At 43.4% G+C, this 56,414-nt stretch carries 41 protein-coding genes and 4 pseudogenes; 16 read left to right on the top strand and 29 right to left on the bottom strand.

Translation table 11 applies throughout. The features are described from left to right. Positions 1-93: 93 nt before the first annotated feature. Positions 94-525, bottom strand: a pseudogene (locus V7K21_RS12155) (AAA-like domain-containing protein); the annotation flags it as partial. Positions 526-1,274: 749 nt separating this feature from the next. Here V7K21_RS12155 and V7K21_RS12160 point away from each other — a divergent pair. Beyond that, positions 1,275-1,505: a DUF433 domain-containing protein gene (locus V7K21_RS12160; protein WP_292870922.1), complete on the top strand. Its 231-nt coding sequence runs from the start codon at positions 1,275-1,277 to the stop codon at positions 1,503-1,505. Between the two features lie 14 nt (positions 1,506-1,519). Continuing rightward, positions 1,520-1,792: a DUF5615 family PIN-like protein gene (locus tag V7K21_RS12165; protein WP_335174495.1), complete on the top strand. Its 273-nt coding sequence runs from the start codon at positions 1,520-1,522 to the stop codon at positions 1,790-1,792. Positions 1,793-1,876: 84 nt separating this feature from the next. On the opposite strand, the gene V7K21_RS12170 is transcribed toward V7K21_RS12165, so the two are convergent. After that, entirely contained in the window at positions 1,877-3,187 is a 1,311-nt protein-coding gene (locus V7K21_RS12170) for an ABC transporter ATP-binding protein (RefSeq protein ID WP_335174497.1), read from the bottom strand. Between the two features lie 174 nt (positions 3,188-3,361). Between V7K21_RS12170 and V7K21_RS12175 the strand changes: the two genes are divergently transcribed. Then, positions 3,362-4,618: an FAD-dependent oxidoreductase gene (locus tag V7K21_RS12175; protein WP_335174499.1), complete on the top strand. Its 1,257-nt coding sequence runs from the start codon at positions 3,362-3,364 to the stop codon at positions 4,616-4,618. A gap of 295 nt (positions 4,619-4,913) precedes the next feature. After that, entirely contained in the window at positions 4,914-5,489 is a 576-nt protein-coding gene (locus V7K21_RS12180) for a single-stranded DNA-binding protein (protein ID WP_335174501.1), read from the top strand. A gap of 243 nt (positions 5,490-5,732) precedes the next feature. Here the strand turns inward: V7K21_RS12180 and V7K21_RS12185 are convergent, their stop codons facing one another. Both V7K21_RS12185 and V7K21_RS12190 read right to left on the bottom strand, forming a co-directional pair. Next, positions 5,733-5,984, bottom strand: coding sequence for a type II toxin-antitoxin system RelE/ParE family toxin (locus tag V7K21_RS12185; RefSeq protein ID WP_335174503.1), 252 nt, complete (start codon positions 5,982-5,984; stop codon positions 5,733-5,735). Further along, positions 5,959-6,189: a hypothetical protein gene (locus tag V7K21_RS12190; RefSeq protein WP_335174568.1), complete on the bottom strand. Its 231-nt coding sequence runs from the start codon at positions 6,187-6,189 to the stop codon at positions 5,959-5,961. The genes V7K21_RS12185 and V7K21_RS12190 overlap by 26 nt, the downstream gene beginning before the upstream one ends. A gap of 774 nt (positions 6,190-6,963) precedes the next feature. Between V7K21_RS12190 and V7K21_RS12195 the strand changes: the two genes are divergently transcribed. Then, a complete protein-coding gene (locus V7K21_RS12195; RefSeq protein WP_335174505.1) occupies positions 6,964-8,850 on the top strand; it encodes an ABC transporter ATP-binding protein in 1,887 nt (628 codons plus the stop codon). 146 nt (positions 8,851-8,996) lie between these two features. Here the strand turns inward: V7K21_RS12195 and ureG are convergent, their stop codons facing one another. The 9 genes and pseudogenes from ureG to V7K21_RS12240 all read right to left on the bottom strand — a co-directional run bounded on the left by ureG (position 8,997) and on the right by V7K21_RS12240 (position 18,389). Further along, positions 8,997-9,593 carry an urease accessory protein UreG gene (ureG, locus tag V7K21_RS12200; RefSeq protein WP_335174507.1) on the bottom strand — a complete coding sequence of 199 codons (597 nt, stop codon included), beginning with the start codon at positions 9,591-9,593 and terminating at the stop codon, positions 8,997-8,999. A gap of 248 nt (positions 9,594-9,841) precedes the next feature. After that, entirely contained in the window at positions 9,842-10,534 is a 693-nt protein-coding gene (locus V7K21_RS12205) for an urease accessory protein UreF (RefSeq protein ID WP_335174509.1), read from the bottom strand. Beyond that, a complete protein-coding gene (gene ureE / locus V7K21_RS12210) occupies positions 10,509-10,955 on the bottom strand; it encodes an urease accessory protein UreE (RefSeq protein WP_335174511.1) in 447 nt (148 codons plus the stop codon). Before ureE ends, V7K21_RS12205 begins: the two co-directional genes overlap by 26 nt. A gap of 134 nt (positions 10,956-11,089) precedes the next feature. After that, positions 11,090-13,276, bottom strand: a complete 2,187-nt coding sequence (locus V7K21_RS12215; RefSeq protein WP_335174513.1) for a patatin-like phospholipase family protein — start codon at positions 13,274-13,276, stop codon at positions 11,090-11,092. A 140-nt stretch (positions 13,277-13,416) separates the two neighbouring features. Then, a pseudogene (locus V7K21_RS12220) lies at positions 13,417-13,665 on the bottom strand (DUF1304 family protein). Continuing rightward, entirely contained in the window at positions 13,605-13,793 is a 189-nt protein-coding gene (locus tag V7K21_RS12225) for a hypothetical protein (RefSeq protein ID WP_335174515.1), read from the bottom strand. The pseudogene V7K21_RS12220 and the gene V7K21_RS12225 overlap by 61 nt, the downstream one beginning before the upstream one ends. A gap of 20 nt (positions 13,794-13,813) precedes the next feature. After that, the gene (locus tag V7K21_RS12230) at positions 13,814-14,023 is read right to left on the bottom strand and encodes a hypothetical protein (protein WP_335174570.1); all 210 of its coding nucleotides are present in this window, start codon (positions 14,021-14,023) and stop codon (positions 13,814-13,816) included. Continuing rightward, on the bottom strand, positions 13,983-15,749 hold the full coding sequence (locus tag V7K21_RS12235; protein WP_335174517.1) for a PAS domain-containing sensor histidine kinase: 1,767 nt from the start codon (positions 15,747-15,749) through the stop codon (positions 13,983-13,985). Before V7K21_RS12235 ends, V7K21_RS12230 begins: the two co-directional genes overlap by 41 nt. A gap of 63 nt (positions 15,750-15,812) precedes the next feature. Beyond that, positions 15,813-18,389 carry a sensor histidine kinase gene (locus V7K21_RS12240; RefSeq protein ID WP_335174519.1) on the bottom strand — a complete coding sequence of 859 codons (2,577 nt, stop codon included), beginning with the start codon at positions 18,387-18,389 and terminating at the stop codon, positions 15,813-15,815. A gap of 894 nt (positions 18,390-19,283) precedes the next feature. On the opposite strand from V7K21_RS12240, the gene ada reads away from it, so the two are divergent. From ada to V7K21_RS12255, 3 genes are all read left to right on the top strand, one after another. Next, on the top strand, positions 19,284-20,357 hold the full coding sequence (gene ada / locus V7K21_RS12245; protein ID WP_335174521.1) for a bifunctional DNA-binding transcriptional regulator/O6-methylguanine-DNA methyltransferase Ada: 1,074 nt from the start codon (positions 19,284-19,286) through the stop codon (positions 20,355-20,357). Positions 20,358-20,459: 102 nt separating this feature from the next. Further along, entirely contained in the window at positions 20,460-20,660 is a 201-nt protein-coding gene (locus V7K21_RS12250; RefSeq protein ID WP_335174523.1) for a hypothetical protein, read from the top strand. A gap of 57 nt (positions 20,661-20,717) precedes the next feature. After that, positions 20,718-21,398, top strand: a complete 681-nt coding sequence (locus V7K21_RS12255) for a DNA-3-methyladenine glycosylase family protein (protein WP_335174525.1) — start codon at positions 20,718-20,720, stop codon at positions 21,396-21,398. Here V7K21_RS12255 and dapF read toward each other — a convergent pair. After that, positions 21,382-22,221, bottom strand: a complete 840-nt coding sequence (gene dapF / locus V7K21_RS12260; protein ID WP_335174527.1) for a diaminopimelate epimerase — start codon at positions 22,219-22,221, stop codon at positions 21,382-21,384. The two genes, V7K21_RS12255 and dapF, sit on opposite strands and share 17 nt — an antisense overlap. A 69-nt stretch (positions 22,222-22,290) precedes the next feature. Between dapF and V7K21_RS12265 the strand changes: the two genes are divergently transcribed. Continuing rightward, positions 22,291-22,512: an Hfq-related RNA-binding protein gene (locus tag V7K21_RS12265; RefSeq protein ID WP_335174529.1), complete on the top strand. Its 222-nt coding sequence runs from the start codon at positions 22,291-22,293 to the stop codon at positions 22,510-22,512. 117 nt (positions 22,513-22,629) lie between these two features. On the opposite strand, the gene V7K21_RS12270 is transcribed toward V7K21_RS12265, so the two are convergent. From V7K21_RS12270 to V7K21_RS12290, 5 genes are all read right to left on the bottom strand, one after another. After that, positions 22,630-24,897 (bottom strand): cation:proton antiporter domain-containing protein, encoded by a 2,268-nt coding sequence (locus V7K21_RS12270; RefSeq protein ID WP_335174531.1) that lies wholly within the window; start codon positions 24,895-24,897, stop codon positions 22,630-22,632. A 372-nt stretch (positions 24,898-25,269) separates the two neighbouring features. Beyond that, positions 25,270-25,596, bottom strand: coding sequence for a hypothetical protein (locus V7K21_RS12275; protein WP_335174534.1), 327 nt, complete (start codon positions 25,594-25,596; stop codon positions 25,270-25,272). Between the two features lie 27 nt (positions 25,597-25,623). Continuing rightward, positions 25,624-26,601, bottom strand: coding sequence for an SDR family NAD(P)-dependent oxidoreductase (locus V7K21_RS12280; protein ID WP_335174536.1), 978 nt, complete (start codon positions 26,599-26,601; stop codon positions 25,624-25,626). Positions 26,602-26,619: 18 nt separating this feature from the next. After that, positions 26,620-33,261: a HAMP domain-containing protein gene (locus V7K21_RS12285; protein ID WP_335174538.1), complete on the bottom strand. Its 6,642-nt coding sequence runs from the start codon at positions 33,259-33,261 to the stop codon at positions 26,620-26,622. Positions 33,262-33,668: 407 nt separating this feature from the next. Continuing rightward, positions 33,669-34,040 carry a hypothetical protein gene (locus V7K21_RS12290; RefSeq protein ID WP_335174540.1) on the bottom strand — a complete coding sequence of 124 codons (372 nt, stop codon included), beginning with the start codon at positions 34,038-34,040 and terminating at the stop codon, positions 33,669-33,671. Positions 34,041-34,149: 109 nt separating this feature from the next. On the opposite strand from V7K21_RS12290, the gene V7K21_RS12295 reads away from it, so the two are divergent. Together V7K21_RS12295 and V7K21_RS12300 are read left to right on the top strand one after the other, a co-directional pair. Beyond that, on the top strand, positions 34,150-34,419 hold the full coding sequence (locus V7K21_RS12295; RefSeq protein ID WP_335174542.1) for a hypothetical protein: 270 nt from the start codon (positions 34,150-34,152) through the stop codon (positions 34,417-34,419). 397 nt (positions 34,420-34,816) lie between these two features. Continuing rightward, positions 34,817-35,638 (top strand): glycosyltransferase, encoded by an 822-nt coding sequence (locus V7K21_RS12300; RefSeq protein WP_335174544.1) that lies wholly within the window; start codon positions 34,817-34,819, stop codon positions 35,636-35,638. 208 nt (positions 35,639-35,846) lie between these two features. On the opposite strand, the gene bchH is transcribed toward V7K21_RS12300, so the two are convergent. After that, positions 35,847-39,533 (bottom strand): magnesium chelatase subunit H, encoded by a 3,687-nt coding sequence (gene bchH, locus V7K21_RS12305; protein WP_335174546.1) that lies wholly within the window; start codon positions 39,531-39,533, stop codon positions 35,847-35,849. A 557-nt stretch (positions 39,534-40,090) separates the two neighbouring features. Between bchH and V7K21_RS12310 the strand changes: the two genes are divergently transcribed. Then, a complete protein-coding gene (locus V7K21_RS12310; RefSeq protein ID WP_335174547.1) occupies positions 40,091-41,032 on the top strand; it encodes an N-acetylmuramoyl-L-alanine amidase in 942 nt (313 codons plus the stop codon). A gap of 800 nt (positions 41,033-41,832) precedes the next feature. Here the strand turns inward: V7K21_RS12310 and V7K21_RS12315 are convergent. The 3 genes and pseudogenes from V7K21_RS12315 to V7K21_RS12325 form a co-directional block, all read right to left on the bottom strand. Further along, positions 41,833-41,976, bottom strand: a complete 144-nt coding sequence (locus V7K21_RS12315) for a hypothetical protein (protein WP_335174572.1) — start codon at positions 41,974-41,976, stop codon at positions 41,833-41,835. A 302-nt stretch (positions 41,977-42,278) separates the two neighbouring features. Continuing rightward, complete coding sequence (locus tag V7K21_RS12320) at positions 42,279-44,435, bottom strand: polyribonucleotide nucleotidyltransferase (protein WP_335174550.1); 2,157 nt, start codon at positions 44,433-44,435, stop codon at positions 42,279-42,281. Positions 44,436-44,537: 102 nt separating this feature from the next. Further along, a pseudogene (locus V7K21_RS12325) lies at positions 44,538-45,083 on the bottom strand (GNAT family N-acetyltransferase). A gap of 143 nt (positions 45,084-45,226) precedes the next feature. Here V7K21_RS12325 and V7K21_RS12330 point away from each other — a divergent pair. The 4 genes from V7K21_RS12330 (at position 45,227) to V7K21_RS12345 (ending at position 52,828) form a co-directional block, all read left to right on the top strand. After that, the gene (locus V7K21_RS12330) at positions 45,227-48,517 is read left to right on the top strand and encodes a DEAD/DEAH box helicase (RefSeq protein ID WP_335174552.1); all 3,291 of its coding nucleotides are present in this window, start codon (positions 45,227-45,229) and stop codon (positions 48,515-48,517) included. A gap of 183 nt (positions 48,518-48,700) precedes the next feature. After that, entirely contained in the window at positions 48,701-49,465 is a 765-nt protein-coding gene (locus V7K21_RS12335; RefSeq protein ID WP_335174554.1) for a toll/interleukin-1 receptor domain-containing protein, read from the top strand. A gap of 136 nt (positions 49,466-49,601) precedes the next feature. Continuing rightward, positions 49,602-51,815, top strand: coding sequence for a tetratricopeptide repeat protein (locus tag V7K21_RS12340; protein WP_335174556.1), 2,214 nt, complete (start codon positions 49,602-49,604; stop codon positions 51,813-51,815). 176 nt (positions 51,816-51,991) lie between these two features. Beyond that, positions 51,992-52,828 carry an SWIM zinc finger family protein gene (locus V7K21_RS12345; RefSeq protein ID WP_335174558.1) on the top strand — a complete coding sequence of 279 codons (837 nt, stop codon included), beginning with the start codon at positions 51,992-51,994 and terminating at the stop codon, positions 52,826-52,828. 32 nt (positions 52,829-52,860) lie between these two features. Here the strand turns inward: V7K21_RS12345 and V7K21_RS12350 are convergent, their stop codons facing one another. The 6 genes and pseudogenes from V7K21_RS12350 to V7K21_RS12370 all read right to left on the bottom strand — a co-directional run. Beyond that, entirely contained in the window at positions 52,861-54,288 is a 1,428-nt protein-coding gene (locus V7K21_RS12350; protein WP_335174560.1) for a hypothetical protein, read from the bottom strand. Next, positions 54,281-54,580, bottom strand: coding sequence for a hypothetical protein (locus V7K21_RS12355; RefSeq protein WP_335174562.1), 300 nt, complete (start codon positions 54,578-54,580; stop codon positions 54,281-54,283). Before V7K21_RS12355 ends, V7K21_RS12350 begins: the two co-directional genes overlap by 8 nt. A gap of 21 nt (positions 54,581-54,601) precedes the next feature. Continuing rightward, a complete protein-coding gene (locus V7K21_RS30680) occupies positions 54,602-54,676 on the bottom strand; it encodes a hypothetical protein (RefSeq protein WP_442948874.1) in 75 nt (24 codons plus the stop codon). Next, positions 54,646-54,786, bottom strand: coding sequence for a hypothetical protein (locus V7K21_RS12360; RefSeq protein WP_335174564.1), 141 nt, complete (start codon positions 54,784-54,786; stop codon positions 54,646-54,648). Before V7K21_RS12360 ends, V7K21_RS30680 begins: the two co-directional genes overlap by 31 nt. A 130-nt stretch (positions 54,787-54,916) precedes the next feature. Further along, entirely contained in the window at positions 54,917-56,308 is a 1,392-nt protein-coding gene (gene psbC / locus V7K21_RS12365; RefSeq protein ID WP_335174566.1) for a photosystem II reaction center protein CP43, read from the bottom strand. Beyond that, positions 56,292-56,414 (bottom strand): annotated as a pseudogene (locus tag V7K21_RS12370) (photosystem II D2 protein (photosystem q(a) protein)); the annotation flags it as partial. The gene psbC and the pseudogene V7K21_RS12370, both read right to left, overlap by 17 nt.

Below are 56,414 nucleotides of genomic sequence, written 5' to 3' on the forward strand. Positions count from 1 at the left end.
TTGATCTGGTGATGATTGTTGCGTCATGTTTCATATTCTACGACGCACTTACTTACTTTTTTCTCCCTGCCCCGGTTTTCTGAGCGGATACAAAATAACAATCTGTGTGGAAACTAATTTGAGTAATTTGTCAATAAACTTCCCAAAAATCTGCACATCAGAAAACCGGGAATTTTCTGACCATAACTCATCTATATCAAACTGCTCACCTAAGTTTAAACTTTCCGAACCAGCAATAGTATCAATAATCCCAGAATACCATTGTTCAGACTTTAGCCCTGATGTCCCAATTGCGGTTAAATCAATAGATACACAAGCAATTCCTTCACCCTGTAACCTTTGCATTGTGCGGACACGCAAACTGGATTTTCCCATTTGTCGAGAGTTGAGGACAAAACAAAACTCTCCAGCTTTCACAGCCTGATACAAATCTGCATCAGCTTTGCGTGTGACGTAGGTAGGTGCATTAGCAGGAAGACTACCACCAAATTGATATTGATAATCTTGGGGAACAGGCGAATTCATAGTCATATTATACATGGGTAATACCCAGGTGATATGTCAATTAAGACACAATATACTACTTGAAGGCTGAAGTTTCGTTCATAAGTGCATAAAAATTTTGATTTACCAATTAAGAGAAGCAAGCTACAACCTAACCTACAATATTAGGCGATCGCGTAGCCCAGAGCAGGCATCGCACTTTTGATCTCAATGTCTGAGCCGTCCCCCCTTAACAAAGCAGGACTACAAGGGGGTTAAAACGATCTCAAATTCTCACGAATGATTTAGGACTGCTATATAAGCAACAGATACCTCGAAGTCGTGTTGAGGTACTCCAAAGTCGTGTTGAGGTACTTCAACATCGTGTTGAGGTACTTCAAAGTCGTGTTGAGGTACTTCAACATCGTGTTGAGGTACTCCAAAGTCGTGTTGAGGTACTTCAAAGTCGTGTTGAGGTACTTCAAAGTCGTGTTGAGGTACTCCAAAGTCGTGTTGAGGTACTCCAAAGTCATGTTGAGGTACTTCAAAGTCGTGTTGAGGTACTTAAATGTCGTGTTGGAGTACTTCAAACTTTGTTGCACCGCGATCAAGTACACAGGTGCGGGCTATTCGGCGTCGCTTGACTTTTAAAACAGTCGCTACAATTATCCTTAAGTGAAGATTAGCAATCAGTTAGCCTGGAAGGTGGTAAGAGTTCAATGATAAAAAAGATTGACACAGCCATTTTTGGTTTCTCAATCCCATAACCTTACTCCCATTCTACAAAAATTATGCAAAATCTCACTAGAATTACTCGTAATCCTGAAGTCATGGGCGGTAAACCCTGTATTCGAGGAATGCGTATCACTGTTGGTACTATCGTCGGATTAATGGCATCTGGACACAGTAATAGCGACATTCTCAAAGCATATCCCTACCTTGAAGAAGCCGACATCTATGAAGCACTTGCCTATGCTGCATGGCGGGTTGAAGAGATTGAAGTTCCTCTCAAAAGTGCATGAAAATTTTGATTGATATGAACCTTTCCCCTGATTGGGTTGCGGTTTTTAAGAGGTACAATATTACTGCTGTTCACTGGTCTACTGTTGGCGATCGCCGTGAGAAAGATTCAATAATTATGGAGTGGGCAAGAACTAATGGATATATCGTCTTTACTCACGATTTAGACTTCGGCTCCCTACTAGCTGCGACAGGTGTCGATACTCCCAGTGTCATTCAGGGTTCGTACCCAGGATGTTTTGCCGAACAGTATCGAAAATCTAATCATTTCAGCCCTGAATCAGTTTGAGTCTTCACTAGAGACAGGCGCATTGGTTACTGTTGATCAAACCCAATCCAGAGTGCGTATTCTACCAATTAGGCGCGGATAGTTTTAGGGAAATATCGCTAACTCAGTTTCCGGGTCAAAAAAGTGAATTTTCTCTAGAGTTAGAGATAACCAAAGTTGCTCGCGAACTTGTACAAATCGATCTGGTGGGATTCGCACTTGTAGGTAATTGGCTGTAGTGGCAGGTTTAGATCCCGGTTCGGCAATCTTAACAGCGAGAAAGGAATCGTTGCCGAGATTTTCTACCAAATCTACTTGCACTGGTAGATTTTTGGTGGCAGGCATACTCAAATTCAAGTGTTCTGGGCGAATACCTAAAATTAGAGTTTTCCCATCATATTTTTGTAAAGCTTTTCCCCAGACTTCTGGCAGGGTGAAACGAAACTGGGAATGAGTAATCAACTGCGGGGCATGAAATTCTACAGAAATAAAATTCATCGGTGGTGAACCAATGAACTCTGCGACAAAAAGGTTGGCAGGGCGGTTGTAAAGTTCTAGGGGAGAAGCAACTTGCTGAATTTTACCCTCGGACATAATTGCAATGCGATCGCCCATTGTCATCGCTTCTGTTTGGTCATGGGTGACGTAAATTGTTGTTGTCCCCAATTGGCGCTGCAATTTGACAATTTGGGCGCGGGTTTCTGCCCGCAGTTTAGCATCTAAGTTAGAAAGCGGTTCATCCATTAAAAATACTTGAGGGTCACGCGCGATCGCTCGTCCCAATGCAACCCGTTGTCTTTGTCCCCCAGATAGCTGTTTAGGTAAGCGATTCAGCAATGTTTCGATTTGCAACAGTTGAGCAACACTACGCACCTGCTCATTGACTGCCCGTTCCTTGTCAGAAATGTAGCGCAATCCTTTAGGTAACTTTCTTGTCGCCCCCACAAAAAGATTTTCTGCCCACGCCCGAAAATAAGGAGTATTTTCTCCTCTGCTCCTCTGCTCCTCTGCTCCCCTGCTTCCCCTGCGACGTAACCCAAAAGCGATGTTGTCATACACCGTCATGTGAGGATAGAGGGCATAATTTTGAAACACCATTGCAATGTCGCGTTCCTTGGGTGGTAAGTCATTGATCAAGCGATCGCCTACCCAGATATTACCGCCAGTCATCACTTCTAACCCGGCGATTAACCGCAGTAGGGTGCTTTTACCACAACCAGAAGGGCCCACCAGCACCATAAATTCGCCATCTGCGATCGTCAGGTTAATCCGCCGCAAGACATTGACACTTTCCGCACGTGGCGCTACGTCAGTTTTTTCCGCAAGTGTGAGAGGAGATTGGGTTTGTGAGATAACACTTTCCCCTTTACGCGAGGAAAAACTTTTATAAACGTTTTCTAAAATAACTTGAGACACAACTGTTAATTATTGTCATTGAATATTGGGCATTGGCTTGAAAAAGGGACTAATGACTAATGACACTTTAGCGCCCATAATACACGTTCTATCTAAATACGAAAAGTTAAAAAAACAGCTTTTACCATAAAAAGCAAACTATTCTGAATTTTAGGGCTGTTAGGAGGTGTTGTTATGACTACCGATGTACCTAAAAATCTTTCCCAAGACCCAAGCATTAACCCTGTCCATGACATTGTAGACGTACAAACTACAGATTGTTGCATTGTGGGTGGAGGGCCAGCAGGCGCAGTATTGGCGCTGTTGTTAGCGCGTCAAGGCATTTCTGTGATCCTGCTGGAAGCACACAAAGACTTGGATCGCGACTTTCGTGGCGATACGATTCATCCATCGGTGATGGAAATTATGGAGGAATTGGGACTTAGCGATCGCTTGCTAAAACTTCCCCATAGCAAAATGCGCCAAATTAGTATTCAAACTCCTCAAGATACTGTCACATTCGCAGATTTTAGTCATCTGAAAACCGATTATCCCTACATTACAATGCTTCCCCAGGTAAAATTCCTGGAGTTCATCACCCAAGAAGCGCAAAAATATCCTAGTTTTCATCTGGTGATGGGTGCGAATGTGCAGGAATTAATTGCCGAAAATGGTGTGATTCAGGGTGTCCGCTATCGAGGAGGCGGTGGTTGGCATGAAATTCGGGCAATACTGACAGTTGGTGCAGACGGTCGCCACTCACGTTTACGCCACCTGGGTGAGTTTGAGTCGATCGAAACTTCGCCGCCAATGGATGTCCTCTGGTTTCGCCTACCGCGTCAGCCAGAAGACCCTGAAGGGGGAATGGGGCGCTTTGGTCAGGGTAAGTTAATCGCCATGCTTGACCGTGGTGATGAGTGGCAACTTGCCTATGTTATTCCTAAAGGAGGCTATCAACAACTAAGGGCTGCGGGTTTAGAGGAATTAAAAAAATCTGTTGGCGAAGTGGTGCCAAAATTCCAGCAACGTATCCAAAATTTACATGATTGGTCACAAATAGCTTTTCTCTCAGTCGAGTCCAGCCGTGTCAAACGCTGGTATCGTCCGGGACTGCTACTCATCGGTGATGCGGCTCATATAATGTCCCCCGTTGGTGGAGTTGGGATTAATTACGCGATTCAAGATGCTGTAGTCGCGGCGAATGTACTCAGCAAACCGCTCAAAAACCGAGAAGTACAACTTAGTGACTTAGCAAAAGTACAACGTCAACGCGAGTTGCCTACACGTATCATTCAGGCGTTTCAAACTTTTGTCCAAAAGCGGGTGTTGGCCTCGGTTCTCACCTCAAATCGCACTTTTGTACCACCTGCATTTTTGCGCTTACCCATCTTGCGCGACCTACCAGCCAGGTTAATCGCCTTGGGTGTTTTTCCAGTTCACGTCAAAACTTAATTTTTGCTGAGAATTTTTGATATTTCCTCAGTAAATGGTACAATTATACTACTCTATACAGAATTAAATGCTCATTTAGTCAGGCGAGGGTGGCGAGCGGCATACTCAATGCTGTTCAAAGCGATCGCTTGGCTTTTATGCTAAAAAGGACTAAAAACTCAGAGTGGATGTAGAAAATTTGTTCAAACATTATTAAAAAATGCAAACAATTAAACATATTTAGATATTAATTGACACTACATAGAAAAACCCCTTCTTTTTCAATCAGTACTTTTTGCAGTCAGGAGTAATTTTAATGAACAGCTGCGTTTTGATGGTGGAAATTATAAACGAGCCACAACTCCGCTATACAGCGGATAATCTGGGAGTCACAGAAATGCTGGTGCAGTTTCCCAATTCCCAGAAACCAGAAGATCCGCCAGCCACCCTGAAAGTTGTCGGCTGGGGGAATTTAGCGACAGAAATTCAGCAAAACTACCACCAAGGCGATCGCGTCATCTTGGTAGGACGTTTAAGTATGAATACTGTTGATCGTCAAGAAGGTTTTAAAGAAAAACGTGCTGAATTGACAGTACAACAAATTCAATCTGTTGGAGGTAGTTTTAATACTGATCCATTGCCCTCAGCAACTGTAACTCCATCATTTACTGAAACTGCTCCCCGACAACCATCTTCAGCATCTCGTCCTCCACAGAAAGAGGTTACCACTTACGAGTCGCCACGTCCAGCGCCTACTCCAGCGACAAATCCTGTTGGCGTTGCTCCCCAAACGAAAACTTACGAACCCGTACCCCAACCCACAAATTATGAGCGAACCACTTATCCAGCAGTGAAAGAGGAAGAACCAGATCCAGATGATATTCCTTTCTAAAGTTGGTAGTTGAGCGTGTATTCAATTTGCTAACTAACATTACGACTAGACAATTTCTACAAATAGCCATCCTAAAGGATGTGCTATTTTTTTGTTTGCGTTGAGCTTTGCGTCTTGTCGTGAGACATCGCTTAGTTTAGCTATTGATCAGTTAGGGATAGAGAATTTTAATCTCTAAATCACAAGCTTCAGCCTCTCTTTTTCAATTTAATAAACTTCATCATGGCTGCCAATATCAATCAATCAAATAACCATTTCTAACAAAGTCTCATCCTCAGATAAATTAAAGATAATTCTACAATCATAAGCAACAGAACAAGACCACAAACCCGCTAATTTTCCTGTTAACTTATGAGACTTCAAAGACGGTGTAAATGGATCATCTGCCAAAAGCCTTAATACCTTAACAATTTGATTCTTTAATTGAGGGTTTGTCTTTGTAATTTTCCTAAAAGACCGCTTAAATCCACTACTCCAGACAACTTCCATCATCATCTCCTAGTAAATCAGCGATCAAATCATCAACGCTTCCTCTATGAACAGTGCCATCTTTAAAAGCCTGCATCACTTCCTGAGCATTAGCCAAAATTTCAACCCGCCGATTCTCAATTCGTTGTTGGCGAAGAAACTCAAATAAATACTCTCGATCTTCTGTGGGCAAACTTTCAATAGAATTAATAATTTCTTGTAAAGTCATCATAGAACCTCCTAATAAAGTAAACTCTACCTTTACTAACTCTATTTTAATCTCTAAATCCAAAGCCTCAGCCTCTTGCATTTAGACAATTTATGCAAAAATAGGATATTATATTGGGCGTAGTGGCGACAAATGTTTCTGGAGGGTAGAAGTAGCAATTAGCGATCGCCAGGGCATTAACCTTTCTTCATCTCGGCGTTGCGATAAACAATAAAATAAACCCTTAAGTGTTGTATCTAACAGTTAAGGGCGTAACTACTTATTTAGACTTAGGTAAACCTCCTCTCAGTGTCAGGTCAACTCCTATCTTTATAGTTGTTGACCGTGAGTCAGAGTTGCTTGTATCGATTACATGGATTCTGAATAAATTTTACGCATTATTATTTGTAACCACCTGCAAGACTAATCGCTCAAACCTGCAACCAAGAAATTTTTAAACCCAGAATAGCATTAAGCCGAAATTGCAAACATCTCGGCTAAATCCTGTCCACTTTTAAATAAGTATTTACAAATGTATTCTTTTCTACCTTTATTTTTAATTCAGTACCACTCCTCTATTGGAGGATTTTTTAGGGCAATGAGCGCAATTTTCCTAAATCACAGGCGGTTCTACATCGCAGATGCGTGTATATTGTGGAAGTATGCAATGTCAATTGTGGTTAAAGTCTAAACAGTGAAAAACTGCCAAGGAATCTAAAAACCAAATTTACCCACGTATACACTAAAACTATTGTTAAAATCAAATAATTTTAAGTTATAATTTCCTACCCAACTCCTATGAGAGAAACTGTCCTAGAGGTTCGCAATCTCCAAGTTGAATTTCCCAGTGATGGCAACATTAACAGAGCTTTGGATGGTATTTCCTTTGGGCTGCATCGAGGTGAGACTCTAGGAATAGTAGGAGAATCGGGGAGTGGTAAATCAGTGACAGCCCTAGCTGTGATGGGTTTGTTGCAAACTCCCGGTATAGTTAGTGGCGGTGAAATCTGGTTTCGTCCGCAGGAGAATGCCAACCCCATCGATTTGGTAAAATTGCCTTCTGAGCAAATGCAGTTACACCGGGGTGGCGACATCGCCATGATTTTTCAAGAACCGATGAGTTCGCTCAATCCAGTTTATAACATTGGGTTTCAGCTAACAGAAGCGATTATGCGGCATCAGAATGTATCAGCAGCCCAAGCACGACAAATTGCGATCGCAGGTCTGCAAGAGGTAAAACTTCTACCTAGTGATGAGGAGATACAGCAGCAGTATATCGAAACTTGGCCTCAAACCAACAGCAATTCATCGAAACCACAACCATCAAAGTTGTCACAGTTGGTTAGGGAACACAAAGAAGCCATGCTGGAACGCTACCCTCATGAACTTTCTGGGGGTCAGTTGCAACGGGTGATGATTGCAATGGCAATTTCTTGCAACCCATTAATCTTAATCGCAGATGAACCAACCACAGCCTTGGATGTGACGGTGCAAGCAACAATTTTGGAGTTAATCCGAGAATTGCAACAAAGCCGTGACATGGCAATGATTTTCATCACCCACGACTTGGGGCTAATTTCGGAAATTGCTGACCAAGTAGCGGTGATGTATAAAGGCAAAGTTGTCGAATCTGGTACTTCTCGGCAAATTTTCAGCAGTCCCAAGCATCCATATACTAAAGGTTTGATAGCCTGCCGCCCCACACTTGACCGCCGTCCCCAAAAATTACTCACCGTTTCTGACTACATGAGTGCAGAAGAGACACCAACGGGACAAGTAGTAATTCAGGCGAAAGAACCCGCACAACCCACAGAAGTCACCACTGAAGAGATTGCTGCAAGATTGACAAGCTTCAATCAGAAGGAACCCCTGCTGCAAATCCGCAACCTGAAAGTTGCTTTTCCGGTGCGCGGGGTGTTTGGTGGTACAAAACGCTACAATATGGCAGTCAATGGCGTTTCCTTTGATGTCAAACCAGGGGAAACACTAGGTTTGGTGGGAGAATCTGGTTGCGGTAAAACCACCCTTGGTAGAACCTTACTGCGATTAATTGAACCGATGAGTGGTGAGATTATCTTTGAGAAACAAGATATTACTAGCCTCAAAGGAGAACCGTTGCAAAAACTGCGGCGGGAAATGCAAATAGTTTTCCAAAATCCTTTCAGTTCTCTTGACCCACGGATGAAGGTCGGGGACGCGGTGATGGAACCATTGTTAATTCACTCTGTTGGTAAGACCAAGCAACAACGACGCCAGCGAGTAGCCGAACTTTTAGAACGGGTGGGGTTGAGTGCAGATGCGATCAACCGCTATCCTCATCAGTTTTCTGGCGGTCAACGTCAGCGGATTTGCATAGCCCGTTCTTTGGCGTTAAATCCTAAATTTATTATCTGCGATGAATCAGTTTCAGCGCTGGATGTTTCAGTACAGGCGCAGGTATTAAATCTTCTCAAAGAATTACAGTCGGACTTTCAGCTTACTTATATTTTTATTTCTCACGATTTAAGTGTGGTTAAATTTATGAGCGATCGCATTTTAGTTATGAATCGCGGTCAAATTGTTGAAGAAGGGACAGCCGAAAGTATTTATCTGGAACCCAAAGAGGAATACACGCAAAAATTAATTGCTGCAATTCCTACTGGTAGTGCTGAACGCGTGCGAAGTCGTCATCTACGGGCTTTATAGAAAGCGGTTAGAAACCGTATCTATACGAGGCTTTACCCATCTTCGTGGGTTATAAAAGCTTGATTTTCTCTTAGCCCACGCAGGAAAGCCTGTTTGTGTAGCCGCGAATTCTATTCGCCCTGGTTGCCTCATGATCATTTTCTTTTTTAACAGATATTTGTGCAAACAAAGTTAATTACATCTGCAAGTCCAGACTGAGTTTTTAAATTAGTAAAAATAAAAGGTTTATCGCCGCGCATTTTTTTAGCATCTCGTTGCATCACACTTAAATCTGCACCGACATAGGGAGCAAGGTCAGTTTTGTTAATCACTAACAAATCAGACTTAGTAATGCCGGGGCCACCTTTGCGGGGAATTTTATCACCAGCCGCAACATCGATAACGTAAATCGTTAAATCCACCAATTCTGGACTAAAAGTAGCAGCCAAATTATCGCCGCCACTTTCCAAAAATACTAAATCTAAATCGATAAAACGTTCTTCTAACTGTTCAATTGCCGCCAAATTCATCGAAGCATCTTCGCGGATAGCAGTATGAGGACAACCACCAGTCTCTACACCCAAAATGCGATCGCTTACCAATGCCTGAGAACGGACTAAAAACTGAGCATCCTCTTGAGTATAAATATCATTTGTCACCACCGCAATCTGATACTGCTCACGCAATCCCTTACATAAAGCATCCACCAAAGCCGTCTTCCCTGAACCCACGGGGCCAGCAACTCCCACTCGAAATGCATTCATAACTCACACCATTTTGAATTTTAGATTTTAGATTGTTTAACAGGACTTACGCACAGGTAACGGAAAATTGTAGACGCAAAGCGGTGAGCCAGTCCGGTGGACGGGTTCCCCGGCATAAAGGAGGGAACACATAGGGCTTACCACAGGCTACCACAGAGGACGCACAGAACACGGAGGAATAAGAGTTTGAGAGGTTTTTTTTAAGTCCTATTTAATCCAAAATTTAAAATCTAAAATTCTTCTGTGCCCTAACTCCTAAACAACCTTGTATACTGTGTTTCATGCTGCATACTCGCCAGCGACAAACCCCAACTACAACAGGCGAGTTCATCATCCTGCAACGCTAAAATTTCTAACGCCGCAGTGCTAAATAATGGTTGCAAATCTAGCAATAACTGCTGTCCTGCTGTTTGTCCAAGAGGGATAAGTTTGACGCCAGCAGTAATCAAATTACTTGCCCAACTATGCAGATATCCGAGTAATGCGGCTTTGATACTGATTTGCCAATGGGCAACGGCAATGCCAAAAGCGATCGCATAATTGCAAGGATTACCTACAGCATTGGCAATAGGCACAATCTGCGGTTCTAGTTTACCAAGTAATTGGATGAGCGATCGCCCCATCTGCCAACTAGAGGCGCGTAACTCTTCTGTTTCCCTAGCAGCAGATAACCATAGATTCCAACGGCATAGCGACTCAATATCACCCATTTTTGCAGCTTGCTGCGATCGTACCATCACTGCTGCCTCTAGTCGAATTGCCCCGGAGAGTAACTCTGCTTTTAACCAATCTTTGAGATGTGTCTGGTTAGCGATCGTACCATTTTCTACCAGCATTTCCAAGCCTTCAGAATAGCTATATGCTCCCACTGGCAAAGCGGGGCTAGCCAGCTGCAAAATACTCAAAAAATGGCTATCAGTGAGCATGATGGTGTTGTCCATAAGCTCCCAATTCTGGCTGAAACGGTAAAATTTCTTCTTTAACTTCTAACCCCAATTGTTCCAACATTGTGCGTAAAACAGAATCTGAGGACAAGCGTAAATAAGTCTGAGTAATTTCTACAGGTACATGGCGATTTCCCAGATGGTATGCCGCCCGTAGTAATAAAAGTGGTGTTTGGGCAAAAGCAGTCAGCACTAGTTCTGGTTTGGCAGTAATTCTGATTAAACTGCTATGGGTTTCTTCTTGCAGAATATCGCCATCGTGTAAGACAGTTCCTCTGGGTAGATGTAAAAACACAACTTTACAATCTTCTGTTTCAAAACGATGACGGCTGCGGGTACGTTCTTCTGCTGTCAGCGCCAGAGTAAAGGTGACTGCGGCATCAAGATTAGGTGGTTTAAGTTGGGTAAATGTCAGCATAAAAGTTTCGTCTGAACTTCCGCTTTTCATTATGATTCTAATTAGCACCTTCCTATTCCCTGTCACCTGCAATCCTTTGAGTGACGCTCGTACCCCTGCTTTTAAAGTTTGCTACGCACTCCATAAGCAAGTAGTTAATCTTCTGGTGTAGGGTCTGTGGAATTTGGCATATTCCAAGTTTTGTGCCACAGTTGTTTAATTTTTTGAATGTTCTCTCCTGTTTTTATCGCCTCCCAACCATCTTGAATAGCTTGCTTCTCTCTATCAGTTAACTTCCAGGATAAAGGAGGACGATACCGACCATCTTTGTAAAATTCAGATGTAAGAAATTTTGCACGTATTTCAGCTTCCAAGGGGAAGAAAATGGGAAAGTATTGGATATCTACCTTCTTGTTCTCCCATTTTTTGGCCAGTAAATCTGCTTCCTTTGCATTTCGAGATGCTAAAACCGGATCGCGTACCTTGAACATTGCCAGTAATGGCCCTATAGTCGCCATAAACCAGCCTCCATTCCCCTGCACGTTTTCTCCCTGCACGTTTTCTGTTGAATCAGATTTAGGAAAAGGATTGATTTGCAATATAAGGACTCGTTTTACATTTAAACTATTTTCAGTTTTTGACCATTCATTAAGCTGTTCATCCAGCCATTCGGCTGCCGTTACAAAGCCAGAATTATCGAAATAGCCCCCATCAGCAACGTGATAATTCTGCTGATTTGGGATGTTTACACTGCTGCGACAGATAGGAGATACATAGGGAAAAGTTGCTGATAGTCTTGCAGCCGTTACAACATTCATATCATAGGCTTTATAAAGAGTATTAAAGTCTATATACTTTTTCTCAGGAGCCCGCCCAAATGTTACTGGAGTCATCAGAAATCGCCAGCCATTTTCGACTAAAGTTGCATTGAATACAGGAATAGGAATTTCGCCATCAAAAATCTGTTTTCGCCAGGTTCCAAAGGTTTTTATCTTTTTTGGTTCCTTCATTTCACCCTGCCAGTCTATCTCAACTGCTCTACCACGATCACACTTTGGGGGAACAATGAATGGAAATCCGATGAATCGCCATAAGTCCAAATAAACAAAACCCCAACCAACGGCATCTAAACTATCTTTAGTAGCAGCATAAAAACTATTGATTTTGTTAGATATTTCCTGTTCGCTCTCTTCTAAAAAGCCATCTTTATTAAAGCGATCTAGATAGTACATTGTCCCTACTGAACCGCCTGAGACAGCACTAATCAAGCCAATTGCTTTGGTAAATGACTCTCCTAATAATTCTTGGAGACCACTTAACACTTGCACTGTCCATCCTGCTGCTTGAATTCCACCACCACTAGCACAAATAATCACTAAAGTTCGTTCTCCCTCTTGATGTTTGAGACGCTTTTCTAGCACTTCTTGGAAATTAGTTGAATCCCTATTGTCTCTCTTTTTATCTTCACTATCCTTGAACTGATTGACTGGAAAAAAGTGATTAACATCAAATGCAATATAGCTAATAGCTGAGAAAGCAATAAATAAAATTAGTACAGGAATCCGAAAGTAATCTAAATAGAATGTTGCACCTCCATAGAAAAGTGTCACCATCGATATGATAAGTAGCACATATAGGAGTGCTGGCGCTTCAGGTCGATTTGTTTCTGATTTGGGGTTAAAACGTAAACCAACTGTAATATAGATAACTACTCCAATTAGAAGATAAGCAATTGCTGTCAGATGTCCCGCACTCAATTCACCTGTTTGAGGATTAATATAACCAAATGTATTATGTTTCCCTACGAAAGAAACGATATCAGCAAGTATCTTTTTTAATAAATCATTTGAGCTTAACCAGTCTCTGATAAAACTAATAATAAATAGTAGCCCAATTCCCAATACCGCACCTACAAATGCTCCCCACCATCTTTCCTTGTTGTTCAGCTTCTCTTGGGAGAGATCAAAGGCGATAATGCAAATGTATAAACTTAAGGCAATAGCTATTCCATATTGCCAAAATTCCGAAATTTCTATTGTTGGTGGTACATCAAAGCGAGCTGGTGCGTTATCTAGAATGATCGCTGCAACTGAAATTACTGATGTTCCGGCTCCAATTGCGCTCACAATTACGACTGCCAGTTGCCACTTGCTGCGAAGTACAAATAGATTTTTCAACATGGCTGGCAGCCAATCCTTGGCAAGTTTAGGGAGAAGCAGAAGGAATAAACCCATCAAAATAGGCAGGCGCAAGAAGAAAAGATATTTCCAGACAGCATCGGAACTTGGTAGCCATGTTGCTAGAACTACCAACACTGGCAAAAACCAGATAATTTTTTTCATATTTAACCCTCAACTTCTTATTGTTTTGTAACTAGATTCCAAACTTGATAATGAAATAATATCGCTATTTTTACTCAGATTTTGTTGTTCTATCTGTTTCTTTTTTTCGGAATGACTAAATAATTATTATTAAATTCTATTCAACCTTTCCGCAATCCTAAAAGCACTAAAGCCAATATTGCAGGTACTGATAGAATTAAAAATGCTGTTGGACATTGCAGGCTAATGCTGCCAAAAATCCCAGCGATCGCCATACAAATTAAAAAGTAAATCCAAATCCAAGAAGCCTTAAATTATGGAAACATCTGCGAACAAAATAATCCCCAGATTAAACCAGCAGCAATAAACCCGTTGTATAACCCTTGATTGTGAGCCAGAATTGCAAAAATTTGTTCTGGAGTAAATCTCCGACTATTTTTTCTTGAACAAACTCTGTATTCCAGAAAAACATCTGTACAAGAAAAGCAGTATATATTAATGCAATAATACCTATAAGTATCTTGATAACTGTTTCCATGATTACTGTCCTCCTAGAATTTAATTCTTTGATAAGTCGTAAGTTATTAGGGTAAATTTACGTAAATTTACTGTAATGAAGAGATGAACAATTTTTAAGGAGCGCAGACGTAGTGCGTCGTAGACTTCGCATAAAATCATACTGTATTGGAAAGTGCGATCGCCAGAGGCGTCAGCGTAGCCATCGCCGTCAGCTAATAGGTAAGGTAAACCAGAAAGTTGCCCCTGCATTCAATGCACTATTCACACCAATTTCGCCGCCGTGAGCATTGATGATTTGCTTACATAAATACAAGCCCAATCCCAAACTTACGGAATTGCGGATACTTGCACCCCGAAAGTAAAGGTCAAAAAGCCGATCGCTTTGTTGTTGACTAATTCCCACGCCGTTATCACTAACAGTACAATAAATTTTGTCATCTTTACGAATAGCGTTGATTGTCAAGACCAATCCAGGGGGATTATGTTTCAGAGCATTAACAATTAAGTTAGAAAAAACTCGCCATAGTTGCGTAGGATCAGCATTCACTAAGGGCAAATCTGCGGACACCAGATTTGTCAGCTTGGCTTGATTTTGTGCTAGCAATGGCTCTAAATCAGCGATCGCAGCTTCGACAACTCTCAGTAATTGTACGGCTTGACTTTGTAAAACAACACCTTGTACTTCGCTGACATGAGCTTCCATTAAGGAATTAATTAAGTTAAGTTGGCGATCGCTACTTTGAATCATCCGCTCTAAAATGGAGCGGGAAATCGAAATATTATCCTCTGGACGTGCAAGCAAATTTTTCAGCACCATTAAAGTACCCAGCACTGGGTTGCGTAAGTCGTGAGAAACTGCATGGAAAAATACTCGTAGTTCTTCTTCAGTTTGTTTGCGCTGGGTAATGTCTTCAATCAAACCTTCGTAATAAAGCAGTTTTCCTTGTTCGTCAAGCACTGCATAGGCTTTTTCTGAAATCCAGACAATACTCCCGTCTCGGCGATAAATTTGGGACTCAAACTCAGAAACACTGCCATACTTTTCCATCAGGCGCACAAATTCTGCCCGACGGTTCGGATCAATATACAGTTGATGTTCTATATCAGTGAAATTTGCTGTCACCTCTTCCGCGAAAGAGTAGCCATAAATGCGTGCTAAAGCCGGATTTGCTGTAATATAACGTCCATCGGGACTGCTTTGAAAAATCCCTTCAACAGCGTTTTCAAAAATGCTGCGATATTTAACTTCTGCAACCTTGAGTTTTTGGTAGGCAGATTCCAGTTCTTGACGGGCGTAAAACTCAGAACGTTGCAGGCGATCATATAGATAAACACCGATGTCACATATAATACAAAACCAAAAAATGTATAATATCAAGGTTACATTATATATTTCTGGGTGTTCGGGGATTGGTGTTTTTAGCCCAAGTGCCGTATTCACACCAAAATAGTAAACCAACACACTCACTTGAGTCAGCAAGTGAATAATCCAGCAGACAGGCATCAACACAGCTTGGCTCAAGAACAGTAGTGACCAGCCGATGGTATCGGGTAGTGCGAAACCTCTAAGAGTTGCAAACAACTGCGATGCTAAACTAATTGACCAAGAAGACCCCAAAAATAATAAATCTGGACGCTCATGACCTAATTTAGTTTTGTGTAAAGCAAAGCAGATCAGTATACTCAGGAGCATTGCAATATTGATTACAAGGCGTTGAGTTCTAAGTACTTCTGGCAGCTTCTCCAACTCTTGAAAAGGGAAAAACAAGCCGTAAATGTCTCGTAAAGTAAAAGACAACAGACAGATCAGCGCCAGCCATAACCATAAACGTAATCTCTGCCACAAAAAACGGTTACGCCAAGTTCTGTAAAAAGTAGTGGTTTCATCTCTTGTTGGTGCAGAAAAGGTTTTTCTCCACCAGCTTTGCACTGTTGTAAATGGAGTAGCCATTAGCATCCGAGCAACTTTGCCCATACTTTGAGGGTGTTTCCCTTACTCAACATTGCCATAAATAACACCCTCTCATTTTTTGGTGATTTATGGGCGATTTGTTGCGGATGAAGTGAACAGAGGTAATGTAAACCAGAAAGTTAACCCGCGCTTGCGGTTATTAGTAACACCGATTTCGCCGCCATGTGCCTTAATAACTTTCCGACAAAGATACATTTTTAAGCCAATGCTTGTGGAACAACAGTCTTGGGGATCACGGACATGCAAATCGAAGAGGCGATCGCACTCTAGTTTACTCATTCCCACACCGTTATCTTGAATCTGAATGCGAATCATTCCTGCCTCAACAGTGGCACTCAGAATAAAATTTAATCCTGGTGGATTATTTTGCAAGCTATGTGCTACTAAATTTGCCAAAACTTTCTGCAACAGAGTCCCATCTGCCATTACTAACGGTAAATCTGCGGGAACCAAGTTCTTCAGAGTCGCTTGATTTTGTGTCAATATGGGTTCCAACTGGGCGAATGTTCCTCCCAGTAGGTTGCTAAATTGCACAGGTTCGAGTTTGATGTCAATACCCTGTTTTTCACAGGAATTAATTTCTAGCAATGAGTTAATCATCGTTAGTTGGCGATCGTTGCCTTGAATCATCCGCTCGATTATTGAGCGAGATACTGGAATTGGGGATTGGGAAGAGGCAGGGGAGCGGGGGGCAGAGGGCAATGGGGAGAATAAAAAATTACCTCTTTCCTCTCTGCTCCCTGCTCCCTGCCCCTCTACCTCTTCCCCACTCTCCACTCCGTGATTTAACAAATTCTTTAACACCATCAAGTTACCCATCACTGAAGTTCGTAAATCGTGGGCAACTGTATGCAAAACAACATCTTTGACGCGATGCAATTTTTCAACTTCTTGCATTTTCTGCTGCAACTGTGCTGTCCGTTCTTCTACTTGGTGTTCTAAATTAGTGTTAAGTTCTGCCAGTTTTTGGCATATCTGGCTTTGCTGAATAGCGATCGCTACCTGTTCTGACATCTGCTGTAATAAATCAATTTCTATTGGCTGCCAATGACGCGAACCTGAGCATTGATTGGCAATTAACGCCCCAAATAATTCGTCACCTAGCATAATTGGTACAGCCAAACTAGCCTTCGTTTGGAATTTTCGACAGTGCGCTCTTACTTTGGGAGATACTGCCATTTGCGTTATGTCTTCAAAGACACGCACAAGATTATCTTTTAGTAAGTTTCTTATTTCTTGTAGATAAGCTTCATCATTAGTAGACCAACCGGAGACTGATGGATACTTGCGATCTACTGATTCGGCAAGAGTTCTGACTCCTAAATTAGCATTATTTAAACTAATGAAAACTCGATCTGCTTGCAGAAATTGCCTGACTTCCGTCACGGTGGTTTGGAGAATTTGGTCTAAGTTAAGCGAAGACCGAATTCGCACTAGGGTTTCTGCCAACAAGCGATCACGTTGTGCTGATAGGCGTAATTGCGCTTCTACCTGTTTGCGTTCTGTAATGTCGTGATGTACTGCTAGGATGCTCTTGTTACCATCCAAATCAATAACTTCGGCTGAAAGTATTGCTGTAATTATCTCACCAGACTTTTGCCGAAATTCAACTTCCAAGTTACGAGCCACTCCTGTGTCTTGCAACTCCTGCACCAACTTTAGGCGATCGCGATCGTGTACCCAAATATCTAACTCAAAAGAAGTTTTACCAATCGCTTCATCTCGCTCATAACCAGAGAGTTCCACAAAACTGTCGTTAACTTCGATGAAGCGTCCTTCTTGGATTGTGCTAATCGTAATTGAATCGGGACTGCAACTAAAAGCTTTAGCAAATTTTTGGGCAAGATTTTGTAAGCTGATTTCTGCTTGTTTGCGATCTGTGATATCTCGCACAATTGCTAGTACCTCATCTTCACCACTGACTACCAACCGCGCCTCATAATCTCTGACTCCCAAAGGCGTTGGTAGCTGATATTCACAAGTTTGCAAAGTTCCAGTATCTAAAGTTTTAGCGATCGCTTCCAGGCTAATCGTTGCAACATCACTAGGCAATAACTCTTGCACATGTTTCCCAACTATTTCTTCTCTGGTAAGAGTGAGATTTGCTCCCTCACTTTTTAAATCTAGATACTCGCCATCGCGGCTAATGCGAAACATCAAATCGGGGATAGCATCCAAAATTGCTTTATACCGCGCCTCACTCTCAAGCAATTTTTCTTCGGCTAGTTTTCGGTCTGTAATATCTATAACCAAGCCATTCCAAAGAAAATCGCCGTTACCTTGTAATTCGGCTTGCGAAGTCCCTTGAATCCACTTAATGCCACTAGGCGTAATGAGCCGACCTTGCCAATGCCAAGGTGTAAGATTTGTACTACAAACAGCAATAGATTCTGTAAAGGCTTTTATATCCTGTGGATGAATCAGTTTGTATAGCACCCGAAAGTCTGCCTGTACCGCTTCTGGTTCTATTTCAGACAAATATTGACAACCAGAACTAACATAAGGGACAAAGACAGAACCATCCTGCTGTTGCAGAACTTGGAAAATTATTCCTGGTAAATTGACAGCAAGTTTTGAGAGCAAGTTAATAGCCTCTTGCTGGCAATTTGGTGTATACAGCGATGTTACAACGGTTTCATCCACTCTTTGACCCTTTGATAGCAAGCTATTGATGTACAATTAAAAGCCAGAATAATCAACTTAACAGTTTTGATTCTGTAGGCATAATCGCTAATATCGTGTCCGCTGAATTGCCCATAATAAAAGAACCTCACCTCGCTTCTAGCTAAAGCTAGAGATTCCCCTGCTTTACTAGGGGAGGCGCTGGTCTTGAGAGGTCACGCAGAAATCACAAGTCATTTACCGGACATGATATAACAGAATAAAAACAGCGCCTTCTTTCAGATTAGTTCCTGATGAGGCGATCGCATTCCCCCAATCGGGTGAACCATTTTCCCACGTGAGGAAAAAATGATGAAAAAGTTAGTTATAAATAGTGATCAACGACACTTTTCAAGACGCTGCTAGTTTTAAATTAGCTCTTATAACTTTACACTGACGCTATTTTAAAGACAATAATGATGGGACTATATCGTGATGATTGAATTTCATGAATAGCCCAGGCTAGCGCTTCCAAAAACCGCCGGAAAACTATCTCATCCTTGAGAGCAGAAAATGGAATATACCAGCAATAAGGCCTAATGAGAGGCTCTGCCTCAAGACTAGCGGCACCGCAATGAAAGAGCATTTCTAGCCAGAGGCTAGAAACGAGGTTTTAACGAAGTTTTAAAAAAGTTTTAGCTTAAGTTGACACCGATGCACATCTGTGCAACTCTACAAGGGATTGTGGTTTAAATAGATGAAAAAAGCTGTAAAAAATTGATATAGCCAACTTTGATCGCAATAATCAGATAGAAAGTAGTTTATCAATAGATTTAATCTAGTTTTATCTAAAAAAATAAACAGAGTTACCAATAGCAAAAACGAAAAATGGGTATTTTAGAGTGGATACCTTGCAATACATCCAAGGAGATATAAATGCAATTACAACAGACACCAGTTTTGAAAGAAACTCTTTGGGAAGCAGTTCTCAATCGAGACTCGACAATTGACGGCAAGCTTTTCTACGGTGTTCGCTCTACAGGCGTTTATTGCCGACCGATTTGCCCTAGTCGCAGACCGAATCGCAATCAAGTTTGTTTTTTCGAGTCGGCACAAGAGGCTGAAATTGCAGGTTTTCGACCTTGTAAGCGATGTCAGCCACAATTTGAAAAAGTTCCAAATCCGGCTAAGTCCAAAGTTTTAGCAGCATGTCGATTTATTGAAGCACAAGTTGATCACATTCCAACCCTCTCGGAACTATGCTCTCAGGTGGGAATGAGTCCCAGTTATCTGCAAAAGATATTCAAGCAAATAATTGGCGTATCCCCTTTTCAATATGCAGATGCACTGCGTGGCCAACGATTGAAACAGCGTCTTCAATCAGGCGAGGAAATTGCTCATGCAGTTTACGACACGGGGTATGGTTCAAGTAGTCAACTGTATGAGAAAGCACCTAAGCAACTGGGAATGACACCAAAGATTTACCAACAAGCTGGAAAGACAATCAGCATTGTCTATGCGATCGCTCCATGTCCACTAGGATATTTGCTTGTGGCAACAACAGAAAAGGGTATCTGTGCCGTTAAACTAGGTGATGAAGCAGACAAACTTGAACACACTTTGATCAAGGAATTTCACCAAGCGCAGATTATGCGTGATGACCAGACACACAAGGAATGGATACAGGCAATCCTCGACTTTATTGGAGGAGGTAAAGCACATCTTGATTTGCCACTTGATGTCCGTGGGACAGCATTTCAGAAACAGGTTTGGCAAGCATTACAGAAAATTCCCTATGGCCAAACCCGTACCTATACTGATATTGCGCGTGATATTGCCAAACCCCAGGCAGTCCGCGCGGTGGGTAATGCTTGTGGAGCTAATCCGATAGCGCTGATTGTACCGTGTCACCGTGTCCTGCGGAGTGATGGCAGTGTTGGTGGTTATCACTGGGGGATTGAGCGCAAACAAAAACTGCTCATACAAGAGTCACGCTGCACGCAATACTGAGTATTAGGGACTGGGTATTGAAAAGTTTGAGGTTCTGAGGTGGATGAATGAGTATTTGAGACAGATGAACGGAGTTCTGAGGTGGATGAATGAGTATTTGAGATGGATGAACGGAGTTCTGAGGTGGATGAACGGAGTTCCAAGGTGGATGAACGGAGTTCTGAGATGGATGAATGGAGTTCTGAGATGGATGAACGGAGTTCTGAGATGGATGAACGGAGTTCTGAGATGGATGAACGGAGTTCTGAGATGGATGAACGGAGTTCTGAGATGGATGAACGGAGTTCCAAGGTGGATGAATGAGTATTTGAGAGAGATGAACGAGTCCCCAGTCCCTTTTTTGATCGCAATTTATCAAACATGACATTGGAAGAAACAGCCGCTCAAACACCTGAACTAGAATCTTTGACTGAAGAAAATCTCACCCGTGGTTTAATGGTGCTTGCCAATCTCGATAGCGATTTGGCTCGGATTTTAGAGACACTGGGGCCTCCACCTATATGGTCAAGAGAACCGGGTTTTGCAACGTTGTTGTGCATAATTCTGGAACAGCAAGTTTCCGTAGCAGCTGCAAAGGCTATATTTACCCGACTATGTGGGGTTGTTGTAACGCTGACGCCAGAAAATTTTCTGAGATTGGATGATGTTCAATTGAGAGGAATTGGATTTAGTCGGCAAAAGATTCTATACTGTCGTGGGTTGGCAGATGCGATCGCAAGTGGTCAGCTTGACCTCAGTAAGTTGGAAAAAATGGATGAAACTGCGATCAGAACTGAGTTAAAGTGTCTCAAAGGGATAGGAGACTGGACAGTTGATATTTACTTGCTAATGGCGCTGCAAAGACCTGATGTCTTTCCCAAAGGCGATTTAGCGATCGCGATCGCTTTACAAAAACTCAAAGGATTGGCGACGCGGCCAACACCAGTTCAACTAGAAGCAATGACACAGCACTGGCGACCGTGGCGTGCAGTTGCTGCAAGACTTTTATGGCACTACTACTTGAGTAATGCCACTGCTAAGTCGGTTACAGTTTACCCGTGAATACTTTCTCAGCCGGGCCTGTCATGTAAACCCGTTGGTCGATTTCTGACCATTCAATTTGCAAGGGACCACCTGGTAATTCTATAGTGGCAGTGCGATCGCATTTCCCGGTTAACACTCCAGCTACCAAGGAAGCACAAGCACCAGTACCACAAGCTAATGTAATCCCAGCACCCCGTTCCCACACCCGCATTTTCAAATAGTCACGGCGTACCACTTGGATAAATTCGGTATTTATGCGTTGGGGAAAAACTGAGTGATGCTCAAATTTCGGGCCAATGGTTTCTAGCTCAATTGCTGCTACATCATCTACAAAGGTAATGCAGTGGGGATTTCCCATACTTACACAAGTGACATCCCAAGTTTTCCCCGCCACCTCCAACGGCTGAAAAATTACTTTTTCTTGGGCGGGTGTAAGGGTGGTGGGAATTTCAACAGCGAGTAACCTGGGTAAACCCATATCCACCTTCACTAGACCATTAGATATGAGTTGGGGAGTCATTACACCACCCAAAGTATGAATGCGATATGAGTCTTTATTCCGGGATTCGCCTTCCAAGTCTGCTAAAAAGCCAGCTAAACAGCGAATGCCATTGCCACACATTTCTGGTTCGGAACCATCGGAATTAAAAATCCGCATGGTGTAGTCAGTACCGTTTTCTCCAGGGAGGGCAAAAATTACACCATCAGCACCGATACCAAAGTGGCGATCGCACAACTTGATGGCTTGCTCTGGGGTCACTACAGGCAAAGATGACGAGCGATTGTCAATCAGAATAAAGTCGTTGCCCAGACCATGATACTTAGTAAATTCGATTGCCATTTGCTCAAGGATGAATTATCAAAGATAAGTTACTCTTTATTTTGCCTCGTAGGTTCATCTTTACTAAAAATGCTTACCGAACTTGACACCACTTTGCCTAGTATTAGACAAGTCCAAAATCTGATTAAACAAACAATACCAGTAGAATTTAAGTTGCTGACTGGCGATGTGGTAACAGGGAGGGTTTTATGGCAAGATCCACACTGTATCTGTATTGCTGATGAAAACAGTCAGCAAACCACTGTTTGGAAACAAGCGATCGCTTATATTAAACCGAAAATAAGTGAGTGAGGAGTTACAGCTATTTTCAGGTAAATAGACCACGCTCTACGGGCACAGCAATGTTCCCTACAACAGATGTGGTTCAAATACTTGAATTCTGCTGTAAAATTTCAAACATCTAAACTTCTAACTCCTAACTCTACTGGCGATCGCAAATAACTGTTCTAGTTGACTCAGACCTGTCAAGCCACCGCATAATAATACTTGGTCGCTAACTTGCAAGTCCATGCCGCCATCAGGATAGCGGATAAACTTGCCATCTCGCCGGATTGCCTGTACCTGTACTCCAAATTGCTTGCCGATATCTAAATCTCTAAGGGTTTTACCTATCGTTGGCGTATCTGCATTAACTGTAATCCACTGACAAGCACTATTTTCTCCAGGAACAACAGCTTGTCCTTTAGCTAACTCTGCCAAAGCTGCTAGTTCTTCATCTGCTCCCACAATCAGCAAGCGATCGCCTTCTTCCAATTTGGTTTGATTATTGGGATAATCGATTTCATCCCCGTTAGCGCGGCGAATTGCCATCAAACTCGCTCCTGTTAAGTAGCGCATATCTGCTTCTGCTACGCTCATGCCAATTAAAGGCGAAGCAGATGGGAGAGGATACCAGCGCTGATTTAAATCGCGGGTTGCTTGGCGCAAATCACGAGCAACTTCAGTAGCAGAACGCTGTGGGCGCAAATCTAAATAATGATCGTTGCGGATTTGCTGCATTTCCCGTTGGACGACAGCTGGCGACACCAAGCCTAAGCCAGTTAATAAATGAGTTGCCATTTCTAAGCTGGCTTCAAACTCTGGTTGCACAACTTCTCTAGCTCCCAATTGATACAGCACCTCAATATTTTTATCCTGGGTAGCACGGACAACCAAATCTAATTCTGGGCACAATTCCAAAGCGCGTTTCAAGCAAAGACGGCTACTCATTGGATCTGGGAGTGCGATCGCCATTCCTTTGGCATGATTCACACCAGCAGTTTCCAGAACATGTAAACTCACGCAATTGCCATAGACATAAGACACACCCATCTCACGCAACTGCTGAATTCTACTTTCTGATTGGTCAATTACTACCACAGGCAGGTGATGTTGCAGCAACAACTTTACTAAATTTTTGCCAACTTGCCCATAGCCACAGACTACCACATGGTTTTTGAAGGGCAAATCTTCCGACACATCCCGCGCCTCTTGTTCTTCTAAATACAGTTTCAACCAGGGCATTGATTCGGCAAAGTTAAATAAAAATGGTACTAGCCGCAGGACAAAGGGAGTAAGCATGAGAGTAACTGCTGTGGTTCCCAAAATTAATAAGTATATTTGTCGGGACACCAGCCCCAATGCCTGCCCTTCACTAGCGAGGACAAAGGAAAATTCCCCAATTTGCGCCAGTCCCAAACCAGCGATTATGGCTGTTTTCAAAGGGTAGCCAAACAGCTTTACTAGGGGGGTGATAATCAAAAATTTCCCTACGAAAACTATTGCCACTAACACCAAAATCAATTCTAGGTTGTTCCACAAAAACACTGGGTCGATTAACATCCCAATGGCGGCAAAAAATAAACTGGCAAAGATATCTCGCAAGGGTTCGACATAAGTCAGGGTTTGATCGGCGTACTCCACCTCAGAAATCATCAAACCTGCGACAAATGCCCCCATTTCAATCGACAGCCCCAAATGCTCTGTCAACAGAGCAATGCCCAAACATAGAGCTACAACCCCTAATAAAAATAGTTCTCTGCTTTCGGTACGGGCTAACAGTTGCAACAAAGGTGGTATCACCCAAATCCCAGCAGCTACTGCCCCGGCGGCAAATAAACCAATCCACAGTAGTGCTGTTAGCACGGTGATGCCAATAGTTTCTGGTGGTTGATTAAGGGCTGGTAAGACTGCTAACATCAGTCCTAGTGCCAAGTCCTGTACTACCAGAATCCCTAGCATAACTTGCCCGTGGGGCGTTTCTGTTTCGTTATCTTCCATTAAGCACTTGAGGACAACCGCCGTGGAAGACAAGGACAGAATACACCCCAAAAACATCCCCTTAGCAGGTAAGGCTCCCCAGGCTCCGGTTAACCCGCATACCACAACTGTGATCAAAATCGTCAAAGCAATCTGGAGTCCACCTCCGCCAAGAGCAATCGCTTTTACCTTTTTGAGTTCTCCAAAGGAAAATTCCACACCCAAGGCGAATAACAAAAAGGCAACCCCGAACTGTGCCAGAGTCTCTACTTGAATAAGTTCTTTAATCAGTCCCAGTCCGGCTGGCCCAATGATCATCCCGCCAATGAGATAACCTAGCAGCACGGGTTGTCGCAAAAGTGCTGCCAACAGTCCGCCACAGGCTGCAACTCCTAGAACTAAAACTAAATCAACAATTAGCCTAAAATCTTCTTGCACCAGTTTAAAAGAACTATTAATTAAGACCTATTAATTCAGGATACAAAGTTTTATGTTCTCAAACCGTTTGTTTAGTGAAGGTGCGACAAAATTTGATTATTTTGAAGGCGGCAATTGGAGTTTTTATTGTAGGACTTACGCACTGTACAAATTAATCATGGTATGCGTTTACCGAAATAGGTCGTTTCCAACTTTGATTTAATCATCTGAGATGGTAAATAGACCCGTGCTGTAGGGGTAGGCATTGCTTATTGGTGTCAACTTAAGCTCAAATCTCTTTAAAACCTCGTTAAGAGCCTCTGGCTGGAAATGCTGATCATTGTAGCTCTGCCGCGAGTTAGGGAGGCGGAGCCTCACATTAGGCATTCCCAGTCAGAGACTGGGAACGAGATAATCTCTAAAAGCTTGTTCTAGACTGGCTTTCAAAGACTCGTTCACGAGTATCAAAGGTGGATCAATGGAGCTAAAAGACTTGTTCACGAGTATCAAAGGTGGATCAATGCAGCTAAAAGACTCGTTCACGAGTATCAAAGGTGGATCAATGCAGCTAAAAGACTCGTTCACGAGTATCAAAGGTGGATCAACGCAGCTAAAAGACTCGTTCACGAGTATCAAAGGTGGATCAACGCAGCTAAAAGACTCGTTCACGAGTATTAAAGGTGGATCAATGCAGCTAAAAGACTCGTTTACAAGTATCAAAGGTGGATACCCCACCCCCAATGTCGATTAAATTTTAGGTGAGCTAAGGGCATTTAGTAGTAGTAGTGACCACGGCACTTTAATATCAGGTATGAGCCATGAGTACTTTTTCAGTACAGGTAATGCAGTCGGTAGCACAAAACGCAGAGAGCGTAACGACGCAGGCCGATCGCCATTTTCATCGACAATTCCATATTGGTTAGCCAGTTCGGCAACAATTTGCAAGCGTCCTGTACGACGCATGATATTTGGATCGCCAGCAAGTGCAGCGATCGCTCGTCCAGTGAATAACGGAGTTTCCCAGTTATAACGGTCACTTAAAAATGAGTTTCTCTGGTCAGTAGTATTTGTTTGGCTGACTTCAGACGCCATCCGGGAAATATGCTCAGTACCAACAATACCTGGCCAAATTGAAACAGAAGCGACATTATGGGGTTTGAGTTCAACAGCCATATTAGCTGCTAGGCGATCGCAAGCTGCTTTACCAACACCGTATGCTGTATTAAAGAGATAAGACATCCCAGCCCACGAGGAAATGGTGCAAATTAGTCCAGAGTTCCGCCTGATCATCATTCGGCTAGCAAAAACACTCGCAACATAGTGGCTACGAAGACCAACGTTGTTGCTAGCATCCCAAATACTTGGTTCACAATCCCAAAAGGGCTGCCCATAGGCGTCTTTAACTGCCTGAACTCCTGAGTAAGCATTGTTAACCAGTAGGTCGAGTTGTCTATCCTGCTCATCTTGGATGCGCTCAAACAGTAAACGCACCTGTTGATCGTCGCTGTGGTCTACTTGCACGGGAATGCATACACCACCGACTTCTTCTATGGCTGATTGGGTTTCACTAAGACTCCCAAAAACCGCATCATTGGAAGAGTTGTTAAGGCTGCGGCCGGTGACGTATACAGTTGCACCAGCCTCAGCCAAGCCAATAGCAATTCCCCTACCAATTCCCCGCGTAGCACCTGTTACCAATGCCACTCTATCTTCAAGATGTTTCATGATCGCTGTTCTCTGCGGTTAACGGTATAGCCAAACACGCAATAGTGAAAGCAGTTGTTCAGTATCTACAGGTTTGGTGATGTAATCGGATGCACCGGCTTCAATACACTTCTCGCGATCGCCTTGCATGGCTTTAGCGGTGAGTGCAATAATCGGCAAAGATTTAAATTGATCGTTTTGGCGGATTACGCGTGTTGTTTCGTAACCATCCATTTCTGGCATCATTACGTCCATCAAAACCACATCAATATCTGGTGTAGTTTCTAACAGGGCGATACCCTCTCTGCCGTTTTCAGCATATAAAACTTGTATTTGATAACGCTCCAACATACTGGTAAGCGCGAAGATATTACGCATATCGTCGTCTATAATTAGCGCTTTTTTGCCAGTGAGTAAGTAGTCTTGTGAATGCAGTTGTTCGAGTATTTCTCGCTTGGGTGCAGGTAAATTTGCTTGGACTCGGTGTAAAAACAATGCTGTTTCATCAAGGAGACGTTCGGGCGATCGCACATCTTTAATGATGATTGTTTCGGCAATCCGCCTGAGTTCCGTTTCTTGAGCTTTGCTAATTTCTCTACCTGTGTAGACAATAATTGGTAATGTTTTGCCGTTAGGTAGAAGCTTTATCTGCTCGATCAGTTCAAACCCAGTCATGTCAGATAGTCCTAAATCGAGAACTAAGCAATCAAAATGCTTGGTGCGGATGGCTTCTAGCGCCTCTACACCTGTGCCAACAGCAGTAGTAGAAACATCGCTGTTGCCAATTAGCTCAACAATACTATGCCGTTGAGTGTCGTCATCTTCGACGACTAACAAATTTTTCACCTGGCGCTCAACAAAACCTTTAATTTTAGTCAACGCTTGGGATATTGTCTCGCTGGTTAAAGGCTTTTGCAGATATGCGATCGCTCCTAGTTGCAAACCGCGTTGTCTCCCTTCCTCAACGCTCATAATATGTACAGGAATGTGACGCGTGTTTTGGTCATGTTTCAAGCGATCCAATACCGTCCAACCATCCATTTCTGGTAACCTAATATCTAACAAAATGGCTGAAGGCAGGAATTGTTGCGCTAGTGTCAAACCTGTACCGCCGTTTTGGGCAGTGATTACTTTGAATCCTTGCTGTTGCGCCATTTCTATGAGGATACGCGCAAAGTTAATGTCATCTTCGATGATTAACAACACGCGATCGCCTATGCCAATAGTAGTGCGATCGTCATTTAAACCTGCTGTTAGCGGATAGCTCTGATTTAGCCGGGGCTGAGTGCTGTTAGCGGATAGCTCTGGTTTAGCCTGGGCTAAGTAGGGAGTGGGAAATATTAATGTAGACTCTTGACTATGGACTTTTGACTGTTGACTCAATTGTGGTAAGTAGAACGTAAACGTGCTACCTTGACCGCGTTGACTGACTAATTTAATTTCGCCACCAAAGAGATGGGCGATTTCGCGGCTAATTGATAAGCCCAATCCAGTACCGCCGTATCTCCGACTGGTAGAGCCATCGGCTTGCTGAAATGCCTCAAAAATCACTTTTTGCTTGTCGGGGGCAATGCCAATGCCTGTATCGCTGACTGAGAAGGCAATCACAAGCTGGGCGCTATTTAAAGTTTTCTGGTCGTTGCTCCATCCCTGCTTTGCCACCGCAATCTTTAAGCGTACCTCCCCATGCTCTGTAAATTTAAAAGCGTTGGAGAGGAGATTTTTCAACACCTGTTGTAAGCGTTTGACATCTGTATCGATGCTGATTGGCAATTCTGGAGTAAATTCAATTGCAAAGCCAAGTCTTTTGCTTTGAGCTATTTCTCGGAAGGTGCGCTCAGTCTGTTCGCCCAACTCTGCTAACAGCATTTGGGTCATGTCAATTGACATAGTTCCAGATTCAATTTTAGCGAGATCCAGAATGTCATTGATTAACGTCAACAAATCAGTACCTGCTGAGTAAATTGTCTGGCTGTATTCAACTTGCTTGGTGGTGAGGTTGTGATCAATGTTATCTGCCAACAACTTCGCCAAAATTAACAAGCTGTTCAGCGGTGTCCGCAGTTCATGGGACATGTTGGCGAGAAATTCTGATTTGTATTTTGAGGAGAGGGTGAGTTGTTCAGCCTTGTCTTCTAAAGAGAGTCTTGCTTGTTCAATTTCCCGATTTTTGCGCTCGACTTCTTTCTTCTGCGTAGCTAACAACTCTGCCTTTTCTTCTAACTCAGCATTGGTTTGTTGCAGTTCCTCTTGCTGTCCTTTGAGTAAATCCTCGGAGGCTTTGAGGGATTGGGCTTGTTGTTCTAAGCGCTGGTTGGTTTGGCGGAGTTCGCTTTGCTGGGTTTGGAGTTCTTCAGCCAAAGATTGCGACTGCTTGAGTAATTCTTCAGTTCGCATCGATGCTGCGATCGTGTTCAGGACGATCGCGATACTTTCGGTAAGTTGGTCGAAGAATGTCAGATGAATTTCGCTAAAGCGGCGAAATGAAGCTAATTCTATGACTGCTGTCACCTGTCCTTCAAAAACTACAGGTAACACCACGGCATTAAGTGGCGTGGCTTCTCCTAAACCAGAGGAAATTCTCACATAATCACTTGGTACTTCCGTCAGCAGTATTCGTTCTTTTTCTAAAGCGCATTGTCCCACCAAACCTTCACCCAAGTGGAAGCGGTTAGCCAAATGTCTGCGTTCGCGGTAAGCGTAGCTACTAATTAGTTTCAAATACGGTGTATTTTCCCCATGTTCCATGAGGAAGAATACGCCGTGTTGCGCTCCTACCAAAGGAGTAAGTTCTGAGAGAATTAGTTTAGATACAGTTTCCAAGTCTCGCTGCCCTTGGAGCATTCGGGTAAACTTGGCTAAGTTAGTTTTCAACCAATCTTGTTCGGTGTTTTTCTGCGTTGTTTCCCGCAGGTTAGCAATCATCTGGTTGATGTTGTCTTTGAGGATGGCAACTTCCCCTAGTGCCTCGACGGCAATTGAACGAGTTAAATCGCCCTTAGTTACAGCTGTCGCAACTTCTGCCAGCGATCGCAACTGGGTGGTAAGTGTCGCAGCAAGTTCGTTAACGTTATCTGTCAAATCTTTCCAAGTTCCAGCCGCCCCAGGTACTCTCGCTTGTCCGCCCAACTTCCCTTCGATTCCCACTTCTCTTGCTACTGTGGTTACTTGATTGGCAAACGTCGCTAAGGTATCAATCATTTCGTTAATTGTCTCTGCCAAAGTTTCTATTTCTCCCTTGGCATCTAACATCAGTTTGCGTTTTAAGTCACCGTTAGCAACCGCCGTTACAACTCTGGCAATACCGCGCACTTGGGCTGTTAAGTTCCCCGCCATCGAGTTAACGTTGTCTGTTAAATCTTTCCAAGTCCCTGCAACACCTTTGACTTGCGCTTGTCCGCCCAACTTCCCTTCAGTTCCCACTTCCCGCGCCACCCGCGTTACTTCACTTGCAAAGGAACTTAGTTGATCAACCATTGTATTGGTGGTATTCTTCAAGTCTAAAATTTCGCCTCTGGCATCGACAGTAATTTTCTTGGATAAGTCGCCATTAGCTACCGCTTTTGTAACTTCCGCGATGTTGCGAACTTGGGCCGTTAAGTTCCCCGCCATCGAGTTAACGTTGTCTGTCAAATCTTTCCAAGTGCCTGCAACTCCTCTGACGTAGGCTTGTACGCCCAATTTACCTTCGGTTCCCACCTCACGGGCCACCCTTGTAACTTCTGATGCAAAGGAATTTAGCTGATCCACCATTGTGTTGATGGTGTTTTTAAGTTCTAGAATTTCGCCTTTAACATTGACAGTGATTTTCTTGGAAAGGTCGCCATTCGCTACAGCTGTGGTAACTTCGGCAATGTTTCGCACTTGCGCCGTCAAACTTCCCGCCATAAAGTTTACACTGTCGGTGAGATCCTTCCAAGTGCCGGCGACACCTTTAACTTCCGCTTGCACACCCAGCTTACCTTCAGTTCCCACCTCACGGGCAACTCTTGTAACTTCACTTGCAAAGGAATTTAGTTGATCCACCATTGTGTTGACGGTGTTCTTCAACTCTAAAATTTCACCTTTGACATCAACGGAGATTTTCTTAGATAAGTCGCCATTAGCTACAGCGGTGGTGACGGCGGCAATGTTTCGCACCTGTGCCGTTAAACTTCCCGCCATGAAGTTCACGCTATCAGTTAAATCTTTCCAAGTGCCAGCCACACCCTTGACATCGGCTTGCACACCCAACTTACCTTCACTTCCCACCTCACGCGCCACCCGCGTCACTTCACTTGCAAAAGAGTTGAGTTGATCCACCATTATATTGATAGTATTCTTGAGTTCCAGAATCTCGCCTTTGACAACAACAGTAATTTTCTTAGATAAATCACCATTTGCGATCGCAGTTGCAACTTCGGCAATGTTTCGCACTTGGTCGGTGAGGTTCCCCGCCATTAAATTTACGTTGTCGGTCAAGTCTTTCCAAGTACCTGCCACTCCTCTAACTTCCGCTTGCACACCCAATTTACCTTCAGTTCCCACTTCACGGGCGACTCTTGTTACTTCCGATGCAAAGGAACTGAGTTGATCTACCATCGTGTTGATGGTATTTTTCAACTCCAGAATTTCACCTTTGACATTGACAGTGATTTTCTTAGAAAGGTCGCCTGTTGCAACGGCGGTAGTTACTTCGGCAATATTCCGCACCTGCGCTGTTAAACTTCCCGCCATTAAATTCACACTATCAGTTAAATCTTTCCAAGTGCCAGCCACACCGCGCACTTCTGCTTGCACGCCCAGTTTACCTTCACTCCCCACCTCACGCGCAACCCTTGTTACTTCTGATGCAAAGGAATTGAGTTGATCCACCATTGTGTTGATGGTGTTTTTGAGTTCTAGAATTTCACCTTTGACATTGACAGTGATTTTCTTGGATAAGTCGCCTGTTGCTACAGCAGTAGTCACTTCCGCAATGTTTCGCACCTGTGCCGTTAAACTTCCCGCCATGAAGTTTACGCTGTCAGTTAAATCTTTCCAAGTGCCAGCGACACCTTTGACATCTGCTTGCACACCCAGTTTACCTTCACTGCCCACTTCACGCGCAACTCGTGTGACTTCCGATGCAAAGGAACTAAGTTGATCCACCATTATATTGATGGTATTCTTCAGTTCCAGAATTTCACCTTTGACATCGACGGTGATTTTTTTAGATAGATCACCATTTGCGATCGCAGTGGCAACTTCGGCAATATTTCGCACCTGTCCGGTGAGATTACCTGCCATTAAGTTAACGTTGTCAGTTAAATCTTTCCAAGTCCCCGCGACTCCTTGCACTTGCGCTTGCACGCCCAATTTTCCTTCAGTTCCCACCTCACGCGCAACTCTTGTTACTTCCGATGCAAAGGAATTAAGTTGATCCACCATGATGTTGACGGTGTTTTTCAACTCCAGTATTTCGCCTTTAACATCGACAGTAATTTTCTTAGATAAGTCGCCATTCGCCACAGCCGTGGTAACTTCCGCAATATTCCGCACTTGTGCCGTCAAGCTTCCCGCCATGAAATTCACACTATCGGTAAGGTCTTTCCAAGTACCCGCTACTCCCCGAACTTCTGCTTGACCACCTAATTTGCCTTCTGCACCCACCTCACGCGCAACCCTTGTTACTTCTGATGCAAAGGAATTAAGTTGATCCACCATGATGTTGACGGTGTTTTTCAACTCTAAAATTTCGCCTTTGACATTAACAGTGATTTTCTTAGACAAATCACCGTTTGCTACTGCCGTTGTCACTTCCGCAATGTTACGGACTTGGGCGGTTAAATTCCCTGCCATTAAGTTAACGTTGTCTGTGAGATCCTTCCAAGTCCCTGCAACTCCTTTAACTTCGGCTTGCACACCTAATTTCCCTTCAGTTCCCACCTCACGCGCAACTCTTGTCACTTCCGATGCAAAAGAATTAAGCTGATCCACCATCGTGTTGACAGTGTTTTTGAGTTCCAGAATTTCGCCTTTCACATTCACAGTGATTTTTTTGGATAAGTCACCGTTAGCGATCGCAGTGGCAACTTCGGCAATGTTGCGAACTTGTCCGGTGAGATTACCCGCCATCAAGTTAACGCTATCAGTCAAATCTTTCCAAGTGCCAGCAACACCTCGCACTTCGGCTTGGACACCCAACTTCCCTTCAGTTCCCACCTCACGCGCAACCCGCGTTACTTCCGATGCAAAAGAACCGAGCCGATCTACCATCGTGTTGACAATATTAGCAGTTTGGAGAAACTCACCTTGCAGAGGTTTGCCATCAATTTCTGTGGCGATCGTTTGCGATAAGTCACCATTGGCAACTGACCGAATTACCCGAGTAGTTTCTGCTGTTGGTTGAACTAAATCTGTAATTAGAGTATTGACAGAAGTAACACAATCTGACCACGAACCACGAGCATCTCCTAGAGAGGCGCGATCGGCAATTTTGCCTTCTTTGCCGACAACATTACCAATTCGTTGTAACTCTGCCGCCATCCGCTGATTTTGATTAATAATATCATTGAGCGTGTCAGCTATTTTCCCCGCCACACCAGTATAGTCTATGGGCATCCGAGCTGAGAAGTCACCCTGTTTAACAGCATTCAGCGTTCTTAGTAGCTGATTTAAATCTAGATTGTCGCTGTCTCTAGTTAACTGTTCGGTTGCCATAGCCTTATTTCTAAAGAATTTACTAAGTTTTCGTGTTTAAAAAATAGGACTTACGCAATAACTCTCTGAAACTCTTATTCCTTCGTGTCCTTTGCGTCCTTCTCTACGAGACGCTACGCGAACGCGGTTCGTTTTTTCATAATTTTGCGTAAGTCATGAAAAAGGTTTTCTCAAAGCAATTCGTTACTCTATATTCCGGTTTGCACCCATAATGCAATACTAACTTCTAATCATAACGGGGGAAAGGCAAGGGGTAGGGGGCAGGAGGGAAGTTTGCTATGGGGTTTGTGTAGTATCTCTGCTAGTAGAGCTTGTTGTTACGAAAAAAGACGCAGTGAACCAGCGCTTTAGGCGGGTTTACTGCGTCTTTTTTATTATTGTTGATTAACTTACGTTCCAGCGGGCGGTTACGCCATCGCAACTGACTTTTTACGAGCAGGACGCTTGCGCTCTGATTTTTTCTTTAATCCAACCGCTTGGGCTTCGTCGCTATCTGAGCCATATTGTCCGCGGATTACTTCTTTCATGGCTAATATAGCATTGTGAAATTCCCATTCTGCTAATCGTGCAGAATCGGTAGCAGCACGGTATAAAGTTAGTTTTTCGGTTTCGGCTTGTTGCTGCATCAACATATCCTGATAAGCTTGCAGTAAGTTTGCTACAGAGGCATCAGCACGGGTTGTATCATAGGTACTGACAGTTTGCAAACCGTGTAATGAAGTAATATCTTGACTAATTGATTGAGAGGGCAAACGGCGGGTTTTATCTTGGGTAGGCATATATGCATACTGTTTTAATGGATAAGTTTAATGTGCCCATTAGAACAAAAAAAGTAACAGTAAATGAGATTTTTAGATAGAACAAAGTTAAGGAAACGTGGGTTAATTTTTGCAAGTCGATGCAATGGCATTGTCAGTCGATGCGATCGCATTGTTAGCCGATACAATCGCATTGTCAGTCGATACAATGGCATTGTCAGTCGATACAATGGCATTGTCAGCCGATACAATCGCATTGTCAGCCGATACAATGGCATTGTCAGTCGATACAATCGCATTGTCAGTCGATACAATTACAGCAGAATTCAAGTATTTGAACCACATCTGTTGTAGGGGCACAGCAATGCTGTACCCAAGAGTGCGTGAGCTATTTAGTTGAAAATAGCTGTAAGTAGGTAGGTGGGAAAATTTATAAGTATGTCATTACTACAACTCAGGGGCGCAATGCCCGCAGGCTTCGGATGTGCGCTGTATCGCAAATCCCAAAACCCAGATTCTCTTGTAGCAGTTTCTCGGTAGCTAGGGTAGTGAAACACACGCTCTTAAACTTTTCAAACATCCTCTAAGATATTTCCAGGAACCAACGCCTTAATTTTTATCCTTTATAGAATAAGCTTTCTGAGTTTTGCACTCCTAACTAGTGTAAACTCCAACAATAATTTATTAATTCCAAAGCAGTCTTGCATCATTACGACGCAGACTCTAAGCCCTAGTATTTCCGCTACGGCTAGAAGCATATAACTGAATTTTATCGTTAATTACAAGCGTAAATAGACATGATACAAGCAGCAAATCGAATAATACAGAGCTTATGGTTAGGAAATGAACTATCCTTAATGGAGCAGTTATCTATTAACTCTTTTTTATCAAATGGGCATGAGTATCACTTATATATTTATGACGATGTTAAGAATATCCCAGAAGGTACGACTGTTAAAAATGCTAATGAAATTTTGCCAGCAAAAAGGATTTTTACTTACTCAGTAGGATGGGGGAAAGGAAGTTATGCAGGATTTGCGGATCTTTTCAGGTATCACCTCCTGAAAATTAAGGGGGGTTGGTGGGTAGATACAGACATTGTATGTCTAAAACCATTTGATTTTGAATCAGAGTATGTAATTGCTTCAAGTTATGAACGGCAACAGGGAGAAGCTGCTAATAATTGTGTTCTCAAAATACCTAAAGATAGTTATTTGGCTGCTTATCTTGTTGAAGTCAGTGACAAAGCTGAACCAAATACTCTTAAATTTGCGGAGACTGGTCCAGTCCTAATTCAAAAAGCAGTTTCTGAATTAAATTATCAACAGCATGTTGTTAGTCATGAGATATTTTGTCCAATAACATGGAGGGCTGTAAATAAGATAGTTTACAATCAAGAATTACTAACATTTCAAAAGGCTTTTGAATTAGCAAAGGATTGGATAAAACCAATAATTATACCTGATACCAAATCGGGTATGATTACAAAGAATAGCTATGCAGTACACCTATGGAATGAGATTTGGCGGCAAAATAATTTAGATAAAAATGCAACTTATAATACAACCTGTTTATATGAGCGACTTAAACGCCAGTATTTATATAGCAATCCTAATTGAAGCATGAAAAAATACCTGACTTTTCACGGGATGTGGAAGTGCGATTCGTTGGTAGCTGAATTCATAAGCTATCCAAGGTGAAGACCTAGAGTAACAGGAGTTGCGTGTAATATATAATACTATGATTTTGAGGTAAGTATTCTGCATGTAAATGTGTTTACTTATCCTATTTAGACAGTTTCAATATTAATTCAGTATTTATATTGAATTAAACAACAACCCCTTCTAATTCCTCATCTGTCAACTCATACAACTGGCGCAACTTATCTAACTTCTCATTATCAGCTTCCCAGAAACCCCGCCCATGCGCCTCCAACATTCTCCCTAAAATATTGCGAAAAGCTTCAGGATTTGCTTTACGTAATTTATCCGCCATCTCTGCATCTAACGCATAAGTATCTGCGGCTTGGTCATAAACCCAATCATCGGTAAAATCGGCAGTACCACCCCAACCAATCAACGCCGTCATCCGTTGGGAAATTTCAAACGCACCACCAGAACCTTGATTCGCCATCGCTTGCGCCCATTTAGGATTTACCAACTTAGTGCGGTATTCCATTCGCAGCAAATCATCTAAATTGCGCGGTGTAGTATCTTTCGAGAAACTTTCCACAAAGCTGGTTGTAACCTTTTTACCGCGCTGTTTTTCTGCTGCCCTTTTTAAACCGCCGGTATTAGCGTAATATTCTTGAATATCAGTTAAACCATATTCTACCGAATCGATTTCTTGAACAATGCGATCGCTAGTTTTCAACAACGTGTTTAACACTTCTGGTCTAGCTTGACCTTTATCTTCTCTCCCGTAGCTAAAAACGTTGCGACTTTGCCAAGTATTCCCCAACTCCTCACCAGATTCCCAGTTACCATCCACCACGCGATCATTTACTAAAGAACCAAAATCACCCGCCGGATTAGAAAACAATCTCGCCGAAGCATTTTCCACACCTTGGGCTTTTAAAGCCAAAGCGTGTTTCCTAATAAAATTCTGATCTTCCGCTTCATCAGCATCAGCCGCCCGTTGAAATAAATCATCCAACAATTCGATAATATTTACAAAACTATCCCGGAAAATCCCAGACAAATTACCCAACACATCAATGCGGGGATGTCCAACCTCCGCCAACGACTTCAATTCATAACGAACAATTCTGCCAGTTCCTTCCTTAACAGGTTCAGCCCCCACCAATTCCAACAGAATCCCCAAAGATTCACCCTTAGTTTTAATCGCATCCAATCCCCATAACATCACCGCGATCGTTTCAGGATATTTCCCATATTCATCCAAATGCTGGGCGATAATTTTTTGAGCAATTTCCCGTCCCCGTTCATACGCCGCAGGTGAAGGCATCCGATAAGGATCTAAAGCATGAATATTTCTCCCCGTAGGCAAAACACCAGCCCCATCCCGTAACAAATCCCCACCAGGCGCAGGCGGAATATACTCCCCATTCAACCCCCTTAACAAATTCGTTAACTCATCCGTAGATTGCATTAACAAATCCCTTATTAACCCTTCCTCCTCTTCTCTCTTTTCTCTGCGTTCTCTGCGCCTCTGCGGTTCGTTTTCTTCCTCCTCCTCCCCAAAATAAGCCTCCAAATACGACCCCAATTCTTCCTCATTCGGTCTTTCACCCAAAGTATGCAACCCAGAAGAAAACAACCGATTTTCTAAAACCTGCAAATATTCATACAACTCCACCAAATAATCATCAAAAGCATGAACACTAAACATCCGCACATTTTCCGGAGTAAACGCAATCCCCAACCGTTTAGCATCCGCAAACGGACAATCTGCATCCAACCCAGAGTCCACAATTTTTTTACAAATCCCTTCCTTCAAGACATAATTCTTTTGTGGATCTTCGCGATACTCCGAAATCAAATCTCGCAACGCTACCAATTCCTTATACAAACCTGCACGACCATAAGGCGGTACATTATGAGAAATCAATACTCCATAACCGCGACGTTTTGCCAACATTGACTCGGACGGATTATTCGCCGCATATATATATAGATTAGGTAAATTTCCTAACAGAATATCTGACCAAGAATAACCCGTATTACCCAACGGAGAACCAGGCAACCATTCCACTGTCCCATGCATTCCAAAATGAACTAAAGCATCAGCTTGAAACTCATTTTGCAACCATTTATAATAAGCAGCATATTGGGGATGGGGCGTTAAATCTCGTTCAAACATTAAGCGCATGGGGTCGCCTTGTATCCCCAAAGGTGGTTGTACACCTATCCACACATTTCCTAATTGCACACCACCAATCTGGAATTCATCGCCATAGGTTTTAATTCCAGTCCCCGTCAGAGATTTCCATTGTTTTTCGATGCGGGAGGTTTGCAGATATCCCAACCATTTTTCTAATGTGCGAACATTGACAGAGGCAGGGATATTTTCCACATCATTTAAAGATTCATCCGCCTCTTTCAAAGAGCGAATCAATTCTTCCCCATCATCAGGCAAATCTCCAACGGTGTAACCTTGGTCTTTGAGTGCATGGAGAAACTTCAGCAAACTACGCGGGACATTTAATAATGCAGCTGTGCCCACAGCACCATAACCTGGCGGGAACCCGTATAAAATAATAGCAATCTTGCGTTCCGAAGCAGGTTTTTGCCGCAAAGCCACCCAACTTTTTACCCTACCAATTAATCGCTGTACCCGTTCGGGAACCAGATAAATATTTTCGCCTACCAAACCACCGAGGGGAACGGTATCAATAGCGCCATCTAATTCTGGTAACGCGTATAATACTACACTTTGCAATCCGCCGACACCTTGGCGCGTCCACGAAGAAATATCTTGAATTAATAGTGGTGCAGCAACAATATAAGGTACATTTTTGGCAGTGAGGATGCGCTTTGCTACTTCCACCTGACGCCCTGCTTCCATTGAACCAGCCGGGCCACCCACCAGAGGAAAGCCAATTGTCGAAACGATCGCATCCACTTTGACTGCTTCGCTAGATAGTGAGGGAGTCTCTATATTACCTAGTTGTCGTTGCTGAATTTCATAGTCGGTTGTCATCAAATCTCGTACCGCCACATGTCCTTCCACGCCATTGATGAAGATGGGCAAAGGAATTAACCCGGCTGATTCAAAACTGCGAATTAGTTGGGGAATGTAGGGTTGTTTGGTAATGACGTGTTTACGGTAGAGGAGAATTCCGACAACCGGGGAGACGCGATTAATCGCGTCTCTACAATGGGTTTTATACCACTCTAAATATTCGCAGGGTGATTCAAAAAACCCTTGATAATCGGGATGGAGTAATCCGATGTTGGGGGTTTCAATTAGCGGGGGAATGTCGCCGACTTTTAAATCCAAGTATTTTTCTGCCAGTGTCCAGAATAATGAGGCGACGTTTTCTGAACCGCCAGCATTCCAGTAACCATAGATAATTAACCAGTTGCGTAAGTCTTGAACTTTTTGCACTGGCACATATTTCAGTAGTTTGGGGCCAATTTTTAAGAAGCTGATGTAACCAGCAAGTTTGTCTTCTTCGCGTCCGTTGCTAAATTTGTCGAGGATGAATTTAACTGGCTTGGGCATTCCTTTGGGTTTGTCGCCAATGGCAAAGTCACCCAGCTTGGTTAAACTCATCAATTCCAAGGCTGACTCAAACACCAGGCGAATGGGAATTTGGGCAATGCGATCGCGCAACCACACAACCTGGTCATAATCAAATAGTAGGCTACCGAAAAACACATCAGCCTCATGAAGTGCTGCTTCTACCTCGGTACGAATGCTTGTAAGATCGCGATCGCTAAATACCTGAATATCCAACTCAGGACAGCGAGAGTTAGCCAAAAAAGCTGCTTTCCTGTACAAGTCAGCGTTGAACGATTCAAACCCAGCAACCAAGACGATGCGTTTCATGCCTGTAAGCTACGAAATATTTCTTTACTTAAATTTTAAACTGGCTCATAGGTTGATTGTTAAATATCTGCCCACAGATTCCGGTCATTCAGGCGTACTAGTACAGAATGGCGGAAATAAACATACCATTCGATCAGGCTGAAAAGCCTGTGTTATCGCTTTTCTTGCTTCCACCCCTCTGCTTCTGTGCCCCTCTGCCTTCTTGCACTAGGTGGATTTGTCATAGCTTTCTACTTTTACGAAGCGTTATTATCTTAACAATGGGGGGAACTGCTGCATTTCAATTTATTGCAACAATCACCGGATTATTTCTGATTTTGATAAATTATGATGGTTGTGTTTTTTCTTCCAAAAAATCTTGCAATCAGCGGGTTTTACCACATAAAATCTGCTTGCAATGTTCGCAGAAAAACTTATTTTACTTACCAGCGTAGTAATGCTTAAAATAACGCGGACATTGCTAACAAGTACTTCAACAAATTTATTAACAAAACTTTGTCTCTATAATTGGAAGAGTTTTGAACTAGCGTAAAAATAAGTAAGTTGAGGATAAAATCATGAAATTCGGAATTGATAGCGGGCACAATTGTCCACCAGACACAGGAGCCAGAGGGATTAAATTTGAAGATAATTTAACTCTAGATGTAGGTAATAGAGTTATAGCCAAGTTAAGAGCTTTGGGGAATGAAGTCGTAGTATGTAGACCAAGTAGTGCTAGTACAGTCCGGGAATCGCTTTCAAAAAGATGTTCTACAGCGAATGGGAGTAAAGTAGATATTTACGTCTCGATTCATTTTAACTGCTTTAACGGACAAGCTAATGGCACAGAAGTATTTGCAACTAGCGATGCAGGGAGAAAAATCGCTAAACCTGTATTAGATGAAATCGTCAAATTAGGATTTTTTAATCGCGGTGTTAAGAGTGGTTCCCACTTGTTTGTTCTGAAAAATACAGATATGCCTTCGATTCTTGTAGAAGGTTGCTTTGTGGATTCCCAAAAAGATATGAATCTTTTTAATCCGGAAGCAATGGCTAATGCGATCGTCAAAGGCTTAACTGGTAAAGTGTCAAGTGTTCCTGTTAACCCCGTACCAGATGAAGAGCAGAATGTAGATACCACTATTCTCAGACTGCAAAAAGCCTTAAATCGACTAAAGATAACCGATAAAAATGGTAAAGCATTAGTAGAAGATGGCTTCACCGGGGCTAACACCAAATCTACCGTAGAAAAATTTCAGACTATTGTTGGGGTTCAGCCGACTGGAATTGCTGACGAAGCTACATGGAATGCCATAAATTTAATTTTGGCAAAACGAATTCTCAGACCAAACCATGCTGGTAATGCAGTTATCAGATACTTGCAATATCGTCTAGGTGTTGAGAATGATGGTGTCTACGGACCGCAAACAGAGGTTGCAATTAAAAACTTTCAAAAGCAAAATGGTTTAGATGCCGATGGAATTGTCGGGCCTGTTAGCTGGCAGAAATTAATTGGTTAGATTTAGGGGTAGGTATTATTCAAGGTAGATGAATTGTTGAAGTTGGTAGTGGATATCATTGAGAATATTCTGAAAAGGTGTAGTAAAGGTCCAACCGAACCTGCCCCAGTCTCAGAGCGATCACTCTTCATTCAGCATCAAGCAATGACAAAGTTTAAAAAGGAGGGCATCACCTGAAGCTGTTGACCTAAAATAATGAAAATAGATAACCAGGGCGTAGGAAATCATCTATGCTGCTGACAGGAATGTGTTCAACCTAACCAGGTTTGTGTTTGATAAGTATCAATCACACTTGGTCACAGGTAATTTCCTATTGCTCTGGTGCTTTTTTGGCGGTGAAGTTTCGCCAAAAGTATAAAAGTAAAGGGCTTTTCAAGCCTATAATAATTGTTACTACTTTGTTGTATAGGTAAACACAATTTTTTGGGGTTTCAAATTTATTTCCGATGTCATATCAAGCCTGGTACAATGCTAATCACTGGACGATCTAAAAAGCTGTTTTTCTCCTTATTCCATTGCCTTGACAATACCTCCAACAAGTTTTTCTTCAGCTTTCCCAGCCTCGATATAGTCACTCACTAAGTAGTATTCAAACAGAATTTGGAGTATCTGACTTTAATAATACAAATACGTTGGTAGGGGCATGGCATTGCCATGTTCTTACGAAAAATCTATCTGTATTAAGGTTTTCGTGAATTGGTATAAGTTATTGGCGCGAGTGCTCGCTACCTTCAGCCAATATTTCCGGAATTTCAGTGCGATCGCCGCTAAAATTAAAGTGCCAATGCTCTGAGCGCCCGTCAAGCTAATTTTACGTAAGTTTTCACAGTAGCGTAAGGCATTTCTAAATCTTCGGATATAACCTGCAATGATTCTCCCATTTCCCGGCGTGGTGATGACTCCAATAGTTGCGCGTAGGTAGTGGATGAATGGGCGATACTCACCTGTTTTATTTGAAGGGGAGCATCTTTTGAGGGGAAAAAGGCGCGTTAATCTAATTATTTTCGTCCCCTTGGGGGGATTTTGTTAGGGAAATTGTTTCCATCCCCTTTAGGGAAAGTGCTTAGGGAAAGTCCAACTCATAACATACTACCTTAAATATGTCAAGAATTTAATAAACAAATTAACAATTGGGAGCGGGGTAAGTTCATCTAGAGCAGTTTGGCAGCTAATTAAAGAAGCATACGGCGATGCCTTCACAGTAGGCATCGCGGATTTTAGATTAAATCTAAAATCCCAAATCGAGTTACCGATTCACCGCCGCCGCTTCCCGTGCTGCTGTTGCTTGATCTGGGTGGATACCTAAGCGCGTGAGATTAATCCGACCTTTGTTATCAATTTCGCGCACTTTGATAATCACTTCATCGCCCACCGCTACTTCATCCTCAACTTTACCAACGCGGTAGTCAGCTAGTTGTGAGATGTGGATCATCCCTTCTTTTCCAGGCAGAAATTCCACAAATGCACCTATCGGTATAATCCGAGTGATGCGTCCTGCGTAGACATCCCCTTCGTGCAGCTTACGGGTCATGCCTTGGATGATGTTTTTGGCTCTTTTGGCCTTGTTCTCATCCACAGCAGAAATTGTCACGGTGCCATCATCCTCAATGTCAATTTTAGCACCGGTTTCCTCAGTGATTCCCTTAATAGTCTTGCCTCCAGGTCCGATGACCAGACCAATCATGTCTGAATCAATCTTGATTGTTAACAGACGTGGGGCATAAGGTGAGGTTTCAGTCCTCGGCGTGTCAATACAGGCGAGCATTTTCTCCAAAATGTGCAACCGAGCTGCTTTGGCTTGGTGGACTGCTTGGGAAATAACATCCAACGACAAACCGGAGATTTTCATATCCATTTGCAAGGCGGTAATTCCGGTATCCGTCCCAGCAACTTTGAAGTCCATGTCGCCCAAAAAGTCTTCAATGCCCTGAATATCGGTCAGGATTCGCACTTCGTCCCCATCCTTAATCAGACCCATTGCTGCGCCACTGACGGGTTTGATAATTGGCACACCAGCATCCATGAGGGCGAGGGTAGAACCGCAGACTGAACCCATTGAGGTGGAACCGTTGGAGGAAAGTACTTCCGATACGATGCGAATCACGTAGGGAAATTGTTCTTTTGAGGGTAGCACAGGTAGGAGCGATCGCTCTGCTAATGCCCCGTGACCGATTTCACGCCTTCCTGGAGAACGCATTGGCTTGGTTTCCCCGACTGAGAACGGCGGGAAGTTGTAATGATGCAGATAACGCTTATGTTGGTCTAACTGCATGTCATCGTTGAGGTTTTGGGCATCACCTGGCGTACCCAAAGTACAAGCGGATAATACCTGAGTTAGTTCTCGGTTAAATAAACCACTACCGTGGACTCGCTTTGGTAAAACACCAACTAAGCAAGAAACACGACGGACTTCATCGAGTTTACGACCATCAACGCGAACGTTATCTTCGATAATTTGCCGCCGCATGAAGTATTTGGTAATATCTTTAAAAGTGTTACCAAGTGCCTTGCTATTTGCAGTTGCGGCAACTCGAATTGGATCTTCTTCTGGCAGTTCCTTAATCGTCGTGGCAATTTCATCCTTGACGACATCTAAAGCTGCATCGCGTTCAGGTTTGGTGAAAGTAAATTGCGACAGGATTTTCTTAATCTGGCTGCTAGTGCGATCGCGGATATAATTTTCTAGCGTCTGGTCTACTTTTGGTGGTGCTTCTTGCACTATTACCAAACCCAGTTCTGCTACTAAATCTTGCTGCGCTTTGATTAAGTCCCGCACTGCTTCATAACCAAAGTCAATTGCCTCGATGATATCTCGTTCTGGCAACTGATTGGCTCCCGCCTCCACCATGATTACGCCATCTAGTGAACCTGCTACTACCAGATCCAAATCTCCGGCTTCAATTTCTGCATAGGTGGGGTTAATAATGAAATCATCTCCCACTAAACCAACGCGAACTGCTGCCATTGGCCCATTAAAAGGAATCTGAGCAATCAGGGTAGCGATGGAAGCGCCTGTAACTGCTAGCACATCGGGTGGAACTAACTCGTCCATCGATAGCGTTAAAGCGATAATTTGCAGATCATCCCGTAGCCATGAGGGGAACAGGGGACGCATGGGACGGTCTATAAGACGGCTGGTGAGAATTGTTTTTTCTGGTGGGCGACCTTCCCGCCGCATGATCCCGCCGGGAATCCTACCAGCGGCATATAGCCTTTCTTCATAATCTACTGTCAGGGGAAGAAAATCAATGCCTTCTCTGGCTTGCGATCGCGTAGCCGTAACTAAAACGGATGTGTCCCCTGATTCTATCAAAACTGACCCACCAGCCTGGGGAGCTAGTAAGCCTACTTTCAGTCGAATATCCCTTCCATCGAAGGATATTGACTTGTCAACTTCTGCCATTCAGTTTTTTTTCCTTCTCTTTCGCTATTCTCTTTCTGTGGCAATCCTAACATTTATGCCCTATGACTGACTTTTAGTACATACAAAGATCAGACTTGTTGTTCAACCCAAAGCGCGATACATGATCAGCGCGTCTACCACTTGTTCATCCCTTAGCTTCGCTGCACGCGGAATGCGCCCAATAATCTCAAATCCTAACGACTGCCAAAGTGTAATTGAAGGTATATTAGTTTCAAAGACCAAATTGAACATTACTGCCTCATAGCCCAGGTTTGCTGCTATCAAGAGCATCGCCTCTCCCATGAACCGCCCGATCCCCTGACCGCCAAAGCCAGGTTGTACAATAAAACCAGCGTTGCAAATATGGCAACACCGACCAGGAAAGTTTGGCTTTAAATAAAACGCCCCTAATATTTCTTTTGGTTTGTATGTAGCATCCTGAACAGATGTCCTGACAACAAAGGCATCTTTACTCAACCAGTAAGTTGCAAATTCTAGCTGAGATAGAGGTCGCTTTTGGGGATAAGTTTTACCTTAAACAATTACAACATTGAGTAATGTTCTTACAACCTCCTGTTCTTGAGGATGTATATAATCTAGTTCAACCAGTATCCCGGTTTTTAAAACTTTAATTAGGGGAAATCTCATTATTAATAATGTTTAAGTGTAAGAATTGCTAAAGAATTTATTTTATGCAAAATTTTACTAAAAAATCTGATTGAGAAGATGCAAAAAGTGGAATAGTTACGATTTTAGTTCATGAGTTGTGGGAAAATATAAGTAGTTAGCAAATGGCGATTTTACACGGAAATTGGTTACTAAAAAGTCAAAAGGGTTGTTTATTTATTTGGGGAGAAACTTGGCGATCGCCACGAGTGAATTTCGAGTCTAATGGAGCTGGAGATATCCCACTACATCCATTGGCAATGACATCAGTTGAGTTGAGTGAGTGGTTGCCTTCGCAGAACATGGCAATTACTAACTTTATCCAGCAACCTCAAGTTGCTATGGCTACTACTGGGCGAACCTCCAAAGGAGGAGCTACGCTAACGCGCAAAGCAGCAAGTGCCACTGAGATAATGCCAACGCACTCCCAAATAATTGCCCTGCCAACTTATATCCCAGAAGGGAGTAAAGAAGGAACAGCAGCGATTTTCCCTGTACATTCTGCCAGCTTGGGGCTGGATACAGACTCCCCGCAATATTTGCAACCGTGGCGAGTTGAGGGTTTTTGTCTCAACCCCAGCGAGGCGGTAAAATTTCTCGCTGCTGTTCCCCTAAATGCTGCTAAAGGGGAAGATGCCTTTTTAGGAGGAGATTTACGTTTTTGGTCGCAGGTTGCTCGATGGAGTTTAGATTTAATCTCGCGGTGTAAGTTTTTACCAACAATTGACCGACAATCAGATGGTGTATTTGCTGCTAAATGGCAAGTACTCTTAGACAGTGCTGTAGATGGAACCCGTCTAGAAAAATTTTCTGCGAACATGCCGTTGGTTTGCCGCACCTTTCAGGAAAGTGCTGAGTTGAAAGAAAAAGACTCAACACTCAACGCTCACTACTCAGCAGTAGACTTTCCTACCGAACCTCAAGAATTACTTTTAGGATTTCTTAACAGTACGATAGATGCCCAAGTGCGAAGGATGGTGGGTTCCCAACCTCCAATGGAAGCCAAAGCGATGTCTACGACGGGCAGCGCCTACGCATTACCATCTGCGGTGCGACAGTGGTTACAAGCCTTAACTAGTGCATCTCATCCAGTTAATGCAGATGCAATTGAAGTGGAACGACTGGAAGCGGCACTGAAGGCTTGGACGATGCCGCTACAATACCAATTAACTCTTAAAACTCTATTTCGTACCTGTTTTCAACTGCGTTCTCCGGAGTCTGGCGAAACAGATTGGACATTAGCCTATTTCCTGCAAGCGGCTGATGATCCTGAGTTTTTAGTGGATACAGCAACTATTTGGAACAATCCAGTTGAACGGTTGGTTTATGAAAATCGGACAATTGAGCAACCACAAGAAATATTTTTGCGGGGTTTGGGGGTAGCTTCCCGATTATACCCAGCGATTGCACCCAGTTTTGAAACCGAATATCCCCAATCTTCTCGTCTCAACCCCATCCAAGCTTATGAGTTTATCAAGGCTGTGGCTTGGAGGTTGGAAGACAGTGGTTTGGGAGTAATTTTACCTCCTAGTTTAGCTAACCGTGAAGGATGGGCGAACCGTTTGGGTTTGAAAATTACTGCCGAAACTCCAAAGAAAAAGCAGGGACGTTTAGGGTTGCAAAGTCTGCTGAATTTCCAATGGCAATTAGCAATTGGTGGACAAACTATTTCCAAAGCTGAGTTTGATAAACTTGTGGCTTTAAATAGTCCGCTAGTGGAAATTAACGGCGAGTGGGTGGAATTACGGCCCCAAGACATCAAAACAGCCCAAACTTTTTTTACCACTCGCAAAGACCAAATGGCGCTTTCCTTAGAAGATGCCTTACGTTTCAGTACAGGAGATACTCAGGTAATTGAAAAATTACCAGTGGTCAGCTTTGAGGCATCTGGGGCATTACAAGAGTTGATTGGGGCGTTAACAAATAACCAGGCGATCGCACCTTTGCTCACACCAACAGGCTTTCAAGGACAGTTGCGACCTTATCAAGAACGAGGTGCTGCTTGGCTCTCATTCTTAGAACGTTGGGGCTTAGGCGCGTGTCTGGCGGACGACATGGGACTCGGTAAAACTATTCAGCTCATCGCTTTTTTGTTACATCTCAAAGAACAAGATGCATTAGAAAATCCAACACTGCTAGTTTGTCCAACTTCGGTTTTAGGCAACTGGGAAAGGGAAGTTAATAAATTTGCACCTAGCCTGAAAATTTTGCAATATCACGGTGACAAACGCCCAAAAGGGAAAGCGTTTTTAGAAGCAGTAAAAAATCATGATTTAATCGTTACTAGCTACTCACTTCTTTATCGAGATATCAAGTCATTGCAAAGTGTATCTTGGCAGATAATTGTTTTAGATGAAGCCCAAAATGTGAAAAATCCAGAGGCGAAGCAGTCAAAAGCAGTGCGGCAATTAGAAGCGACGTTTCGGATTGCGTTGACGGGGACACCAGTAGAAAATAGGCTGCAAGAACTCTGGTCTATTTTAGATTTTCTGAATCCAGGGTATTTAGGTAATCGGCAATTTTTCCAGCGGCGGTTTGCCATGCCAATTGAAAAGTATGGTGATACGGCTTCTTTGAATCAATTACGTTCATTAGTTCAACCATTTATACTGCGACGATTGAAAAGCGATCGCGACATCATTCAAGACTTACCAGATAAGCAAGAAATGACTGTATTTTGCGGTTTAACTGGCGAACAGGCTGCACTTTATCAACAAGTTGTAGAACAATCTTTAGCAGAGATAGATTCTGCTGAAGGATTGCAACGTCGGGGAATGATTTTGGCTTTACTAATCAAACTCAAACAAATTTGCAATCACCCAGCCCAATACTTGAAACAGGCGACATTAGAGCAACATAATTCAGCCAAACTTCTGCGGCTAGAAGAAATGTTAGAAGAAGTTTTATCAGAAAGCGATCGCGCTTTAATTTTTACACAATTTGCTGAGTGGGGTAAATTACTTAAACCATATTTAGAAAAACAGCTTGGGCGAGAAATATTCTTTTTATATGGTAGCACCAGTAAAAAACAACGAGAGGAAATGATCGACCGTTTCCAACACGACCCCCAAGGTCCCCCAATTATGATTCTTTCTCTAAAAGCAGGTGGTGTCGGACTGAATTTAACACGAGCAAATCATGTATTCCACTTTGATAGATGGTGGAATCCAGCCGTGGAAAATCAAGCCACAGATAGAGTATTTCGGATTGGTCAAACCCGCAATGTGCAAGTACATAAATTTGTCTGCACTGGCACTTTAGAAGAAAAAATTCATGACATGATTGAAAGTAAAAAACAATTGGCTGAACAAGTTGTGGGTGCTGGTGAAGAATGGTTGACTGAACTAGATACAGACCAACTTCGTAACTTACTAATACTTGACCGCAGTGCAGTAATTGACGATGATGCAGAATAAGTTCGTAGTGCCAACTTAACTGTATTAACTGCGCCAAGCTACTACAAATTTATATTTGTTCGTATGCACTAGACCTTTTGCATAAATATTTTGTAATCTGATGCGGAGGTGCAAATAAAGAGTCAAAAATCGATATTTTTGGAAAGTTTATATTGAATTTTTTTATTTAAAAGTTTCTTAGATATGGATGATCAAGAAGCACTACAGAGAACTCTCAACCGCACCCGTCGCGCCCTCCAGATATTAGAAGAACAAAAAGCTGGTTTTGGGATTCGAGTTCCAGTAGATTTGCAAATCGAACTGGAAGAAAAGCAAAAAGAAGTCGCTAGCTTAGAGGCGCGATTGAGTCATCTTAAAAAGAGCATCAGCAAAGTAGAGTCAGAAAGCAAGCAAAAGGAAGTTTTTATCTCTTACACCTGGCGAGATAATCACAGTGAAACATTTGTACAACAACTGGAAAAAGCATTTCAGGCAAAAGGCATTACAATCATTAGGGATAAAAATGCAATTGGTTACAAAGAACGATTTCAAGAATTCATGCAGCGATTGAGTCGTGGCGAATGTGTGATTGTAGTAATCAGCGACCAATATTTGAAGTCGGAAAATTGTATGTATGAACTAATTGAAATTGCCAAGAATGGAAAACTTTATCATCGAATTTTTCCCATAGTTTTAGCAGATGCCGAAATTTATAAGCCTATTGAAAGAATTAAATATGTTCAGTATTGGGAAAAGAAAATTCAAGATTTAAATGACGCTATGAGAACAGTTAGCGCTGCTAATTTACAGGGATTTAGAGAAGAAATTGACCTATATACTGAAATTCGTAATATGTTTGCTAATCTCATAAACTTGCTGAAGGATATGAATGCTCTGACGGAAGATATTCATATACAATCAGAATTCGAGGCACTGCTCAAAGCGATCGCACAAAGTTTAGATGAGTAAGCAAAGAGCGAATGTACGGAGCCTCTGCCAAAGGCGATCACCCTCAATGATTCGGGAAAAGTCGATATTTTGTTGCTCCTCCTGCCTTTTGCCTTTTTTCAACTGCAAATCCTGAGATTTATTTTTATATAACCTTATGGATAATCAAGAAGCACTACAGCGAACTCTCAACCGCGCTCGTCGCGCCCTCCAGATATTAGAGGAGGAAAAAGCTGGTTATGGGATTCGAGTTCCAGTAGATTTGCAGATCGAACTGGAGGAAAAACAAAAAGAAGTCACTAGCCTAGAGGCGCGATTAAGCCTGTTAGAGGGACAACGCCCGGAAAGTGTGCCCGATAATCTGCCTCGCTATAACGATGTGTTTGTGGGACGAAAACAAGAAATCGCCCGTTGTTTGGAGGCACTTTCACCAGAGGAACGCGGTTGGGGTGTGGCGATCGATGGTATTGGTGGTATGGGCAAAACGGTGTTAGCGCTAGAGGTAGCACACTTTGCCCGTGAGCAAGCTTTATTTGATGCCTACCTGTTTGTTTCTGCCAAAACTACCTGGCTTTCAACTGAGGGAGTGCGGCCAGAAACCCTCGCCCTGTCTTCTCTCGATAGCTTCTGCCGAGAATTTGCCAAAGGGTTGGGACAGACAGATATTGTGAAAATGACTGATGCCACAGAACGCCGCCGCGCCCTTCTAGATGCCCTGCGGGGACGGCGCACCCTGTTGATTTGGGACAACTTGGAAACCCTGAATGCAGAAGAACGCAATATGATTGCCGAGTTTTTGCGGAAACTGCCCACCCTGAACAAAGCCATCATCACCAGTCGCCGTCGCACTGGGGAAAGCGCCCTCACTATCCGCTTAGATCGTCTTTTGGAGGCAGAAGCTTTGGAGTTAATGCAGGCGAAGGGAAAGTCGCACCCCCGTCTAGCCCAGGAACTAAACGCAACCAAGCCAGAGATATTGACCGCTTTATATCAAGCGTCTGGTGGCAATCCTCTAGCATTGGATTGGACGTTGGGACAGGTGGCACACAAAGGCTACTCCATAAGTGATGCCCTAGAGCGGTTGCGGAATGCCGCCAAATCCCCCGATCTCTACGGGTTTTTGTTTGCTGATGCCGCTGAAACTCTCTCTGGAAATGATCGCACAGTGTTATCTGCCCTGGCTGTGTTCCTGACACCAGCAAAAACCGCAGCCCTGGCAGATGCTACGGATTTAGCCATCACCGAGATCCAAATTTCTTTAGAGCGGTTGGTAACACTATCTTTGGTGAATGAGTTGGATGGAGAACGGTTTGGTCTGCACCCCCTCACCCGCACCTATGTCCGGGCAGCTGTGGGCGGAATGGATACCGTTGGGACTGCACCCCTAAGTAGAATTCAGTTTGACCCTGCTGCCCAAGGGAAAGTTCTGCGCTACTGGGTGGACTTTGCCCAGAAGTACGGGGGTGACGGTAAAGATGCCTATAAGACACATGACATACTGGAAGCCGAGTGGCAGAATCTAGAGGGCGTGGCTACAACCCTGCGGGAGATGGCAGGTATACCCGGTGAATTGAAAGACCGACAGGCTGCCCAAATGCTCATCGATTTGGAAAACGCTTTGAATAACTTCCTCTTCTTTCGAGGCTACTGGGATGAGGAGCTACACTTGGGTGAGTGGCGATATCAGGCAGGAAAGGCGCTGAGTCAGTGGAGTGATGCTAGTTGGGGAGCATATCACATTGCCCGGATTCACTGCAATCGTACCAATACTGATAGAGCAGCCAGTTGGGCGGCTTACATGGCGGAGGTCATAGAGCGTGGTGGCAACCGTAGGGATAAGGCTTTTGCAACCCGTTTGCAAGGACAGATTGCATATCAACGCCAGGACTGGGCAAAGGCTGAGTGCTTGTATCAGGAGGCATTAGTAATTTCCCAAGAGTTAGGGAAGGAAGAAGATGAGGCACTCGCCTTCTATGATCTGGGAGTAATTGCGCGATCGCAGGCAGACTATGATCGCGCCGAGTCTTACTACAAGCAAGCATTAGCGATAGAAGAAAAACTAAAAAATAAAGAAAGACAAGCAATGTATTGCGGCAGCTTGGGAAATCTAGCTCTTGACCGCGATCGCCTTACAGAAGCCCGCCTCTGGTTCGAGTGTGAGTTAGCCCTGGCGCAGGAAGTGGGACGGCAAGACTTGGTAGCTTTTGCTCAATCGGGGCTAGCGCAAATTCTGGAGGAGGAGGGGCGCTATACAGAGGCGCTACCCTTGGCACTGGCTGCCCTGGAAATCCAAGAGCGCCTGCGCGCTCGGAACTTGAATTGGGCGCGCAAATTAGTTGAGCGGTTGCGCCGCAAGGCAGGGATGGAATAATTCGTAATTCGTAATTAATTCAAGGTTTTACCCCCCTGTGTAGTCCCAAAGTTCCATTCTGTAAGCGTATATTTGCAAAACTGATATGCTCTCAACGATAACGCTATAGTCTGAGGTAACTGTCACAAAATGATATTAACTCATCTATCCCATAATTTTGAATTTTGAATTGACTTATGACTAATTACACATTACAAGCAAGTCGAGAATGGTGGTCACAACAATGGCTAGATTTGCTAGATTCCTATCGCTTTAAAAAGCGTTTAGAACGTGCGAGAAATTATGCTCGTCAAGGAAATGTTCTCAGCATCGAATTTAAAGGTGCAAAAGTATTAGCTAGAGTGCAAGGTAGTGAAGTAGAACCTTATAAAGTTTCTCTTTACCTTGAACCTTTTAGCGATGAACAGTGGGGTTATGTAATTGAAACCATGTCCCAAAGGGCAATTTTTGCTGCCAAGCTACTAGCAGGAGAAATGCCACAAAATATAGAAGAAGTGTTTACGGCAAATGGTCTTTCGATATTTCCTTTTACCCTTGCTGATGTTCAGAGTAAATGCTCTTGTCCTGATAAAGCAAATCCCTGTAAACATATTGGTGCGCTGTACTATCAGTTAGGCGATCGCTTCAGTGAAGACCCCTTTGTACTATTTCAATTGCGCGGACGCACCAAAGAGCAAATTATCAGCGACTTACGTCAATTACGTAGAGCCAAAATTCAACCAAATGCCACAGAAACGCTTGATGTTCAACAGTCAATTCCTAATAACAAATACTTGGTAAAAATTGACTCTTTCTGGCAATACAATGAGCCACTAGAATCATCCTTGGTAGTGATTGCACCGTCCACTAGTGAGATGATATTAGATGTATTAGGAGCAATCCCGCTAGCGAAGGAAGAGGAAAATACAGTAAATTCAACTTCGAGTGATGTGGTAATGAAGTATTTAAATACAGTTTACAGAGATGTGAGTCAGAAGGCTTTTTTAGCAGCAATGAATGTGGGAGGAAGTTGATACTAATTCGTAAGATTGTTGTAATTTTAGTTTCAGACCAAAGTGCTGTAGTCCAAAGAGCCATCTGCAAAGATAAAATTCTCAAAACCTGTTGTGGACATTGTAATAACATTTTTATTGTTATTGAAGCTGATATTAGCTGGGTTTAGGGCATTGCCTGAAATTACACCAGAAAAAGTGAGTTCAGAGCGATTGAAAGCACTGAGGTCTAAGGTGTCAAAACCTTTTCCACCATCCACAGTCCCAGTGCCAAACCCTTTGAAGTAGTCATTTCCAGTACCTAGATCAATGTTGATACCGCCACCAATAGTAACTTTTTGTTGAACTCCATCGATGGTACTGGTGGATGTAATTTTATCATTGCCATCGCCAGTCTTAATAGTTCCTTTTCCATAGATGCCATAGGCAGTACCACCATTTTTTGTTGTAGCCTGTCCGGTAAGAATGTCACCACCATTCCCAGTATCAATTACTCCGTTGTTAGAGATACCTATCCCAAATCCGCTGTCGCCGTAAACGAAAGCCTCATCACCAGTTCCAGTGCCAGTGATTGTGTCATTTCCGGCCCCTGTATTCAGATTGCCATTATTGCTGATGCCAGTCCCTGGAGCGTCATAGCCAAACGCAGGCTCAAATCCGCCGTCGCCGCCGATACCGATGCCAGCGATTATGTCATTTCCGTCTCCGGTATCCAGTTGCCCAGTGTTGCTGATACCTATCCCAAATCCGCCGTAGCCGCCAAAGTGACCCGAACCACCAGTGCCGCCGTGACCAGTGCCAGCGATCATGTCATTGCCCAACCCAGTATTCAGTTTGCCACTATTACTGATGCCTGTTCCAGTACTACCATCGATGCCAATGCGACTGTCACCAGCAGTGCCGCCCTGACCAGTGCCAGTGATAATGTCATTGCCCAACCCAGTATTCAGTTTGCCACTGTTGCTGATGCCAGTCCCAAATCCACCTTCGCCGCCACCGCGGAATTCGCCGCTGCCGTAAGCGCCGTTGCCGCCAGTGCCATTGCTGATGATAGTATCGTTGCCCAACCCAGTATTAAGGATGCCACTGTTACTGATGCCAGTCCCTGTACCGCCACCGCCGCCAACACTGCCAAAATTGGGTTCATCAACACCAAAATCACTTGCGCCGTTGCCTCCACGACCCCCAATACCCTTGCTGATGATAGCGTCGTCGCAGGGCCCAGCATTCAGATTGCCATTATTGCTGATGCCGATTCCAGCACTGCCTTTGCTGCCATCGACGTTTTTACCGATAACACCATCAGCCCCTTTACCACCAGTGCCGTTGCCTTTAATGGTGTCCTTTCCGAAGCCTGTATAAATGAAACCTCCAGTTAAAACATCAATCCCAATTGCGGAAAATTTATTTAAATCTTCCCCAATTAAAGTGTCGTCACCAGCAGTGCCTGTGAAATTGGGTGGAACTGTAAGTCTAGGCATAATCAAAATCCTCTAAATTTAGATTAGTATGGTCAGCTTGCTCATTTGAATTGTCGCTTGGCTCTGACTTTTGACGGCGACGACTACTTTTCTTCAACTCACCTATTAACCTATTATCTCTTTGTAATGGTAATCTTTGTGTATCAGGTAAAGGTGTGATAATTTCTAAAGTAGTGCGATCGCAAGCTAACTTTGCTGCCCAATGTCCCAAGTCTTTTAGAAGATTTTCAAACTGTTGCCAGCTAATGTCATAAAGCATTACTCGGTCTGCTCGATTCTTAGCGACTGTCATTGTTACGACCTCCAGAATGTTTTATTGTCCAAACTCAAGCCTAGCCTGTTCTACCAAATCAACAGTCACAATCTCTTGCTCTGCTTCACGAGCCAGCTGTTGAATTCTGGCTCTAGCTTGAGCACGGACAAAAAGGGAATATTTTGTAACTTTTCTTTAGTTTCATCTGTCCATCGCAAAGCATCAATAAAATTAGAGTCGCTCATAATATTAATTACCTTGGTAGACCGCTGAGTTTTATCAATAGATTATTAATTTTCCTATAAAAAAAGCCCTTGCTTTTATGCAAGAGCCTCTAAATTATTTAGCTGTCAGTGATTAGATAAACCTTACAACCTAGTCAAGGTCGTCCATGAACATCACTGGCTCAGTATCACGGTTAATTCCTTTCTCAAAACCACCAGAAGCAGCCCGGGCGCGACCAGCGTGCCACAAGTGACCAACTAGGAAGAAGAATCCTAGTACGAAGTGAGAAGTCGCCAACCAAGCGCGAGGAGATACGTAGTTGAAGGAGTTAATCTCAGTAGCCACACCACCCACGGAGTTCAGAGAACCCAGAGGAGCGTGGGTCATGTATTCAGCAGCACGACGAGCTTGCCAAGGCTGAATATCATTCTTGATTTTTTCCAGGTCAAGACCATTGGGGCCACGTAGAGGCTCCAACCAAGGGCCGCGGAAATCCCAGAAGCGCATGGTTTCACCACCAAAGATGATTTCACCAGTTGGAGAGCGCATTAGGTATTTACCTAGACCAGTGGGGCCTTGGGCAGAACCGACGTTAGCACCCAAGCGTTGGTCACGAATCAAGAAGGTCAGAGCCTGAGCTTGAGAAGCTTCTGGACCGGTAGGACCGTAAAATTCGCTGGGGTAAACGGTGTTGTTAAACCAAACATACAGGCAGGCAATGAAGCCCATCAGGGAGAGAGCGCCCAAACTGTAGGAGAGGTAAGCTTCACCAGACCAGATGGATGCCCTACGTGACCAAGCAAAAGGCTTGGTAAGAATGTGAAAAATGCCGCCAGCAATTAAGATAAAGGCAATCCAGATATGACCGCCGACTACATCTTCCAAGTTATCAACGCTGACAATCCAGCCTTCACCACCGAAGGGAGACTTGATTACATAACCGAAGATGACCGCTGGATTCAGTGTTGGATTAGTAATGATCCGAACATCACCACCGCCTGGTGCCCAAGTGTCATACAAACCACCAAAGAACATTGCTTTTGCTACCAACAGCAGCGCACCGAATCCCAAAATAATCAGGTGGAACCCGATGATGTTGGTCATCTTGTTCTTGTCTTTCCAGTCGTAACCAAAGAAAGAAGAGTATTCTTCTAAGGTTTCTGGACCACGGACGGCATGATAGATACCGCCAAAGCCAAGGACGGCTGAGGAAATTAAGTGGAGTACACCGACAACAAAGTAGGGGAAGGTGTCGATGACTTCACCACCAGCACCAACACCCCAACCCTGACTGGCGAGGTGAGGTAACAGGATCAAGCCCTGCTCGTACATGGGCTTTTCAGGAACGAAGTGAGCGACTTCAAACAAGGTCATCGCTCCAGCCCAGAATACAATCAAACCAGCGTGGGCAACGTGAGCACCCAGTAGTTTGCCAGATAGGTTGATTAAACGTGCGTTACCAGACCACCAGGCAAACCCAGTGGATTCTAGGTCGCGTCCAGTGCCGCCTAAGATATTTGGTCTATTAGAGAGCGTTACCACGTGGTAATACCTCCTCAGGGAATACAAATTGTTCGTGGGGTTGATCTTGAGGAGCCATCCAAGCGCGGATACCCTCATTCAGCAAAATGTTTTTGGTATAGAAGGT

This window comes from Nostoc sp. (genome assembly GCF_036919595.1).
GTDB lineage: Bacteria > Cyanobacteriota > Cyanobacteriia > Cyanobacteriales > Nostocaceae > Nostoc.

What these genes read in the sequence shown, in the direction of transcription:
- V7K21_RS12335 (WP_335174554.1), top strand. Translation starts at nt 48,701, where the DNA reads ATGGATGATCAAGAAGCACTACAGAGAACTCTCAACCGCACCCGTCGC.
- V7K21_RS12225 (WP_335174515.1), bottom strand. Translation starts at nt 13,793, where the DNA reads ATGGAAACAGTTATCAAGATACTTATAGGTATTATTGCATTAATATAT.
- V7K21_RS12255 (WP_335174525.1), top strand. Translation starts at nt 20,718, where the DNA reads ATGACATTGGAAGAAACAGCCGCTCAAACACCTGAACTAGAATCTTTG.
- dapF (WP_335174527.1), bottom strand. Translation starts at nt 22,221, where the DNA reads ATGGCAATCGAATTTACTAAGTATCATGGTCTGGGCAACGACTTTATT.
- V7K21_RS12320 (WP_335174550.1), bottom strand. Translation starts at nt 44,435, where the DNA reads ATGGCAGAAGTTGACAAGTCAATATCCTTCGATGGAAGGGATATTCGA.
- V7K21_RS12350 (WP_335174560.1), bottom strand. Translation starts at nt 54,288, where the DNA reads ATGCCTAGACTTACAGTTCCACCCAATTTCACAGGCACTGCTGGTGAC.
- V7K21_RS12250 (WP_335174523.1), top strand. Translation starts at nt 20,460, where the DNA reads ATGGATGAACGGAGTTCTGAGGTGGATGAACGGAGTTCCAAGGTGGAT.
- V7K21_RS12195 (WP_335174505.1), top strand. Translation starts at nt 6,964, where the DNA reads ATGAGAGAAACTGTCCTAGAGGTTCGCAATCTCCAAGTTGAATTTCCC.
- V7K21_RS12180 (WP_335174501.1), top strand. Translation starts at nt 4,914, where the DNA reads ATGAACAGCTGCGTTTTGATGGTGGAAATTATAAACGAGCCACAACTC.
- V7K21_RS12160 (WP_292870922.1), top strand. Translation starts at nt 1,275, where the DNA reads ATGCAAAATCTCACTAGAATTACTCGTAATCCTGAAGTCATGGGCGGT.
- V7K21_RS12355 (WP_335174562.1), bottom strand. Translation starts at nt 54,580, where the DNA reads ATGACAGTCGCTAAGAATCGAGCAGACCGAGTAATGCTTTATGACATT.
- ureG (WP_335174507.1), bottom strand. Translation starts at nt 9,593, where the DNA reads ATGAATGCATTTCGAGTGGGAGTTGCTGGCCCCGTGGGTTCAGGGAAG.
- V7K21_RS12285 (WP_335174538.1), bottom strand. Translation starts at nt 33,261, where the DNA reads ATGGCAACCGAACAGTTAACTAGAGACAGCGACAATCTAGATTTAAAT.
- V7K21_RS12345 (WP_335174558.1), top strand. Translation starts at nt 51,992, where the DNA reads ATGACTAATTACACATTACAAGCAAGTCGAGAATGGTGGTCACAACAA.
- V7K21_RS12300 (WP_335174544.1), top strand. Translation starts at nt 34,817, where the DNA reads ATGATACAAGCAGCAAATCGAATAATACAGAGCTTATGGTTAGGAAAT.
- V7K21_RS12280 (WP_335174536.1), bottom strand. Translation starts at nt 26,601, where the DNA reads ATGAAACATCTTGAAGATAGAGTGGCATTGGTAACAGGTGCTACGCGG.
- V7K21_RS12215 (WP_335174513.1), bottom strand. Translation starts at nt 13,276, where the DNA reads ATGAAAAAAATTATCTGGTTTTTGCCAGTGTTGGTAGTTCTAGCAACA.
- V7K21_RS12310 (WP_335174547.1), top strand. Translation starts at nt 40,091, where the DNA reads ATGAAATTCGGAATTGATAGCGGGCACAATTGTCCACCAGACACAGGA.
- ada (WP_335174521.1), top strand. Translation starts at nt 19,284, where the DNA reads ATGCAATTACAACAGACACCAGTTTTGAAAGAAACTCTTTGGGAAGCA.
- V7K21_RS12340 (WP_335174556.1), top strand. Translation starts at nt 49,602, where the DNA reads ATGGATAATCAAGAAGCACTACAGCGAACTCTCAACCGCGCTCGTCGC.
- ureE (WP_335174511.1), bottom strand. Translation starts at nt 10,955, where the DNA reads ATGCTGACATTTACCCAACTTAAACCACCTAATCTTGATGCCGCAGTC.
- V7K21_RS12230 (WP_335174570.1), bottom strand. Translation starts at nt 14,023, where the DNA reads ATGCAGGGGCAACTTTCTGGTTTACCTTACCTATTAGCTGACGGCGAT.
- V7K21_RS12185 (WP_335174503.1), bottom strand. Translation starts at nt 5,984, where the DNA reads ATGATGATGGAAGTTGTCTGGAGTAGTGGATTTAAGCGGTCTTTTAGG.
- V7K21_RS12175 (WP_335174499.1), top strand. Translation starts at nt 3,362, where the DNA reads ATGACTACCGATGTACCTAAAAATCTTTCCCAAGACCCAAGCATTAAC.
- V7K21_RS12265 (WP_335174529.1), top strand. Translation starts at nt 22,291, where the DNA reads ATGCTTACCGAACTTGACACCACTTTGCCTAGTATTAGACAAGTCCAA.
- V7K21_RS12190 (WP_335174568.1), bottom strand. Translation starts at nt 6,189, where the DNA reads ATGATGACTTTACAAGAAATTATTAATTCTATTGAAAGTTTGCCCACA.
- V7K21_RS12360 (WP_335174564.1), bottom strand. Translation starts at nt 54,786, where the DNA reads ATGAGCGACTCTAATTTTATTGATGCTTTGCGATGGACAGATGAAACT.
- V7K21_RS12235 (WP_335174517.1), bottom strand. Translation starts at nt 15,749, where the DNA reads ATGGGCAAAGTTGCTCGGATGCTAATGGCTACTCCATTTACAACAGTG.
- V7K21_RS12330 (WP_335174552.1), top strand. Translation starts at nt 45,227, where the DNA reads ATGGCGATTTTACACGGAAATTGGTTACTAAAAAGTCAAAAGGGTTGT.
- V7K21_RS12205 (WP_335174509.1), bottom strand. Translation starts at nt 10,534, where the DNA reads ATGGACAACACCATCATGCTCACTGATAGCCATTTTTTGAGTATTTTG.
- bchH (WP_335174546.1), bottom strand. Translation starts at nt 39,533, where the DNA reads ATGAAACGCATCGTCTTGGTTGCTGGGTTTGAATCGTTCAACGCTGAC.
- V7K21_RS12290 (WP_335174540.1), bottom strand. Translation starts at nt 34,040, where the DNA reads ATGCCTACCCAAGATAAAACCCGCCGTTTGCCCTCTCAATCAATTAGT.
- V7K21_RS12165 (WP_335174495.1), top strand. Translation starts at nt 1,520, where the DNA reads ATGAACCTTTCCCCTGATTGGGTTGCGGTTTTTAAGAGGTACAATATT.